This is a genomic window from Yersinia thracica (assembly GCF_902170565.1).
Classification (GTDB): Bacteria; Pseudomonadota; Gammaproteobacteria; order Enterobacterales; family Enterobacteriaceae; genus Yersinia; species Yersinia thracica.
The window spans coordinates 1-57,671 of sequence record NZ_CABHXX010000084.1; the positions used below are offsets into that span (position 1 = coordinate 1).

Consider the following 57,671-nt stretch of genomic DNA (forward strand, 5'->3'; position numbering starts at 1 on the left):
GCTTTAAACATATAATCACAAAATTTAATTACAACCAAGAGTGTTATGTCAATAAAAAAAATTACAGGATATATAAATATTAAACTGAAAAAACATTTGAGACTCCCCTTGAAAACACTCAAGGGGAATTGAGAAACTCGAGTTTCTACATGAAGAACTCGACTTCACCACCATTTAAATTATACATGCTGCCTACTATTTTCACTTTCCCTTCTTTCTCTAATTTATTAATTATTTCGCTATTTTTACGAATCTCATCAATAGTGTGCTTCACATTATTCTTCGCGACCGCATCTACATATTTTTCGTTTTTGCTACTCTTCTCACCGTCAAATTGAGTCGTTGCAATCGCGGGCTTAATTTTATCGAGGAGGCCAGTCAGGTTGCCAAGTTCTACGTTATCAATAGCACCTTTGACAGCACCGCATGCCGTATGACCCATGACTAAAATAACTTTTGCCCCGGCAGCAGCACAAGCAAACTCCATGCTACCTAATAAATCATCATTGGAAATGTTACCGGCAATCCTGGCATTGAATGTTTCACCAATTCCTGTATCCAGAACAATTTCAGCTGGCGCTCGAGAATCAATGCAGCTCAATATAACTGCCGCAGGGAATTGCCCTTCTGCACTACTGCGTTTTTGTGCGAGATAATCGTGTTGCTGCATTTTCCCAGAAACAAATCTTTTATTACCTTGCTTTAATCCCTCCACTATCTGGTCGGGCGTTAATTTATCCCGTTCTTCTCGTGTCAGGGAAGCTGCGTATGATATCTGAGGTAACCCTAGCCCAATCCCGCCAATAACACTTGCAGCTGTGATGCCCAAAGCAGCTTTTAGCACGGTCCTTCGGCTATTAGGATGGCTATCTTCTGAACAACAACCGGTTATCTTACTCATACTCTCTCCTTGAAACTATTGTTGTCATTTTCGATACTGCGCAATTACTGAGCAGTCTATTAAATGTAGTACATCCAACTTGTTTTACGCGATAGATAATTGATAGATTACGAAAAAATAAGCCTATTCTTGATTTCTAACCACCCGAACTACAGGTTGTTATTCAGTTCTCGATGGTTATCCCTCATCCATTGCGCCAGAGAGTCCAGTGTTGGCTTTAATGTTTTTCCTAAAGAGCTAATCTCATATTCAACACGTGGTGGCACTTCGGCATAGATAGTGCGATGAACCAACCCACGTTGCTCGAAAGCGCGCAGTTGTCGGGTCAGCTCTTTTTGGGTTATAGGGGCAATCGCCCGCTGTAGCTCGCCAAATCGAATCGGGCCGGCAGTCACCATCAAACGATAGAGAATGGGTATTGCCCACTTCCCGGCAATAAGCTCAACGAATTGCACCATTGGGCACTTTTCTACCGCGATGATCCCATCGGATAGCGATTTATTTTTAGGTGGAAGAGGCTGATAAGCTGTCATTACATTCCTGTTTCATCGTTAGTATCAAATTGGTACCTACTATACTTTAGATACTTTTGTATTAAAAATAGTCTTCCATTGCTCTTAATAGGAAGGATCATCATGAATCGTTTGAAAGATAAGTATGCATTGATTACCGGAGGTACTAGCGGTATCGGGTTAGAAACTGCGCGCCAGTTTCTGGCGGAGGGGGCAACTGTCGCGATTACCGGCCGAAATGATGCCGCATTGCAAGCGGTACATGTCGAGCTCGGAGAGCGCGTTTGGCTATTAAAAAGTGATGCCAGCAATATCGCCGACCAATCAAAACTGGCGGCTAAACTTGCTGAAAGCTGGCCACGTTTGGATGTCGTTTATATCAATGCTGGTGATGTGACTCACAATCTAATAGAGGAGTGGGATAAAGCTAGCTTTGAACGAGTGATCTCAACCAATCTAAAAGGCCCTTTTTTCCTGTTGCAATCATTGCTTCCACTGCTGGCTAACCCCGCGTCTGTCATTCTTTGCGGTTCAGCAAGTGTCCATATTGGTTTGCCTCAAAGCAGTGTTTATGCCGCCAGCAAGGCGGGGCTGCTTTCTCTTGCGCGGACCTTATCCGGCGAGTGGGTCGCAAGAGGAATTCGGGTTAATGGGTTAAGCCCTGGGCCGACACAAACCCCTGCCCTGCAAAAACTGGGGTTATCAGGTAGTGAAGAAGAAAAACTGGCGGAGCAAATTCGTCAGTTAGTGCCAATTAAAAGAATGGGAACACCGGCTGAAATTGCTCACGCGGCCGTATTTCTGGCTTCGGATGAATCCAGTTTCGTGGTCGGGACGGAGTTTAGGGTCGATGGCGGTGTCAGCAGTCTTTAGAGAATCATGACTGACAAAAAATGAGGTGAAACAGACCTGGATGTTGCCGTAGCGGGTATCAAACAATCGGCATCGGGTTGGGCTATGAGCACCAACCCGTGTTAGCCGTATTAAGATGTTTGAACAAAACGGTCAAGTTGCCTGCGCAATTGGTCGTTTTCTTTTTTGAGCTGTTCAATTCTCTCCAGCAGAGTTAAGGTCATGGCGACACCTGACCAGTCCAGATCCAACTCATTTTGCAAGCGCCGGGCGCGTTTAAGACAACTCAATGCATCCGCATCAAAAACCCAAACCCTGTCTGTCGGCTCTAACGGCACAATCACACCCAGCCCGACGACCTCGACCAATTCATCCTGCATTATTCCCGTTGACTGGCATAATTCAGTTAAGGTGTAGGTAATTTCTATTTCAGCCATAATCTGTTACTCCCATCCAGTCCGAGGATTAAATGCCGCCTGCTCTGACAGCTGTTGCCAAAGCGCCCGCGTTTTCTCGTCTGGTTTCGGTGGCATGACCACTTTGAGGATTGCGTACAGATCGCCAGTTCCTTTTTTACTGACCAGACCTTTGCCTTTAATGCGCAACCGCTGACCACTTTGGCTACCTGCCGGGATGGTTAAAGCAATTTTCCCCGTCAGGGTCGGCACCTCAACACTGGCTCCCAACGCCGCTTCCCATGGGGCTAGCGGTACGACTATTTGTAAATTCTGCCCATCAATATCAAACAACGGATGTGGTGCAATACGAATAATCAGGAATAAATCACCATTGGCCCCGCCCGCAATACTCGGCGCCCCCTGCCCTTTAAGGCGAATGCGCTCACCATCACCCACACCGGCAGGAATTTTTACTTTCAATGTCTTCGAGGTTTCAGCACCCGGGAAGCCCGATTCATCAATGGTTGGTATTTTGTAAGAGATCGAGCGGGTCTGTTCAGCTAAGGTTTCTTCTAAAAAGAGGGGAAGTTCCATCTCAAGATCCTGCCCACGTACCCCATAAGATGCCCGATGAGATGAGTGTTGAGCTGAAGAAGCGCGGTGACCAAAGAAGGATTCGAAAAAGTCAGAGTAGTCGTGAGCGCCTCCACCGGCACGGCTGTGCCATTGTTGGTCACCAGTGGCCTGTCGTTGACCAAACTGATGTTGGCCAAACCCTGGGTCATTACGGTGCAATCTTAATTCGTCATACTCAGCTCGCCGCTCGGTATCCTTTAATACTTCGTAAGCCTCGGCAACTTCTTTAAACTTACTCTCCGCATCAGCTTCAGAACTGACATCCGGGTGGTACTTACGTGCCAGCCTGCGATAGGCTGTTTTAATCTCTTTTAAGGAAGCCGTGGGCTCGAGGCCCATAACGGCATAATAGTCTTTGAATTCCATGCGGTAATATCCTTAAATTCAATGTTCAATTATACCCGTCATTCTTCAAGCTGCATGTGCGTTGCCTACGTTCCATCACCCGAATCACTGACTTATGTCAGCTCATCGGGATTCTTTCTCTTAGCGCCTTCCTACAACTCGAATTATCCAGGGTATAGGTATATTCCCAGCAGACTTAGATAAAACCTATTTATGTCTATTTTCAATTTTTTCAACCCCATCAAGTGGGTAAACCTAACAGTAAACTATAGCGCTAACTGCTTACTTGTGGGTGATCGGCATCTATTGGCGTAAAACTATTCTGACATCATATGAATATTACAAATCATACAACCGATCCGTCGGCTTACTGGCCGCTGGCAGCACCCTTTTCTGATTAACCTGCTTTACTGATGAGCGAACAACCAATTTGCCAGGCAAAAGGGTATTACTGAACGGAGCATCGGGCCGCAATATACGCCGTTGTAATAACTGGATAGCTTCCACCCCCAGCTCATCGCGCGGGACATGCACCGCCGTGAGCGGAACATCATGGATTTCAGCCAAATTAAAACCATCCATACTCATGACTGAGACACTCTCTGGCACATTTATATTCAATTTATTCAGCGCATTAACAGCACCAACCGCCATATAATCGCCCCCTGCCAAGATAGCCGTCGGCAGTTGGTTCTTATCCTCACAACCCGCTATAAAGGCGGTGATTGCTTGCTCGGCTTCTTCTGCGCCAAAACCATGAGTGGTCACCAGATGTTGGTTATCATCAAAATGCATATTATTGCTGGCGAATGCTTCTTTAATTCCCACCAGCCGCAATTCCATGGTGTTACGCCGTAAACATTGCAAGGTTAAAATTCGCCTATGACCTTGCTGTATCAGATAGTTGGCAGAAAATTCGCCGATCAATTGGTGATCAGGAGAAACACTGTCCAGTGACATTTCTTTGTCGCGGCAATTGATTAATACCGACGGCTTATGCACACCCGCAGCTAATGTATGAATCCGCGGGTCATCGATGCCAATAATAATGGCCGCTTCCGTCTGCGGATGGGTCATTTTTTCCAGGAAGAGGGAAATATCGCAGTGAGTTTCAGATAACCCGCAGTAGCGAATCATCACCTCATGTTGACTGACTGCTTCAGTTATTCCCTGAATGACTTTGTAGTAAAAGATATCAGTGCGCACATCAAAGGCTCGGTGCGGCGCAAAGACCATAATATTATTGAGCATTAAGCGCCCGCTGGATAATTTCTGCAAAATTCCCTGCGACTGCGCATAGGCCATGACCTGCTGTTTTGCTTTTGCGCTGGTATTCGCTTTGCCGGCTAACACTCTGGATACTGTGCTAATTGAAAGGCCAGTCTGATTAGCTATTTCTTGTATTTTTAGCTTTCCATTCATTTTGTGATCTCTCTCAAATTAGCAAATGAAAAAATTCTCATGGCCAGTAAATCCCTTATTTAGGGCGTCACCCAATATAAATGCTGAAATATTATTCAGCTTATGAAAATCTTTTCAAAAAAACGCGTATTAAAGCCAATTTAAGCTAGTTACCTTGTTTTAACCAAAACAATCAAGTTTTGGTAAACCAATTTTAAAAACTTATCAGTCCGGTTATTTTTGATAAAAAATATAAATACCAACAATATCAATTTGTTGTGATTTATTGGCTTATTTTAGTGTGAGATAAATCACATTAAAACTCAGCTTAATCTTAATAACCCAAAATGGATCTTACCAAAATAATAAGTTGGTCCGGTTAATTTACTACCGACTAACACCAGGAGGCTGGGATGAGTGTTGATATTAATCAATCCGCAAAAGTTATTGGGCGACGGAAAATAAAATCATTACGCTGGTGGATGCTGGCGCTATTTCTACTTGGGGTCACTGTTAACTATATTACCCGTAACTCGCTGGGTATCCTCGCCCCTGAGTTAAAAACCAGTCTGAATATGACCACTGAACAATATTCATGGATAGTGGCATCATTCCAGTTGGCGTACACCGTATTTCAGCCGCTCTGTGGCTGGTTAATTGATGTCATCGGTTTGAAGATGGGGTTCCTGATCTGCGCCAGTGTTTGGGCGGTGGTGTGTATGATGCACGCCGGAGCGGGCACCTGGTTCCAACTGGCCGTACTGCGCTTCTTTATGGGCAGTGCTGAAGCCGCCGCCACACCGGCAAACGCCAAAGCTATTTCGGATTGGTTCCCGAAAAAAGAGCGCCCGATTGCTGCGGGCTGGGCTGGCGTCGGCTTCTCTATCGGCGCGATGTTAGCACCACCGATTATCGTACTGGCTCATGTTGCTCTCGGCTGGCAAGGTGCATTTCTCTTCTCCGGCGCCTTAGCCATGGTATGGGTGCTGTTATGGTGGCGTTTTTATCATTCACCAGATACCCACCCCAATCTGAGTAAAGAAGAGTTTGAACTGATTCATCAGGATAATGAGCCAGTATTACCACGGCTGCCATTCCTGAAATCCTTAGCTATCCTCAGCAAAAACAAGAAATTCTACGGCATCGCTATCCCCGCCTTCCTGGCAGAACCGGCATGGGCCGTGTTTAGTTTCTGGGTTCCGCTGTATTTGGCGACCGAGCGCGGCATGGATTTGAAGCAAATCGCCATGTTTGCCTGGCTGCCCTTCCTCGCGGCAGATATCGGGAGTGTTGCCAGTGGCTACTTAACCAAACTTTATCAAAAATGGTTCGGTTGCAGCCGCGTTAACTCGGTGGTGGCCAGCTCCGTTACCGGTGCTTTCATGATGATTTCACTGGCTTTTGTTGCCATCACCGAAAGCCCCTATCTGGCGATTGCATTAATCTCGATTGGCGGCTTTGGTCACCAAGTTATCTCCTGCATGCTCAGCGCATTAGTGGTTGAATCCTTTGATAAAAATCAGGTAGCCACTGTCAACGGGCTACGGGGTTCTTCGGCCTGGATAGCCAGTTTCCTGTTTACTTTATTAATCGGCGCGGTGTCCGACACTATCGGCTTTAACCCACTATTTATCGCCATGGGCTTCTTCGATTTGATTGGTGCCGTGTTCCTGGTCTCCCTGTTTGCTGAGCGCCGCAATAAAGCCCAACCGGTTGCCTGATGCTATCCCCCTTAAGAGATAAACCAAGATGAAAACATTAAAAAACTGGTTATTAATCAATGAACAACCCGACCATTTGGAACTGCTGGTTGATGACCGTCATATATTTTGTCTGTATGTATTAGAGCCAAATCTCTGCCGCGTGCTGATTAAACGCAATGGAGAGCTGGCACTAAACCGCACCTGGAGCATCGCGCCACAAGGAGATGTGCCGTGGTCTGGACGTGATCGCCTGAGTTTGGCGGGTTTCTCCGTGCCGGGTTATCAGTTACAGCGCCATGAACAACAATTGATAGTGACCACCGACTGTTTGCGGGTCACTATTCATCAACCACTGTATTTGGAGTGGGAATATAAAAATCAGCACGGCGAATGGCAGCCACTAGCAGCAGATAGGCCAACCAGCGCTTATTTACTCAGCCCACAAGGAGAAGCGATTGCTCACTATCAGCGCCGCTATCCTAATGAGCAATATTATGGGCTGGGTGAGAAAGCCGGTGACCTTAACCGCGCGGGTCGCCGTTTTGAAATGCGCAATTTGGATGCCATGGGGTACAACGCCGCCAGCACTGACCCACTTTACAAGCATATTCCGTTCACCATTACTCGCCGTGATGATGTCAGTTTTGGTCTGTTCTATGACAATTTAAGCAGCTGCTGGTTGGATTTGGGTAATGAGATTGATAATTATCATCTGGCTTATCGCCGTTATCAGGCCGAAGCCGGTGACCTTGATTACTATATGTTCCTCGGCCCGAAAGTGCTGGATGTGACTAAAGCCTTTGTTCGTCTGACCGGTAAAACCCAATTTGGCCCGAAATGGAGCCTCGGTTACAGCGGCTCCACCATGCACTACACCGATGCCCCCGATGCACAGGTGCAATTACAAAAGTTCATTACTTTGTGTCAGCAGCATGATATTCCCTGTGACTCATTCCAGCTCTCATCCGGCTACACCTCCATCAATAATAAGCGCTATGTTTTTAACTGGAATAACGACAAAGTGCCGCAGCCCAAAGTGATGAGCCAGGCGTTTCTGCACGCCGGTATCAAGCTGGCCGCCAATATAAAACCTTGTCTATTACAGGATCATCCTAAATATCAGGAAGTTGCAGAGCGCGGCTTATTTATTCGCGATGGTGAAACCGGGCTACCGGAGCGCTCTTCATTTTGGGATGACGAAGGTTCTCACCTTGATTTTACCAACCCAAAAACCGTGGATTGGTGGCAGGAAAACGTCACTAAGCAACTGTTAGAACTGGGAATTGGCTCCACCTGGAATGATAATAATGAATACGAAGTGTGGGATGGCGAAGCGCGATGTAATGGGTTCGGTGAATCCATTGCCATCAAACACATCAGACCGGTGATGCCTTTACTGATGATGCGGGCCTCAATGGAAGCTCAACAGGCATTCGCACCAGAAATGCGCCCATATTTGATATCACGCTCCGGCTGTGCCGGGATGCAGCGCTACGCCCAAACCTGGAGTGGTGATAATCGCACCAGTTGGCAAACTCTGCGCTATAACATCCGCATGGGGCTGGGCATGAGCCTATCTGGGTTGTATAACCTCGGCCACGATGTCGGCGGTTTTTCGGGCGATAAACCGGAAGCAGAATTATTTATTCGCTGGGTACAAAACGGCGTGATGCATCCGCGATTTACCATTCACTCATGGAATGACGATAACACTGTCAATGAGCCGTGGATGTATCCCGCAGCCACGCCAATGATTCGCGATGCAATGGCGCTGCGCTATCGGCTATTACCTTATTTTTACACATTACAATGGCAAGCCACACATGATGATGAGCCGATGTTGCGCCCAACTTTCCTCGATCATGAGCATGATAGCCGCACGTTTAAGGAAAATGACGACTTCATGTTGGGCCGTGATTTACTGGTTGCCAGTGTGGTGGAATCGGGCCAGCGCCAACGTCAGGTCTATTTGCCAGATAATCATGTCGGTTGGTATTGTTTCTATACTGAGCAATGGTATAGCGGCGGGCAAACCCTTGTTTTAGATGCGCCACTGGAGCGCCTGCCTCTGTTAGTGCGGGCCGGTGCCGCGTTGCCGCAGTCACGACGTATTGCTTTTGTGAATGCCGCGCAAGATACCCAACGCGAGTTAGCACTTTACCCGACCAAAGGGGGCGGCCAATCTCGTGGGATGCTGTTTGAAGATGATGGCGAAAGCCACCGCTGGCAGCAAGGTCATGCATTATGGCTGAGCTGGCAGGTGACAACAGATAATCACCGCATTGATATGACTTTCAGCCGCACGGGAAGTTATCAACCCGCCTGGCATGAACTGACAATAACTCTCCCGGAGCACGAGCGCCGCGCGTTGTATATCAATGGGGTTGCCAGTCATATATTGCAGTTAAGTCAGCTTAGTTAGTCGGCGAGAAATAGACCACCACCATTATCAGCGGGTTCGATTCTTGAGCCCGCTGACTTTTCACATTAATAAACAAAAGATTAACGCAACAGTTTTAATGCGCCAGTCAATGAGCGTACCCACTTCTCCGGCCCCACCAATCCCAAACCATCCAACTGTTCATCAGCCAAAGAACGCAACGAAAACGCCTTTTCATAATCCTGGTAACTGTGCATCGAGCGCGCAAATGCAGGAAAAGGCACAATCGCCCGCTCATGAGTAGCCGCCAAAGCTTTCAGCAAAACTTCTCTTATCTGTACAGCATTCGCTTGCAAAATAGGTACCGGCAATTTTGAGCTAACATCAATTTCTTTCCCCGCCGAATCGGATAATACTGCTCCCGCCAATTGTGGAAATTTTGCCGCCAGACCAATCCCCACCGCACTGGTAGTATTGGCAATCAAGCCCACCGGAAGCTCAGGATTAACAATAATTGCAATCCGCATTTGTTCTGCCACAGCCATGCCCTTTTCCTGATGATTTGTACCCAAGATCTTATCTCTCCGGCGTAGGTAAGTGCTTTCTTTTATCAGCTTTATTCCGCTAATATGGGTAAATTGTACCCAAACAAAATAATAATCAGGTAGAAAATGCCAATATCATTAATAACACCGGCAGATATAAAAATTTTAAAGCAATTACAGCACACCGGCCGGATGACTAACCAAGAGTTGGCCGATAAAGTGGGGATGGCGACCTCCCCCTGCTGGCGACGGGTGAAGCAGTTGGAAGAAAGCGGCATTATTACCGGTTATCAAGCCAATATTGATCGACGGAAAATAGGTTTGGGGATTTTGGCTTTTATTCGGGTGAAAATTGACAGTCACAGTGAAGAAGAAGCGAAGTTATTTGAGATGCAGGTTGGGGCGCTAAAACCGGTGATTGCTTGCTATGCCGTCGCGGGAGATGCGGACTTTCTGCTGCAAGTGGTGGCCGAGGACCTCGACAGTTTTTCCACTTTCGCGATGTCGGTCATCCGCCGACTGTCGGGGATTAAAGAGATGCAAACGACATTCGTCCTGCGCGAAGTCAAACCACTGGTGAGTTTACCGCTGGAGTAAGTCACATTGAAAGGCATCAATCGATGCCTGTTATCGACTTAATTTTTATTTATCTAGCTTATTTACTGGCCTGGTTCTCTATGCGACCAGCACTCTGTTACGCCCCGATGCTTTGGCTCGATAGAGCGCCTCATCCATACGTTTAAACAAACTATCCGTGTCTTCCCCCACCTGATGTTGCGCGACTCCGATGCTGACCGTGAGTTTGGGTAAGTTAGGTTGGCAGATCATTTGAATAGTTTCTCTAATAGATTCAGCCAATTGCAATGCTCCCTCCAGATTGGTTGAGGGCAGAAGAATAGTAAATTCCTCGCCACCCCAACGGGACAGGATATCGCACTCGCGGATAATGGACTCCAGTGTTCTGGCCAGAAAAATCAAAACCTCGTCGCCCTTATGATGCCCAAGTTGGTCATTAATATTTTTAAAATGGTCGACATCCAATAAAATTAAACTGAAATTTTGGCCGTAACGTTGGCTCTGAGTATAGGCATGTTCAACCAAAGGAAAGAAGTGACGCCGATTGCCTAAATCTGTCAGTGGGTCTTTCAAAGCAGCATATTCTAATGCCTCTTCAAGCCGCTTTTGTTCCGTAATGTCATGAATAATACAAAGCATCAATCTTATACCGTCTAACTCAACTGGGCCGGCATAGGTTTGGACATGGCGAGTATTTCCATCCGCTAATTTATGGATAAAATTGAGTGGCTTATGCCCGCCCGGTAATTTGGCAACCTCATTCATGACCGGCAATACATCCATTCCCATGCTATTAATTTCCCAGGTATGCTTCCTGCACATTTCATCCCGTGAATAACCATAAAAACGGGTTGCCGCCTGATTTGCATCGACAATCAACCCCTCTTTCGACGGATCAATCAATAGCATTGGGGCTGTATTGGTACTAAAGAATTGCTCGTAAAAACTCTGCTCATTACGGGAATAGGGTTTTGCCAATGGGCTGGGGCTGCTCGGCTGGGTTACCACACTCTCTGAAATATAAAGCCCTTCAAAAATAATAACTGCGCCATAAGGTTCTAGCTGAGTTAAGGAGAGCCGGCAACTCAGAGGAAAGACATTTTCTTTGGCCTGGATAGTCCAAATTTCGATAATAGGGTCATCAGCGGCCAAAGCCGGGAGATAAGCATCCAAATTCTGCTGCGCATGGGCCGAAAAACGCCCATAACGCACTAGCGGCAACTGAATGTCACCGGCAATTTTTCGGGCTTCCTTGTTAGCAAAAAGTATTTCCTGATTTTTGGGCAATATCACCCAGATCGGGGTTCTCAAGATATTTAATGCATCTAAGTCAGTTATTACCATAGGAATACCGAAAGATATTTGGCATCGGAACAGAATACAGCTAATTCCCCCGGATTCACTATATTTCGATTTATGCTGACATTGCTTATTTCTTGACGTGGAATACTCAGGCGTAAGGGGTGCCAGCCATTGCTGTTTTTAGGCTGATCCCTTCCCAATATTGATGCCAGGATAAATCAGAGACTCCGGCCTTTTTGCAGACTTCGGATAAATTCCTCTGGCGTCTGATTATTTAAAGATGAATGCGGTCTTTGCTGGTTATATTCCTGCCGCCACTTCTCGATCTTCTCCTGAGCATCGTCCAGTGACAGGAACCAGTGCACATTCAAACACTCATCGCGCAGGCTACCGTTGAATGACTCGACCAGAGCATTATCTGTCGGTTTACCGGGGCGTGAGAAGTCCATTGTCACCTTATTTTCGTATGCCCATCGGTCAAGTGTTTTAGAGATAAATTCGCTGCCATTATCCGTTTGCAACCGGTGGGGGATACGCCGATGCAGTTGCTTCAGGCGCTCCATTACAGCCACCACATCATCCCCGCGCAACACGTTACCCACCTCGATCGCCAGGCATTCACGACTAAAATCATCCACTACAGTTAGGGCGCGTATCCGACGTCCGTTGAACAGATTATCAGCAACAAAATCCATGCTCCAGCACTGATCTAGTGCGGTCACTTGCGGACGTGCGTGTCTGTGCCTGCCTGTGACATGCCGGCGTGGGCGTTTTGCCCGCAGATTCAGCCCTTCCTGACAGTAAATTCGGTGGGTTTTCTTGTGGTTGACTAACCAACCCTCGCGGCGCAAAAGAATATGAATACGCGGGTAACCATAGCGGATCCGCGTCTCCGCAATTTCTCTTATCTGGTCAGTCAGGGCCCTGTCATCACGACAACTACGATAGTGGTATACCGTGCGACTCTGCATCATTAAACGGCAACTACGACGCAGGCCGATACGATATGCATCCAGCAGGTAAGTCACCGCTTCACGCTTCTGGATGGGCCTCAGAACTTTTTTCGAATGACATACTGAAGCATTTCCTTATCCAGACTGAGGTCCGCCACCAGACGCTTGAGCCGTTGGTTTTCGTCCTCAAGCTGCCGCAAACGGCGCAGTTCCGTTACGCCCATCCCGCCAAATTTTTTCTTCCAGTTATAAAAAGTGGCTTCAGAAATACCCATCTTTCTGCACACTTCCTCCACCCGAGTGCCGGTTTCGGCCTGTTTAAGGGCAAATGCTATCTGTTCTTCGGTATAACGGCTCTTTTTCATGGTTGATATGCCTCTCAGTGAGATGAAAGAAAGACCGGATACTTCAGTTTAGACTGGCACTGTTTTCAGGGAGGAGATCAAATTATCATTAGTAATGACTAAATCAGGAATAATAAAACCAACACGTTGTGCTAAATAAGCCTGAAGAATTTTATTGTCAGCTCTGCGCATGACCGATGGCTTAGATAAACATCGGCCAGAAAAGCTCTCAACGATGCCTTCAATAAGCGAATGGCTTTCTTTGTGAGAAAAGGCTTGATACTGGGCGTCAATCACACCAGTAAGATCTTCAGATGCAGGTTTACGGTAGTAAATTGATTTACAGTTAGCTGAATTTACTTCATCACCAGAACTATCTTTGATTCTAAACCCTGATAAATCGTAACTAATTCTATAGTTTGAAAAGTTATCTGTATTTAAACGGAAGAAAGCAATGTCTTTGTATCGTGCCATGATGTAGTCACATGTGCGATCAAAGCTGCTGGTGATGATCAGTATCCGGTTTTTCATCATATCCCTGATTGCAAAGAAGCATTTTCTAAATGATATGTAAAAAACTAAAATTAGCCAATGACAGTGGTAACAGTTTTGACGACCGACTTTAAATATTTGACTCTATTTTGTTGCCTACTTCTTCTAACAGAAAATCGATACTTACCCAGTAGACATACCAACCGCTAACCTCCGGTATTAATAATATTATATAGAGGCGTTTTTACTTTCTGTCTCACAAAATCATCTGTTCTGCCCGGCATTTATAAATTTCTGCTAATTTCTCTCTGGTTTTCTTCTGTGGGCGAGAATCTACGGCTTCCCATTGGGATACAGCAGATTGGGTGGTACCAAGCAGTTCTGCTATTTCATATTGCGAAAAGCCACGGTAGATACGCCATGCAGCCAGCAAACTGACACCATCGTTTACCATGATTTGAACAACTTCATTCGGGATGGTCTGATCATCATCGTGATCAGCAACATAGGGAATATCATCGTACTTCGCATTAGAGATAAGTTGCTGGTATTCGGCAATGGGTAAGACCACAAACTGAGGCTCTCCTGCTTCATCATGAATGTATTGTAGTTTTGCCATCTTATTCACCTTAGTTTAGAAAAATAACACCATGCCTTTGAGAGGAAATCTACTGAGCCAGCCTACTAATAGGTCGTTGTGGTTCTGCGTTTAACTTCCTGGATCGTACATATCACAGGGGTTCCCTCTATAATCTGAAAAATAATCCTGTAATTCCCCACTCGCATCCGATATTGGCTATCACTGGTCTGTAACTTTTTGATATCCAAATCAACAGCAGGGAAATCCATCAGTTTATTCACTTTTTCACTGATGGATTTTCGATATCTGACATCTATTGAAAGTAACTGCTTAACCGCTTTCCTCGACCAGTCAACCTTGACCATCGTTTCCTCACTTTTATAAGTGATCACATCCGCTGTTATGGTCAAATAGTAAAGCTATAGGTAAGTATGGTCAACACAAAAACCTAATTATTTACTAATTTTAATCTTATTAAAAACTGATTTTTGAATCCAAATAATAATTGATATCGATGCATTACATACATATTTCACCCACAAATGCGGCCCCTCTCGCATCTACAAAAATGTTTGTCCTAATTTACCACTGGTTAATTGAACAGTAGGGAATGGCCGGATATAGTGCCCCCGCAGCGGCAAATTCCGCTGCCGTGATTAGCGTCCCGGAATTCAATAGAGCGCACGACCGCACAGGCAGTTACTATGTGCGGGTACAGTTACACCTGTGAAAAAGCAATGGTGGGCTGGACGGGGCATCGAAAGATGCGCCGGGTTCTCTGTTGACCGGTTAGCTAATTTAACCAACATGCTGCCGCTATAACTGGCAAGGCTGGAAAGAAATTCAGGGATTTCATTAATCGTAAGATGTGGATAGTGTTCGCGTTTATGGGGAGCAAAAGCACTGGCAAGGTCAGGGGCGGGATTATATTCGGCTCGGCCTGTGATGATGGCGTATTTCCAAACCTCACCACATCACTGCCGAACCTTACGCATTTTCTCAGTGGCACCCCGTTTTTCTAACTTGGACAGCACGGCCATTAGCTCAAGTGGTTTAATTTCTTTGATTGGTCGGTAACCGATATATGGAAAAACGTCTCTTTCAAACGTGCTCATCATTTCTAAACGATAGGATTCAGACCATCTATCATAACGTCGCTGATACCACTCTCGGGTGATAGCTTCAAAGGTATTACTACCCTCTCCTTGCTGCACTAACTTTTGTTCTTTTCTTAAATCACTGGGGTTAATACCCACCATAACCAGCTTTTTAGCCTCATCCCTTTTTCGCCTTGCCTCAGTTAACGAGACAGCAGGATAAGTGCCCAATGAAAGCATTTTAGGTTTGCCAGCAAAACGGTATCTGAAGCGCCAACCTTTCGAACCATTTGGCTCCACCAGCAGCGACAATCCATTACCATCCGCTTTGGTGTAGGGCTTCTCTTGGGGTTTTGCACAGCGTATCTCAAGGTCCGTGAGTGCCATGTGTATAGAATCCAGAGTGTATAAAACATGATGTGTATAGAATTTGGAGAGTAGAGAATTTCTATACAGATAACTATACACGTTTGTATGTGGATTCCCGTGAGCAACTATAGCCGTCAAGAGATAACAATAGTGGCCTAAACCTTGCTATGACTGGGTTTGATGTACTTCGGGAGATACTGCGAGACGTTAGATTGGAGCGGGTGAAGGGAATCGAACCCTCGTATAGAGCTTGGGAAGCTCTCGTTCTACCATTGAACTACACCCGCTTCGGTGTGCGGTTTGCATTATAACCGGTTCTTTGGCGTGGGCAAGTGAAGATATAGTCTAAGCGCCGGTATTTTAAGCGATTAGATTAAACAAAGTATAACCGCGGCTGTTTTGCTCAGTAAAAAGGGCGCCATTGCGCCCTAATAAGATTTACTGTTAACCGGATAAACTTATTTTACCGGGCGCATCGCCGGGAACAAGATAACATCACGGATAGTATGGCTGTTGGTAAACAACATGACCATGCGATCGATACCGATGCCCAGACCCGCAGTTGGCGGCAAGCCATGTTCCAGCGCGGTAACATAGTCTTCATCGTAGAACATCGCTTCGTCATCACCAGCTTCTTTAGCACTGACTTGATCGGCAAAACGCTGAGCCTGATCTTCCGCATCATTCAACTCAGAGAAACCGTTACCAATTTCACGGCCACCGATGAAGAATTCGAAACGGTCAGTGATAAACGGATTATCGTCATTGCGACGAGCCAATGGAGAAACCTCGGCTGGGTACTCAGTAATGAAGGTTGGCTGAATCAGATGGCTCTCGGCGGTCTCTTCAAAGATCTCGCATTGAACACGGCCCAGGCCCCAACTCTTCTCAACTTTAATACCCAATGACTCGGCAATCGCCACAGCTTTGTCCATATCGTCCAAATCTGCCACGTTGGTTTCTGGACGATATTTGCAGATAGCTTCTTTCATGGTCAATTTGGCAAAAGGCTTACCAAAATCGAATGTCTGTTCGCCATACTGCACCACACTACTGCCCAGTACATTTTCAGTCAAAGTGCGGAATAACTCTTCAGTCAGCACGATCAAGTCTTTGTAGTCCGCGTAAGCCATATAGAGTTCCATCATAGTGAACTCTGGATTATGACGCGGTGAAACACCTTCATTACGGAAGTTACGGTTGATTTCGAACACACGTTCAAAACCACCGACAACCAGACGCTTCAGATACAATTCTGGCGCGATACGCAAATACATATCGATATCCAGCGCATTGTGATGAGTCACAAACGGACGTGCTGAAGCACCGCCGGGGATCACTTGCATCATAGGCGTTTCGACTTCCATGAAGCCTTTTTCCACCATAAAGCTGCGAATACCGGCCATCACTTGCGAACGAACTTTAAATGTATTGCGGGACTCATCGTTAGCGATCAGATCCAGATAACGCTGGCGGTAGCGAGTTTCTTGATCAGCCAGACCGTGGAATTTATCCGGCAATGGACGCAGTGCTTTGGTCAGCAAACGCAATTCGCTACAGTGGATAGACAACTCACCGGTTTTAGTTTTGAACAACTTACCGCGTGCACCCAGGATATCGCCCAGATCCCACTTTTTGAATTCTTCGTTATACACGCCTTCCGGCAAGTCATCACGGGAAACGTACAGTTGAATACGGCCACCGACATCTTGCAGCGTCACAAATGATGCTTTCCCCATAATACGGCGAGTCATCATACGGCCAGCAACAGTGACTTCTATATTCAGCGCTTCTAATTCTTCATTCTCTTTGCTGCCGTACTCAGCATGCAGCTGGTCAGAGAGATGCTCACGGCGGAAATCATTAGGGAAAGCAATTCCCTTCTCCCGCAATGTAGCCAGTTTTTCCCGACGAGCTTGTAACTCACTATTGAGTTCTTGCGCTTGCTCAGCGACTTGTGGTTTTTGCTCTGACATCTCAGTTCCTTATAGCCCGGCTTTCAAACTTGCTTCAATGAATTTGTCCAGATCACCATCCAGTACCGCTTGCGTGTTGCGTGTTTCCACGCCGGTACGCAAATCTTTGATTCGGGAATCATCCAGTACATAAGAACGGATCTGGCTACCCCAGCCGATATCGGACTTATTATCTTCCAGCATCTGTTTATCAGCATTTTTCTTTTGCATTTCAAACTCATACAGCTTCGCTTTCAGCTGTTTCATGGCTTGATCTTTGTTCTTATGCTGAGAACGGTCATTCTGGCACTGAGTCACAATATTGGTCGGAATATGGGTAATACGCACCGCAGATTCTGTTTTGTTGACGTGCTGACCACCCGCACCAGATGCGCGGTAAACGTCAATACGCAAATCCGCCGGGTTGATTTCGATATCAATATCGTCATCAACTTCTGGATAGACAAAAGCAGAACTGAAGGAAGTATGACGACGGCCGCCGGAGTCAAATGGGCTTTTACGAACCAAGCGATGTACGCCAGTTTCAGTGCGCAACCAACCAAACGCATATTCGCCAATGATCTTAATAGTGGCAGATTTCAGGCCCGCAACATCACCATCAGATTCTTCAATAATTTCGGTTTTGAAACCTTTAGCTTCAGCCCAACGCAGGTACATGCGCAGCAACATGCTGGCCCAATCCTGAGCTTCTGTACCACCGGAGCCAGCTTGCAGGTCCAGATAACAGTTGGCGCTGTCATATTCACCTGAGAACATGCGGCGGAATTCAAGTTGGCCCAACTTGCCATCAAGGATATCTAACTCGGCAACGGCTTCATTAAATGTCTCTTCGTCGTCAGCTTCGATAGCCAACTCCAGCAAGCCAGACACGTCTTCCATCCCCTGATCCAGTTGATCAATGGTGGTGACAATCTCTTCTAGCGTTGAACGCTCTTTACCTAGTGCTTGAGCGCGCTCAGGTTCATTCCAGACGTCGGGCTGTTCCAGCTCGGCGTTTACTTCTTCCAGCCGTTCTTTCTTGGCATCATAGTCAAAGATACCCCCTAAGAACGGCAGTCCGATCAGACAAGTCCTGAATTCGGTTTTTTACCGGGTTTATTTCAAACATAATTTAAAGTCTTACGTTGAGTCGTAGATGACGGAATGTCATTAGAACCCGTAATTCTAACGGATCTGTACGGCGGTTTATAGCAAGTTGACTGTATTTATAGCTATCCCCGTCCAATTTGCTGCTGCAACTGTGTTAGCGGCTCTCTCTCACCCGAATCACTGACTAATGTCAGCTCATCGGGATTAATGAGCCTCATCCTTGAGGCTCACCCTGCGAGCTAGCATAAATGCGGTTCAAATCAGTTCCCGACCAATTGTCATTTGTTGGCTGCCTTGCTGCAACACCCGCTACTTTGGGTATAGAACAGTATCGTAGCTAACTAATAAGGCCATAAGTGCTGAACCAGTAATTGCACACTGCGATTACCGCGATACTCATTAATATCGAGTTTATAAGCCAGCTTAACTTCACGCACACTACTGTCAGGCCATAAAGTGGTATCAATATTAAAGGCGATAGCATCCAGCAGAGGCCCACCATTCAATGGTTCAATCATAAGCTTCAGATGGCGCTCGCCCACCAGCCGTTGTTGCAAAATGCGGAATTTCCCGTCAAATGTGGGTTCCGGGAAGGATTGCCCCCATGGGCCACCATCACGCAGCAACTCCGCGGTTTCCAGCGATAATTCATTGCCTTTCAGTTCGCCGTCTGACCAGATAACGCCCTCTAACTGTGAGGCATCCATCCATTCACCGACTAAATCTGCAAAGCGCTGACGGAATTCATCGAACTTATCCTGCTCCAACGATAATCCCGCCGCCATCGCATGGCCGCCAAATTTCAGCATCAACCCCGGGTTTAAGGTATCCAGGCGCTCCAGAGCATCCCGCATATGCAAGCCAGCCACACTGCGCCCTGAACCTTTCAGTAAACCGTCACCAGCAGGAGCAAAGGCAATCACTGGCCGGTGGAAACGCTCTTTAATACGTGAAGCTAGAATCCCGACTACCCCTTGATGCCACTCTGGATGGTACATCGCGATACCATAAGGTAATTCTGTGCTAGTGCGCTCTAATTGGTCACACAGTTGCAAAGCTTCAACTTGCATACCTTGCTCTATCTCGCGGCGCGTTTGATTTAGCGCATCAAGATCAATTGCCAGTGCTCTGGCCTGAGCAATATCATCACTAAGTAACAGCGCCACCCCGATGGACATATCATCCAAACGCCCGGCAGCATTGAGCCGTGGGCCAAGGGAGAAGCCCAGATCGTTTGCCACCAATTGGCGAGCATCACGGTTAGCAACTTCCAATAATGCACGAATCCCCGGGCGGCATTTTCCAGCGCGAATGCGGCTAAGCCCTTGATGCACCAAAATTCGGTTATTGGCATCCAATGGCACCACATCGGCCACAGTCCCCAATGCCACCAAATCCAGCAACTCAGCTAAATTAGGCTGCGCTAAAGCGCGTTGCTCAAACCAACCGCTGTCTCTGAGACGAGCGCGTAACGCCAGCATCAGATAAAAAGTCACACCCACTCCGGCCAGTGATTTAGAGATAAAATCACATCCGGGCAAATTCGGGTTAATGATAGCTTCGGCTGCTGGCAAGGTTTCACCCGGCAGATGGTGGTCGGTCACCAACACTTGGATACCCATGGCATGAGCCAAGTCCACTCCTGCATGGGAGGAAATACCGTTATCAACAGTAACAATCAGTTCCGCACCGCGAGCGGCAACTTGCTCGACGACTTCAGGGCTAAGCCCGTAGCCATCTTCAAAACGATTGGGCACCAGATAATCAACATTGCTGCCGCCCATGCTACGCAACGCCAACACTGCCAGCGCCGTGCTGGTTGCGCCATCAGCATCAAAATCACCGACAATCACGATGCGCCGTCGATCAGCCAATGCTTGCTGCAACAGAGTAACACCGGTATCAATCCCGTCGAGTTGCTGCCATGCCAGTAAGCCTTTTACACCACGTTCCAGTTCCTCGGCACTTTTTACCCCACGGCTGACATAGAGACGGCGCAACAGCGGGTGTAACTGCGCGGGCAAGTGGCTATCATCAGCCGCCTCACGACGGCGAAGCTGAGTTTTCAATGTCACGAGTGATTAACCCGCCACTTTTGCGAAAGCCTGATGCTTATTCAGCATCTGTAGCATTTCTTTTGGTTCCAGATATCCCGGAACAATAGTGCCATTTTGCAACACAATGGCCGGTGTACCCTGAATACCAAACTGCACACCGAGCTTATAATGTTCGGAAATATCAGTTTTACAGGTAGCCGGTGATATCGCGGTGCCTTTCATTGCATCATCAAAAGCTTTATTGCGATCAGCCATGCACCAGATAGAACGCATGTCTTTTTCTGCCTGAGAGCTCAAACCCTGACGCGGGAAAGCCAAATACCGTACGGTAATCCCCAGCGCGTTATAGTCACTCATCTGCTCGTGTAATTTATGACAATAGCCGCAGGTGATATCGGTAAACACCGTGACAACATGTTTCTCTTGTGGCGCTTTATACACAATCATTTCGCCACTCAATGCTTCCAATTTTTTCAGCAGCAACTGGTTAGTCACATTCACCGGTTGGTTACCACTCACGTCATACAGTGGCCCTTGCAACAGATGTTTGCCGTCGGCGGAAATATAAAGCACACCGCTGTCAGTCATCACTGTACTCAAACCTGGGATAGGCGATGGCTGGATGTCGGCTTTCTGGATATCCAATTTTTTCAGTGTTTGTTGGATAGCGGCATCATCAGCATGAGCCAAACCAGTAAGTGCGGCGATAACCATCGGCAGCAGCAATAAACTTTTTTTCATTTATAAATCCTATCCTTAATTCCACACGCTGTGGTTTTCATAAAAAACAACTATGCGCGCGGATGATGCTGTTGATGTAGCAACTTCAAACGCTCAGTCGCTACATGGGTATAAATCTGGGTCGTCGACAGATCACTGTGGCCCAGTAACATTTGTACCACACGCAAATCCGCACCGTGATTCAACAAGTGCGTGGCAAAAGCATGCCGCAATACGTGGGGCGAAAGCCGTTCACTATCAATACCGGCAAGGATCGCATAGTGTTTGATTCGATGCCAGAAAGTCTGCCTTGTCATTTGCTGGCTGCGGTTACTGGGGAATAGCACATCCAGCGATTGACCATTGATGAGCCACGGGCGGCCGTGCTCCATGTAATTTTCAATCCAGTACACTGCTTCTTCGCCCAGAGGTACCAGCCGCTCTTTATTCCCTTTACCGATAACTCGCACCACCCCTTGGCGCAAACTCACATCACTGATGGTCAGCCCAACAAGTTCCGACACCCGCAGACCAGTGGCATAGAGCACTTCCAGCATAGCCTTATCACGCAATTCTAGCGGGATATCGACATTGGGAGAGTTGAGCAACGCGTCAACCTGCGCCTCACTCAAATCTTTAGGTAAGCGCTGCGGTAATTTGGGGGATGACAGCAGCGCTGTCGGGTCATCTTCGCGCAATTTTTCGCGGTATAAATATTGGAATAGCCGGCGCATCGCGCTGAGCAAGCGGGCTGAACTGGTGGCTTTATAACCGCCCTCTATGCGCTCGGCAAGGAATGACTGCAAGTCTTGCGAACCGGCGCGCAATAAATCACTGCCGTGATGCTCTAACCATCCGCTCAGCGCATGTAAATCCAAACGGTATGAGGCCAGTGTATTCTCCGCCAGATTCCGCTCCAGCCACAGAGCATCAAGAAACTGTTCAATCAGCGGGTTATTTTGCTGTTGCATGACTGTTTCTCTCTTTGATGGAATGGGGTCGCCATTATGCCTGATGACGGGACAAATCTGGTACACTCGATGCTATTCCTTATTAGTAATGCTATGGCTATACATTATGAAGATTGGTCTCTTTTACGGCTCCAGCACCTGCTATACCGAAATGGTGGCAGAAAAAATCCGCGATATCCTCGGCGAAGATCTGGTTGATTTACATAACCTAAAAGATGTCAGCCCGCGACTGATGGAAGAATATTCCATTCTCATTCTGGGTATTCCTACCTGGGATTTCGGCGAATTACAGGAAGACTGGGAAGCCGTCTGGCCACAATTAACCCAACTAAATCTCAAGGGAAAGATTGTCGCGATGTATGGTATGGGCGATCAATTCGGTTATAGCGAATGGTTCCTTGATGCTCTTGGGATGCTGCACGACCATATTGCCCCGCTGGGGGTGAAATTTATTGGTTTTTGGCCGACAGAAGGCTTTGAGTTTACCAGCCCGAAACCGCTCAGCACTGACGGCAAACACTTTGTCGGCCTGGCGCTAGATGAGGTCAATCAATACGATTTAAGTGAAGAGCGCATCGAACAGTGGTGTGAGCAAATTCTGCTCGAAATGGACGCTTTGCTTTAATGTGATAAACGGGCACTTACTGTGCCCGCTGGCTATCCCTGTACTGACTTCTGCTATGTTATTTCCATAATCGGAAAGAATCTTGAGAGCCGCCCCCAGCCGTGGTAGCGCTGCTCGATATCTCTTCGGCTTTCAGTTCGCTGCCTGTTGATGCAGAATCTTTCTGCCCAGCAAAACGTTGCGGGGAAGCCACCTGATACCAATCCAGCCGCCGTGTCAGTAACATCACGGCTGCCAGAATAATAAACAGCAAACCCGCGCCTAATAACAGGGCATTGTCTTCTGATTGCAGCAAACCAAACAATACGCCGTACAGCAATAATAGCCCTCCAGCAAATAATGTGCCGCGTAACCACCCACCTAATACGGCACTTAAATATATAGCAATCAATAAGCTACAACTCAGGCTGGCGATAATATAAGCCCAAGTGAAACCGAGATGTTCAGAGAACGCCAGCAGCATTAGGTAGAATAAAACCAATGCCGCCCCCACCAGCAAATATTGGATCGGGTGGACACGCAGTGACGTCAGGCTCTCGAATAAGAAGAAGCTAAAGAATGTTAAGCCAATAAACAGAATGGCATATTTAATGGCCCGCGCAGTGAGTTGATAGTGATCGACCGGCTCAATCAAACTGGTGGTAAAAGCCGGTAATTCGTCAAAATCAAAGCGCACATTGTCACCGGCAAAATTGATATTCATGTTGTTAGCCAGCCAGTTACTGCTCCAATGGGCGCGGAAACCTTTTTCATCCACCTTGCGCTGTAAGGGCAAAAACTCACCGACAAAATTAGGATGCGGCCAGTTGCTCTGTAAAGTCAGTTCGCTGCTGCGCCCGACAGGCACCACCGCCAGGCTATTCGTGCCCGCGAGAGTGAGTGTAAAGTTAATATCAAATTTCCCCTGGCGAACCTGCTCGATAGTCAGCGGCGCATGTACCCCCTGCGCTTTGCGCCCCAAGAAAGACCCCGGTTCGAAATTAATTTTTGTATCGCCCAGACTTAACGGCGAAATCTGCTGAATACCCCGCGAATCACTCAGCGCCAACACCAGTGACGGCGTGCCGATGGTGACATCTTCACGATCTAAATCATCTAGCGAGGATGATTCAAATTGCCCATGGAAATTGAGCTTCCCCTGATAAACCTGAGCTTGGTAAATACCCAATTGGCGGACTTCTACATCCGGTGCGCCGGTGACTGTCATGACCTCTGGCAATAAGTAGCGATGACGACTTACCCGCTGCCCTTGCTTCTTGCCGTCAACTTCGGTTTCAATCCATTCGCTGTAAGGCACCACAATCAGCGGGCCAAGGATCTTTTGTGCGCGGCTGGTGCTGTCACTGACTTTGTCGACCACACTTTGGCGATAGCCACTGCGCTCATTAATAACATTCAACAACATTTCTTTCGGAATCATCATCAAAAGAATGAGTCCCAATAACGCGGCTATTTTCCAAAACAGGACAGATTTGAACATGATTTTCGCTCCTTTTAAGGTCAGGAGAGCATCTTAAGTGAGTGAAGTGAAAGGAAAATGAGGCTATGTGAAGTGAAAGTGAAGTCAGCGGTTTAAGTGATATCTAGCGGCAGGGTCAAACGGGCACAAACTCCGTGCGGCTGGCGGTTTTCAAGGGAGATATTGCCCTGATGAATAGCCGCCACTTCGCGTACAAAATTCAGCCCCAGTCCGGTACTTTTTGGGCTATTGGCCCGCGGCAATGAATAAAAACGGTCAAAAATCTTCTCCTGTGCATAATTTGGGATACCGCTGCCGGTGTCTTCAATTGTCATCAGATATTTATCATTTTGCCGGTCGCCACTGACTGTCACCTCGCCCCCCGCCGGAGTAAAATCCAGTGCATTATCAATAAGATTAGTCAGCGTCTGACTGAGTAACAAGCTATCGCCGGTTAACATTGCACTCTCGGCACGGATGAGCCGCAAGGCAATTCCCCGGCTGGCTGCCTGAGCTTCTTTGGCGCTAATGGCCTGTTTGATAATATGGCTTATTTCTACTGGGGAGAGCTGCAAATCAACCCGACTTTCCAGCCGGGCCTGTATCAGCATTTTGTCTACTAATTGCTGAATACGCGCACTTTGTTGTTCAATATTGAGCAAAAAACGCTGAGCCGTAGCCAGCGGTGGGGATTCCCGTAATAATTCAGCCGCGCCAGTAATCGCCGCCAGCGGGCTTTTCAACTCATGAGTCAGCGTATGGACATATTGCTCAATATAGGCTTTGCCATCCAATTTGAGCCGCATACTTTCCAATGCTCGCGCCAAATCATTCAGTTCACTGCTGCCCATCGCGGGTAGTGCAACGCGCTGCCCCTCAGAAACCCGTTCGGCATAATCCACCAGCTTGCCAATCGCCCGGTTAATCCACCAGACAAACCCCAAACCAATCAGCAGCGCAATCCCCAGTAACACTCCGCCCGCCAGCAAGATTTTGCGCTCACTGCGCTTGATAACTGGGGCCATAGAGATATTGGGTTTGCCCACACTGAGCACGCCAATAATTTGATTATCAACGATAACCGGCGCTGCCACATACATCACCGAACTTTGTTCATCTGTGGGGTCGCTGCGGGTGCTGCGTGCGCCATAGTCACCCCGCAGAGTCAACCAAACATCATTCCAGCGTGAATAGTCTTGCCCGACAGCTTTACCGGATGAATCAAAAATCACCCGCCCATCAGCATCAGTCAAATAAACTCGATATTCGTTGCGATCCTTGCGGATGCCTTCAATATTCGCGCCGATTGGCCGCAGATTTAATGAAGCAAAAGCTTGCGCCAACTGACCACCGGCGACGTTATCTTGCAACATATCTTGACGGGCGAATTGCGCCAGCAAAGTGGCAGTATCAACCAATGTCCCTTCGGTGGCGCGCCGCACGCCAGGCTTTACTTCCTGCACGAAAATACGAATGACAAAGTAACCGGCGATGGCGACTATCAGAAAATAGCCCAGTAACAAACGCACACCTATTTTCATGGGTGATGGCTCATGTCCGATACATCAGGCTGTAACCCAGCCCACGGTGGGTGCGGATCGGTGATTCTTCATCGCAAATCATGCGTAGCTTTGAGCGCAGGGTTTTAATGTGAGTATCGACGGTGCGGTCTTGGCTCTCTTCCGCCTGCGCCCAGACAATATCCATCAATTGCTGGCGTGAAAATACGCGTTCAGGGGCCAGTAATAACGTTTTCAGCAACAGATATTCATAGCGGGTGAGCCATAAAACCTGCTGATGATAAGTAACTCGCGCCCCTGCTTCGTCCAGTGTGAAAGGGCCGAATTGATGTAGAGTGGCTGAGACAGTTCGTGTTTGTGACTTTTGTAGCCGCCGTAACACGGTGCGAACTCTGGCGCTCACCTCACGCGGTGAAAAAGGTTTGGCGATATAGTCATCAGCGCCAATTTCCAGACCGACAATCCGGTCCAGTTCTTCGCTACGAGCGGTTAAAAACACCACTGGCAACTCCGGCACCAGAGCCAATATGCGGCGACACAGATCAAAACCATTGATATCAGGTAAGCCCACGTCAACTATCGCCAACGCAGGCGGGCCATCAGCAAGGGCGGCAAGAGCGGGTTGCCCCCGGTCAAACCACCGGAGGGTAAAACCTTCGCTTTCCAAGGTATAAATTAAGGTGTCGGCGATACTCGGCTCATCTTCCACCAGCCAGATTAAGGGTTTCATTAATTCATGCCCTCATCCGAGCCAAACGAATGCCGCAACAGCAGACATAATTGCCGCCATTCCTCTTCTGGCATACTGTCAGCAGCCAACCATAAACGCTTACGGGTTGAGCGGTTGCTTGTCTGTTGTAAACTCAATAACACGCCATAGCGAGTGATCCAGGGCTGTTTAACAACCACCCATTCATGCCTTTTCCAGAGCGCCACATTACCGGGTTTCAGCCTGATCTCGCCCTGACAAGACTTAATATTTTTCTGGCTGCGGATACACTCAAACACCACCAGCGTCAGCAATACTAACCACAGTGCGGTATAGCCCTGAGGCCAAGGCGCAACCAATGTGAGTATCACCAAGACGCCATGCGCTAATAAAGAGAAGAGTTGAGTGTGCCAGGATACCCGCAGGTCACATCGCCACTGGGCCACGGGCTTTATTTCGTGTTTGAATCAGTTTGATCATTTGGCGCAGCTCGCTATCCTGCGGCTCCCCGTGATTCATCAGCCAGTTAAATAAGTCTGGATCATCACATTCAAGTAAACGAATAAAAACCTGTTTCTCGTTATCACTCAAGCCATCATATTCATGTTCGAAAAATGGCATGATAGAGATATCCAGTTCACGCATACCCCGCCGGCATGCCCAGTGAATGCGGGCTTTATTATCGATTTCCATGTCCTGATTGACTCCTCAATGAAGGATGCTGATAGGCAAAAGGCGGGTTCCTGCTGTTTTTTTAATCATATTCAGCACTCCGCCATAGAATCTGTGGTTATTGTACCTCAGATATCGTCGAATTTAGATATTGAATAATAATCCTCAATCCGTGGAATTACTGCTTGCAAAGCAACCCGGCTATTTTACCATTGGGGTATCGGTTCACTGTATCTTGCGGGAAGATGTTATTTATCCGCAGATACTTACTCTTTCAGGTAAACCATGGCTTATAACACTCCATTTGCTGCACAACCTCCGGTTGCCTCTTCCGAGCTGCCACTAACATTGATTTCACTTGATGACTGGGTGCTGGTGACATTAACTGGCGCGGATCGCGTAAAGTATCTGCAAGGGCAAGTCACGGCGGATATTGATGCTTTGCCCACTGACCAACATGTGCTGTGCGCCCATTGTGATGCTAAAGGGAAAATGTGGAGCAATCTGCGGTTATTTTATCGCGGTGAAGGGCTGGCCTTTATCGAACGTCGCAGTGTGCTTGATAACCAGTTAAGAGAACTGAAGAAATATGCGGTGTTCTCCAAAGTGGCGATTGCCGCGCAACCTGACGCCGCTTTATTAGGGGTGGTGGGCGCACAGGCAAAAACTGCGCTGGCGGGCATTTTCGCCGAATTGCCTGATGCTGAGCACCCAGTGGTACAGCAAGGTAATAGCACGCTGTTGCATTTTTCACTGCCCGCCGAGCGCTTCTTGCTGGTGACTGATGCCGAGCAAGCGCAACAGTTAGTCGAAAAGCTGTCCGACCAAGCGCAGCTTAATGACAGTAAACAATGGCTGGCATTGGATATCGAAGCGGGCTTTCCTATCATTGATACCGATAACAGTGCGCAATTTATTCCGCAAGCAACAAACATTCAGGCGTTGAATGGCATCAGCTTCAGTAAAGGCTGTTATACCGGGCAGGAAATGGTCGCCAGAGCAAAATACCGAGGTGCCAACAAACGCGCACTTTACTGGTTAGCGGGCAGCGCCAGTCGCGTGCCAACAGCCGGTGAAGATTTAGAATGGCAATTGGGTGAAAACTGGCGGCGTACCGGCTGTGTATTGGCCGCCATAGCGCTCAATGATGGCACGGTGTGGGTTCAGGCGGTGCTGAATAATGATTTGGCCGCCGACAGTGTGCTGCGCGTACGTGATGATGCAGAAAGCCTGCTTAGTATTCAGCAGCTACCCTATTCATTGGCTGAAGATAAATAATATTTAATACTGGGAGGCCGGGGTTATCCGACCTCCTAAAAATCATAGATTAGACGTACAAATAAATCGCCATAAAGTGGCAAACACTGCCGCCCAGCACAAAACCGTGCCAAATAGCATGGCCGAAGCGAATGCGCTTAGAGGCGTAGAAAATCACCCCCAAGGTGTATAACAAGCCGCCAATCGCCAATAACGCTAACCCACCAATCTCAAGCTTTACCGCCAGCTGATAAATCACAATCAATGACAGCCAACCCATCGTCAGGTAAGTCACTAATGACAACACTTCAAACCGATGCGCAAAGGCCAATTTGAAAATGACACCCACCAGTGCCAGCCCCCATATCACGGCCATCAAACCGCGGGCGAGGGGGGAATCCAGCCCCACTAATAGAAATGGTGTATATGTCCCGGCGATTAATATGTAAATGGCACAATGGTCAAATTTTTGTAGCCAGAGCTTTGCCCTGCGATGTGGGATGGCGTGATACAAAGTTGAGGCCAAAAACAGCAAAATAATACTGCCGCCATACAGGCTATAGCTGGTCAGCGCCTTGGTATCGGCCCCATTATCTAACGCCTGCACTAACAGCAAAACCAAACCGATAATCCCGAACACCACGCCAATACCATGGCTGATGCTATTGGCTATTTCTTCCGCCCATGGGTAAGACGGTGTTGTTGCTACCCCAGGAGCGGCCGGGGCCGTGGGTATAACTGATTTATTCTTCAATACTGATTATCCTGAAAATGAATAGTTATCTCATCCGTTGAGCACAATGATTGTATAAAATACGAACTAAACCGGTACGGAAAAACTGCAAACAGATTAACTGAGAATAATTCCAGTGTACACGTGTACGCTTAAATATTCTGTCAATACATGTAACCCGCCATGTCTGTGGTTCAAAGTATTCAGGTGACAAATCTACTGGGAGCAGCAACACTGCTGCAATACCACAACGAAGGGTAACAGGGGTTTATTATGTCATTAGCAGTGTTGGATTTTGGCCCACTCACCGAGACGATTCAGTTTCTGATGGAAATCGATAAGCTGAAAGATATCCAGCGCCGGACCAAAGTGATTGCCAGTCTGCGTCAGGAAAACTCAGCCGAGCACAGTTGGCATTTCGCAGTGGCGGCCATGAGTTTGGCCCCTTACGCCGGCTCGGATGTTGATATTAACCGCGTGATAAAAATGGCGCTGCTGCACGATATTGTCGAAATAGATGCCGGTGATGTCATCGTTTATGATCTGGCAGCCAGAGCGGCTATTCATGAGCAAGAAGTGGCTGCCGCCAAGCGCTTATTTGGCATGCTGCCCCCCGCATTAGGCGCACAATTTATGGCGCTGTGGGATGAGTATGAAGCGGAAGAAACTGCCGAGGCGCGCTTTGCGACTGTGTTGGATCGCATTCTGCCTATGCTGATTAACCTGCATACCGAGGGTCAAAGTTGGATAGAAAATGGCATTCGGTTGCAGCAAGTGCTGGAGCGCAACCAATTAGTTGCCGAATACTATCCTGAAATTTGGCAGCATTTGCTGCCACAGTTGCAAGTAGCGCAGCAAAAGGGCTGGCTGAAGTAACCAGATACCCGCTTATTTCCCACCGGCTAAATCCAACACACTGCCGGTGACATAAGAGGCATTATCTGATAGCAGCCAGACGATGGCTTCTGCCACTTCTTGCGGATGCCCGCCGCGTTTCATTGGCAGTGAATTTTTTACCCGGTCAACTCGGCCCGGCTCACCGCCGCTGGCATGTATATCGGTATAGATTAAACCCGGCCGAACCCCATTCACTCGGATGCCCTCTGCGGCCACTTCCAATGATAAACCGGTCGTCAGCGTATCAATAGCCCCTTTGGAGGCGGCATAATCCAAATATTCCCCCGGCGCACCCAGACGCGCTGCGGCAGAAGAGACATTAACAATCGCGCCGCCATTGCCACCATGACGCAATGCCATGCGCTTGACGGCTTCGCGGCTACATAAAAAATAGCCCGTCACATTGGTGCTCAACACTCGATTAATGCGCTCAGCAGTTAACCCTTCGATGGTGGTTTGCGGGAATAAAATACCGGCATTATTGACCAGCGCGGTGATTGGCCCTAGCTGTGCTTCAAGCTTTTCGAATAGCGCAATAACTTGATATTCATCGGAAATATCCGCCTGTATTGCCACCGCCAACCCACCCGCGGCGGCAATTTCAGCGACGACCTGCCGAGCGGCTTGTTCATCATTGATATAATTTACCGCGACCCGATAACCGTGCTTTGCCAGCAACAATGCCGTAGCACGGCCAATCCCCCGGCTGCCCCCTGTCACTAACGCGACTTTTTTATGCATCTCCCTTTTCCTTATTCAGCCGTAAATACTTCTCTTAATTTGCAGAGTAAGCGTAGCCATTAGCCAGGTAAATACCAATAAAGCAAAAGGGCCGCTTGCGCGACCCTCTTCATTTACTGCCAGTATTATTCGTAGTCGGAAATCGGCACACACGAGCAGAACAAATTACGGTCGCCGTACACATCATCCAGACGTTTTACGGTTGGCCAGTATTTATTCTCCATCACACCCGCGACCGGGAACACCGCCAGCTCTCGGCTGTAAGGATGCTGCCAGTCACCGACCAGCTCGCCCTGAGTATGCGGCGCATTCACTAACGGGTTGTCTTCCAGTGGCCATTCACCGCGGGCAACTTTCTCGATTTCCGCACGGATAGCCAGCATGGCATCAATAAAGCGGTCCAACTCGACTTTACTTTCAGATTCTGTCGGCTCCACCATCAGTGTGCCCGCCACCGGGAAGGACATGGTTGGCGCATGGAAACCGAAATCAATCAAGCGCTTGGCGATATCCATTTCGCTTATTCCAGTCGCTTCTTTCAGTGGGCGAATATCCAGAATACATTCATGCGCCACCCGGCCATCGTGGCCGGTATACAACACCGGATAAGCTTCTTTCAGCCGAGTTGCAATGTAGTTGGCATTCAGAATCGCCACCTGACTGGCTTGCTTCAGCCCATCGGCCCCCATCATGCGGATGTACATCCAACTGATAGGTAAAATTGATGCACTACCAAAGGGTGCCGCCGAAACCGCACCTTGTTGGGTGGTCATGCCGTCAATTTGCACCACACTGTGGCCAGGAACAAACGGCGCTAAATGCGCTTTAACACCAATTGGCCCCATGCCTGGGCCGCCACCGCCGTGTGGAATACAGAAAGTTTTATGCAAGTTTAAGTGGGAAACATCCGCGCCAATATAGCCCGGTGTAGTGATCCCAACCTGCGCATTCATGTTCGCGCCATCAAGATAAACCTGACCACCAAATTGATGAACAATCTGGCAAACTTCGCGGATGGTTTCTTCATACACACCGTGAGTCGACGGGTAAGTCACCATAATACAAGAGAGTTCATCGCCCGCTTCGCCCGCTTTTTGGCGCAAATCGTGCAAATCAATATTGCCTTGTTTATCACAGGCCACCACCACTACCGACATCCCGGCCATTTGTGCCGATGCCGGGTTGGTGCCGTGAGCAGAGCTTGGGATTAAACAGATATGGCGGCTTGCCTGATTGCGGCTTTCGTGATAGCGGCGAATGGCCAGCAGACCCGCATATTCGCCTTGCGCCCCCGAGTTTGGCTGCATACAAACTGCATCATAGCCGGTCAATTGCACCAGCCATTGTGACAGCTGGCCAATCATTTGCTGATAACCCGCAGCTTGTTCCGGCGGGCAGAATGGGTGCAATTCAGCGAACTCCGGCCAGGTGATCGGGATCATCTCGGCTGCGGCATTCAACTTCATGGTGCAAGATCCCAGCGGGATCATCGCCTGATTCAGTGCCAAATCTTTGCGCTCTAAACGATGCATATAGCGCATCATTTCAGTTTCGCTGTGGTAACGGTTAAATACCGGATGAGTCAAAATTGGATCTTGGCGCAACATAGTTGATTGAATTGACTGACTATTTTGGCTGATTTTGTCATCAAGCTGGTCAATATCCAAACCATGATTATCACCGACTAACAGGGTGAACAGGGTTTGAAGATCTTCGCGAGAAGTGGTTTCATCCAGCGTGATGCCCACAGCGCCGTGAATATCCGTGCGCAGGTTAATACCGAAACTCAATGCACGGGCCAATACGGTGGCTTTATCTTTTACTTCGACCGTTAATGTGTCGAACCAATGCTGGAAACGTAGGGTCAGACCGGCTTGTTGCAAGCCCGCAGCCAGAATATCGGTCATGCGGTGAATACGGCCAGCAATACGCTGTAACCCTTGTGGGCCATGATAAACCGCGTACAAGCTGGCGATATTGGCCAGTAAAACTTGAGAAGTACAGATATTGGAGTTGGCTTTTTCGCGGCGGATATGTTGCTCGCGGGTCTGCATCGCCATACGCAGCGCGGTATTACCGGCGGCATCGCGCGATACGCCAATAATCCGGCCCGGCATTGAGCGTTTAAACTCATCGCGACAAGCAAAGAAAGCGGCATGTGGGCCACCGTAGCCCATTGGCACACCAAAGCGCTGAGCCGAGCCAAATACCACGTCAGCGCCCTGTTTACCCGGTGCCGTCAGCAGCACTAACGCCATGATATCAGCAGCAACACTGGTAATGATTTTGCGTTTTTTCAGCTCAGACAGTAGCGCTGAGTAGTCATGCAGCTCGCCAGTGGTACCGACTTGTTGCAGCAGCACCCCGAATACGCCCTCTAGCTCCAGCACTTTTTCTGCGCGGTCAACAATCACTTCAAAACCAAAGGTTTCAGCACGGGTCCGCACCACATCGAGGGTTTGCGGATGGACATCATCGGCGACAAAGAAACGATTGGCGTCTTTGAGCTTACTGGCACGTTTCGCCAACGCCATAGACTCTGCGGCTGCGGTGGCTTCATCCAGTAAAGAAGCGGAAGCCAGATCCAGACCGGTCAAGTCCTGGGTCAATTGCTGGAAATTCAGCAATGCTTCAAGGCGGCCCTGTGAAACTTCTGGTTGATAAGGAGTATAGGCGGTGTACCAGCCGGGGTTTTCCAGCATATTACGCAAGATAACCGGCGGGGTCAGAACCGGGCTGTAGCCCATGCCAATATAGGATTTATAGCGCTGATTCTGGCTGGCAATCCCTTTAAGCTCCGCCAGCGCCTGATGTTCTGTGGCGGCATCGCCCACGGGGGGTGGGCTTGGCAATTGGATATCTGCCGGAACAATCTGCTGGATCAAACTACTTAACGAGCTGGTGCCAACGGCGGCCAACATTTGCTGTTGTTGTTCAGCTGAGGAGCCGATATGGCGCTGAATAAAAGCATCGTTATGTTCAAGCTGGCTGAGATTCTGAGTCATTTGCTACACATTCCTGAATAGGGCATGGGACGGGAGATTTAACATACTTCATAGGGCGTAATTGTTGCAGACAGTTTGGACTCGGACAGCGCGCAGAAACCGGAGCGTACACCATGACCTTGTAAATCATGGCTACGTGAGGGTTTCGAGCACTGCCCAGGTTCAAAATGGCAAATAAAATAGCCCTAACTCCATTTACTCTTCGATGGTCGCCAGATAAGCCTCGGCATCTAACAAATTCGCCAACTCACCCTCATCAGAAGCTTTGATGCTGAACAGCCAGCCATCAGTGTAAGGCGCGCTGTTCACCAATTCTGGGGAGCTTTCCAGCTCAGTATTCACGGCAATAATTTCGCCACTGATTGGGGCATAAATGTCGGAAGCGGCTTTAACTGACTCGGCAACAGCACAATCGCTGCCTGCGGAAACTTCACTGCCGACTTCGGGCAAATCAACAAACACCATATCACCCAGTAGCTCTTGCGCATGCTCAGTGATCCCGACGCTATACACACCATCACCATCGGCACGAACCCACTCATGGGATGACGCATATTTTAAATCTGCTGGTACATTGCTCATTGCTGCTCCTTAAAAAGGGTAGAGCCAAAAAGTGTGGCTCGTAGAATTAGGTATACTCTAAATAATTACAGCGCGACCGGCTTACCCGCCCGCACAAAACCCGGTTTTGTGACGCGCACCGGCATTTCACGGTTACGGATTTGCACCACAGCACTTTCACCTATCCCCGCAGGAACACGAGCCAGAGCAATACTGAAGCCCAGTGTCGGCGAGAATGACCCGCTGGTTATCACACCCACATGCTGATTACCTGAAGCATCAGAAAAATGCACCGGCAGTTCATTACGCAATACGCCTTTTTCAGTCATGATCAAGCCGACCAGTTGCTCAGTGCCGTCCGCACGCTGTTTTTCCAGAGCTTCGCGGCCAATAAACTGGCGGTCTTCTGGCAACCAGGCCACTGTCCACCCCATATTGGCGGCGAGTGGCGAAATACTTTCGTCCATTTCCTGACCGTAGAGATTCATACCCGCTTCCAGGCGCAAAGTATCACGCGCACCAAGGCCGGCGGGCTTCACGCCAACGACTAGCAATTGTTGCCAGAATTCAACCACTTGTTCTTTCGGTAGCGCGATTTCATAACCTGCTTCGCCGGTATAACCGGTGGTGGCGATAAACAAATCACCAGCCTGAATACCAAAGAACGGTTTCATTCCTGTAATCGCTTGTTGCTGCTCTGGAGTCAGTAAGGTCGCCACTTTCTGTTGCGCTGTCGGGCCTTGCACCGCCACCAGCGCTAAATCGTCGCGCACCGTCACACCCACCTGATAAGGCTCAGCATGCTGGATGATCCATTCCAGATCTTTCTCTCGGGTGGAGGAGTTCACGACTAAACGGAAATAGTCTTCGCGCAGGAAGTAGACAATCAAATCATCGATAACACCGCCGGAAGCATTCAGCATCGCAGTGTAAAGGGCTTTGCCCGGTTGGGTCAGTTTGGCAACATCATTGGCTAACAGATAACGCAAGAATTCACGGGTTCGGGCACCGTGTAAATCGACAATTGTCATGTGCGAGACATCAAACATACCGGCATCTTGGCGCACGTTATGGTGCTCGTCGATTTGGGAACCATAATGCAATGGCATCATCCAGCCATGAAAATCTACCATGCGCGCACCGCACGCCACGTGTTGGTCATACAGCGGGGTCTGCTTAGCCATTTTTCTCCCTCAATATACCCTTCGCACTTGAAGCCGCAGGGGTGTTGGCTACATTCATTTTTGGCTACATTCATTTCATGAGTGTTTTGCATCGATTTCATCAACTACAACACAGCTACAGCGTGATGTATGACGGGTCTACGCAAACGATACCTTTTGCCCAACGTTATCACCGAATCCATCAGGTAACCATAAGGTAAAATAGGCAATAGCACAGATTAAAACGACAAAAGGCAGGGGCATTGTGCAGAGTTTTACACTGCAAAACTGCGCACAAAGGCACATAATTAACAATTAAAGCGTAAAAACTGCGATGTTATATAACGAAACAACCAAAACCCTGTCGGAATCAACTGATCAGGTTTTGGTTGTGTGTGAGAAAAACTAATGCGAAAACAAGGTTGGAATTAGATTATTTCAACTGAGAGGAGGAGCCTGGCTATTCACCCAACCAATCGGGCAAATCATTTAACCCCATCGCCTGGCGCACTAACTGCGGTTTTACACCCGGCAAATTATCTGCCAGTGTCAAGCCAATATCGCGTAACAGTTTTTTAGCCGGATGATCACCCGCAAACAATGAGCGGAAACCCTGCATGCTGGCAAGCATCATTGCGGCGCTGTGCTTACGGCGGCGTTCATAGCGGCGCAGATAAAGGTGCTGGCCGATATCTTTACCCTGACGCTGCAAGCGCCGGAGTTCAGACACCAGCTCGGCGGCATCCATAAAGCCCAGATTCACGCCCTGCCCGGCCAACGGATGCACGGTATGTGCGGCGTCGCCAACCAGAGCCAGCCGGTGTGCCGCGAAACTACGTGCATAACGCCCCATTAGCGGGAAAGTTTGGCGCTCGCTTTCAAGCTGGCATTGCCCCAGCCGCATATCAAATGCCATTCCCAGCTCGCGATTAAACTGCTCCGCGGGCAATGTGGCTAACTCGGCAGCGCGTTCAGGGGATAATGACCAGACAATCGTGCTAAGGTGCGGGTCGCTAAATGGCAAGAATGCCAGAATGCCATCACCGTGAAACACCTGCCGTGCCGTGGCCAGATGCGCCTCTTCTGTGCGAATCGTGGCCACCAGCGCATGATGGGCATAATCCCAAAATGTCAGTGGGATATCAGCATGTTGGCGTAACCAAGAGTTCGCGCCATCAGCCCCAATCACCAACCGGGCGCTGAGCATCCGGTCATCCGTCAGAGTGATAAATGCTTCACTTTCGCCCCAAGCCACCTGTTTGATACTGGCGGGCGCCAGCAAAGTCACATCAACCAATTGGCTGGCTCGCTGCCACAGCGCCTGCTGAATCACTTGGTTTTCAATAATATGCCCGAGATGGCTAAAACCATACTCATCGGCGTGGAAAGCAATTTTGCCAAAACTGTCCTGGTCCCACACTTCCATGCCGCTATAAGGGCTGGCGCGCAGCGCTAAGATGTTTTCCCACACACCAATTTTTTGCAGTAAGCGCTCACTGGCCGCATTGATCGCCGAAACACGAAGCGCCAGCTCACCGGTCACCGGCGCAGATAGCGGCTCGGGTACGGGCTGGTGTTCCAGAACAGCAATGCGCAGGCCACTGCCTTGTAAGCCGCAGGCCAGTGCCAAGCCGACCATTCCACCACCGGCGATTACCACGTCATATGATTGCATACTGCCGTATTCCCTTATGATATATGAACTTTATTTACCCTATAGATTTTTAGCGCTTAACCCATCCCAATGTCCGCCGGGCGAAAATATCACGTATAGGGGGCAGATGCTCCATCGACATCAAAGCAAGATTACGCCCCACCACCAGCGGCCCATAGCGGTTGGCAAACAGGCGGATTAATCCATCAGTGATGCCGATAGTCGCCTGTTGATCTTGTTGCCGCCGCTGTTGGTATTGGCTGAGTACTGCATAATCGCCGGGGTCTCTTCCCGCAAGGGCAGCTTGGGCAATAGTTTCAGCCAGTGACATCACATCGCGCAGCCCTAAATTAAAGCCCTGACCGGCAATCGGATGCAAAGTTTGAGCCGCATTGCCGACTAATGCCAGCCGATGGCTGACATGGCGCAAGGCGGTGAGCAATTGCAGTGGATAACTATGGCGCTTGCCGGCATGCAGCATTTTCCCTAGCCGCCAGCCGAAAGCCTGCTGTAGCTCGGACAGAAAACGGGTGTCATCCCAGCTATCCACCTGCTGTTTATTTTCTTTTGCATGGCACCAAACTAATGAACTGCGCCCTTGAGACATGGGCAGTAGCGCCAATGGCCCATGGCGGGTAAAGCGCTCAAAAGCACGCCCATTGGGCAATTCTGAGGTCGTGACATTGGCGATCACCGCGATTTGTTGGTAATCCTGCTGCTGCCACTGAATGTGACAGGCTTGAGCCAGTGCGGAATGAGAGCCATCCGCCGCCACCAACAGTTTAGCGCTGAGTTGTTGGCCATTATCCAATGTCACCGTGGCAGATTCTGTCGTGCGCACCACATCAACCACTTTTGCCGGGCAATGTAAGGTCACACCCGGCGCTTTCTGTAACAATGCAAATAGCCGATTGCCAGCATCAAACAGCTCAATGACCTGCCCCAGGGCCGGAACGCGATAATCTTGCGCCCGAAGATTCACAAAGCCGGAATGGCCGCTATCACTAACGTGAACATGTTCAATGGCGGTGGCACAGTCTGCCAATGCTGACCAGAGGCCAATGCTATCCAATTGCTGACAGGTCCCCTGCGCCAATGCAATGGCTCTGGCATCAAAACCCGGATGTTGGCGGCTGTCAGGAAGATGTGCTTCAATCAGCGCCACCGGTACCGCCCCTTTAGTGAGGGATGAAATAGCCAGCGCCAGTGTCGCGCCAGCCATACCGCCACCAACAATTATCACACTCATCAGTTATCTCGCTGCCGCCATCAGGGCTTCAATGTCATCGGGATCTTTTACCACACTGGCGGTCAGATTTTCGTTACCCGCCGCAGTAATCACGATGTCATCTTCAATCCGAATGCCAATACCGCGATATTGCGGCGGAACATCGGCATCTGGCGCGATATACAAGCCCGGCTCGATGGTCAGCACCATGCCCGGCTCAAGAATGCGCTCACGGTCACTGTTGCTGTAATCGCCGACATCATGCACATCCAGCCCCAGCCAGTGGCTCAAGCCGTGCATAAAGAAGGGACGGTGCGCTTGTTCAATAATCAGTTGCTCAACATCCCCTTTGAGGATGCCCAAATTCACCAAACCGGTAATCATAATCCGCACCACCTGGCTCGTGACTTCGCGGATGCTGGTCCCTGGCCGGTACAATTCCAGAGCTTTATTGATGGAAGCCAGCACGATGTCATAAATTTCCCGTTGTGCTGGGGTAAATTTACCGTTTACCGGGAAAGTTCGGGTGATATCACCGGCATAGCCCTGATATTCGCAACCGGCGTCAATCAGCACTAAATCGCCATCTCGCAGTTCGCACTCATTTTCGGTGTAATGCAAAATGCAGCCATTTTCACCGCCACCGACAATCGTGTTATACGCCGGATAACGCGCACCATGGCGAGTAAATTCATGCAGAATCTCCCCCTCCAATTGGTACTCAAACATCCCTGGGCGGCATCTTTCCATCGCGCGGGTATGGGCCAATGCGCTAATTTCACCGGCGCGGCGCATCACGGCAAGTTCTTCTTCTGACTTAAACAGGCGCATTTCATGCAACCATGGCCGCCAGTCAGTTAAGGTCGCGGGGGCGCGCAAGTTTTTACGAAAACCGTTACGCAATTTTTCCAGCGCGGCGAATACAATCTTATCCGCATAATCATATTGCCCTTGCGCGTGATAAATCACATCCAAGCGATTAAGCAGCAAATAGAGTTGCTCGTCGATTTCATCGAAAGGTAATGCGCGATCGATACCCAACTTCTCGGGCGCGGCCTCTTGCCCTAAACGGCGACCAAACCAGATTTCAGCGGTTAAATCCCGCACCCGGTTAAACAGCACGCTGTGGTTGTGAGTTTCATCGCTTTTCACCAGAATCAGCACCGCTTCCGGCTCATTAAAGCCGGTCAGATAACTAAAATCGCTATTCTGCCGATAAGGATATTCAGAATCCGCACTGCGCGTGGCCTCTGGTGCGGCAAAAATAATGGCAGCACTGCCCGAGGCCATCTTCGCCAACAGCGCCTGACGGCGGTTCTGGTATTCTTGCTGAGTCATTACACCCTCCTGAAATATCCGGTTTCCATCATTCAACACACGACACAGACCCGCTTAGTGTAATGTCGGCTTACGAACTTCCGGTGCAGTCGGTTTTTCTTGAGTAAATTCAATATGACACAAGATAGCCGCGACACGGACATACTCAATGACTTCTTCCAATGATTGAGCCAGTTCTTCCTGATCTTCATCGTCGTCATATCCTAACTGAGCAATATTACGCAAATCATCAATGGCTTCGCCCACTTCATCTTTCACTTGCGCCAACTTCGGTTGCAGCATCCCAAGACCTAGCAGGAAATGGTTTACCCAGCCGGATAATGCATCAGCACGGTCAAAAACAGTGATTTCTTCACCTTCAGGGATCAGCAACTGAAACATAAAACCTTCGTTTTCCAGCGCTTCTTGTGTTGCTTCATGTAACTGCTGTAACGGCAAACCAAGGGCTTGCGAAAAGGCGACACCCTCGTTGGTCAAGTCATGCACCAGTGCGCGCCAACCATCGTCTTTACTGCCCCCGCACAGCATGCCACTGATCAGGCCGTGCATTTCAGCAGGGGTTAATGCCACTGCTTGCTGGTTCAATGCCAGGGCAAGTGATTGGTAAGTCGGTAATGTATTCTCTATAGACATGCGTATTGGTCATCGTTGGCAGGATAAGTTCGTGTTATGCTACCACCAAGAAAGGTCGCTATACCAGAAAACGCAACACTCTATACCCTATAGATTTCAAGATGCAGGAAGGCAGCTAACACACCTACAACTTGAAATATGACGGGTATTAGGGGTTGAATCTTGGTATCGAGGTATATATAGTGACGCCCGCTTTGCCGCTACGAGCATTTTGCCTCTGGTTTTCAGGGCTGGCGCGAAATTAGTCAGGAAGGTCGCATGTCTGCACAACCGGTAGATATTCAAATTTTTGGTCGATCGTTAAGAGTGAACTGTCCGCCAGAACAACAAGATGCGTTGAACATGGCAGCCGAAGATCTTAACCAACGGTTGCAAGATCTGAAAGTTCGCACTAGAGTCACCAATACTGAGCAGTTAGTTTTCATCGCGGCATTGAACGTATGTCACGAATTAGCTCAGGAAAGGTTGAAAACCCGTGACTATGCATCCAATATGGAGCAACGTATTCGGATGTTACAACAGACCATTGAACAAGCGCTGCTTGAACAGGGCCGCATCTCTGAACGTCAAGATGCACAGTTTGAATAAATCTCTGTTGAATGATAGATTCAGCAGTGAGTAAAGAATTTCTCTGAGATGTTTGCCAGCGGGCCCGTCCCCTGAGCCGATAATTAATACCAACAGAATGTAGCGACTCCGTAACTGGTGCGCATGCTCGGTCCGCCGAGAAGCCTTAAGGTTGCGACGCTGCGTTCACCTTGAACCATGGGTTCAAGGGTTACAGCCTGCGGCGGCATCTCGGAGATCCCTTTCTTATCGTGTAACACGCATTTCGGTTATCACGTTCGTCTTAATACAGACAATTTTCTATTCATTTACCTCAATCGTGTGTTTCAAGCCGCTAGCATATTTTTATACCCTAAATAATTCGAGTTTCAGGAAGGCGGCAAGTGAGTGAGTCCCGGTGAACTTACATGAGTAAGTGATTCGGGTAATTGAGTGTAACCAACGCACATGCAGCCCGAAGTATGACGGGTATAAGTCAATAATATGATTTCAAATCAACAGCATGCCATTGAGCGAAAAAAAATCCGCAGTGAAATTCGTGAGCGTCGGCGTCTGTTGACTCCCGAACAACAGCAGCAATCCGCCACTCTCGCAGCTCAACAAATCGCTTCCCACGACAAAATCCAGCAAGCCAATACTATTGCCCTATTTCTGTCTTTTGATGGCGAGTTAGATACCGCCCCAGTTATCGAATTATTGTGGCAGCAGAAAAAACAGGTTTATCTCCCTATTCTTCATCCTTTCAGCCCCGGCCATTTACTGTTTCTCCACTATCGCCCTGATAGCCAGCTCATTCGTAATCGTTTGAAAATCCTGGAACCCCAATTAGATGTGCGCGACGTACTGCCGTTAAACCGATTAGACGTGGTGATAACCCCGCTGGTGGCATTTGATAGCCACGGGCAGCGTTTAGGTATGGGAGGTGGCTTCTATGACCGAACACTGCAAAACTGGCAGCAGGGTGGCCCCTATCCTATTGGTCTGGCCCATGATTGCCAGCGAGTCGAGCATTTGCCGAATGAACATTGGGATGTGCCGTTGCCAGAGATTGTGACACCGACCAAAGTATGGCAGTGGTGAGAGTTAACCTTTTGATATAAAAAAACACCCGATATCTGATAGATAGCGGGTGTTCAGTTATTCAATACAACTCTTATCAATAGAGCAAACGCGAACGGATAGTCCCTGGAATCGCCTTCATGGCCTGCAATGCTTTTTCTGCATTCTCTGCATCATCAGTTTCAACATCAATAACGACATAACCGATATCAGCACTGGTTTGCAAATACTGCGCCGCGATGTTGACGTTCTGCTCAGCAAAAATTTTGTTAATGCTGGTCAGAATACCGGGGCGATTCTCATGAATATGCAGCAGACGGCGGGTGTTATCACCATGAGCTGGCAGAGAAACTTCTGGGAAGTTAACCGCAGACAACGTTGAGCCGTTATCGGAATACTTCGCCAGTTTACCGGCCACTTCATCACCAATATTTTCCTGCGCTTCCTGAGTTGAACCACCGATATGCGGGGTCAATAACACATTATCAAACTCGCACAATGGTGAATTGAACGGGTCTTTATTGGTTGCTGGCTCTTCAGGGAAAACGTCGATTGCCGCCCCTGCCAGATGATTACTGGCCAATGCATCACACAGTGCCGGGATATCAACCACCGTCCCACGAGAAGCATTAATCAGCATCGCGCCCGGTTTCATCAGAGCCAATTGCTCAGGGCCAATCATATTCTTGGTGGAGTGATTTTCTGGCACATGCAAGCTAATCACATCACTCATATTCAGCAAATCAGACAGGTGGCGAACCTGCTGCGCATTCCCTAACGACAGTTTATTTTCAATATCATAGAAGAACACTTTCATCCCGACACTTTCAGCCAGAATACCGAGCTGAGTCCCGATATGACCATAGCCGATAATACCCAGCTTTTTGCCACGGGCTTCATAGGAGCCAACAGCCAGCTTATTCCACTCGCCACGGTGTGCTTTGGCGTTAGCGGATGGAATACCGCGGAACATTAGCAGTAACTCGCCCAGAACCATTTCAGCTACCGAACGGGTATTGGAGAAAGGTGCATTGAATACCGGCACACCACGTTTAGTCGCCGCTTTTAAATCAACCTGATTGGTACCGATACAGAAACAACCTACTGCAACCAACTTTTCTGCTGCAGCAAAGACTTCTTCGGACAGATGCGTACGCGATCGAATCCCAACGAAGTGAGCATCACGAATAGATTCTTTCAGTGATTCGGTGTCTAAGGCACCTTTATGATATTCAATATTGCTATAACCGGCTGCACGCAGATTATCAACCGTGCTCTGGTGCACCCCTTCCACTAACAGAAACTTAATTCTGTCTTTCTCCAGTGATACTTTTGCCATGTCCCCGACCCTATTTTCAGACTTCAGATGTGGCTGACGATATCGAATGAATCCGGTCAGCACCCAGTCAACATAACAAATATTTCGCGGGCGGCAATACAAACGATTGCCCCCCGTCAGCATAACAAGCAGTGCAAATGTTAATTTATGGAATAAAAAACTGGCGGAGACTGAGTTAATGGCAGGTTAAGAAAATGAAATGATTAAATGTGATATATATCACCAAATTTAATCATTTTAAGAAAAGAGTTTTAAAGGCACAATTTATCCGGGTGAAGCCAATAACCTCACCCTAAATAATATTCATTCAACTACTTGAGCACGACCGTCTTAACACCATCGATCATCTTAACACCATCGGCAGTACCAATCAGCGCCACATCAGCACCTCGGTTGGCAAATAACCCCACGGTGACCACACCGGCGATACCATTAATTTTATTTTCGAGCGCAATGGCATCCAATATAGTCAGGTTGTGCACATCCAAAATAACATTGCCATTATCCGTCAGGACATTTTGGCGATATTCAGGTAACCCGCCCAATTTCACCAGCTCGCGGGCAACATAAGAACGCGCCATCGGGATAACTTCGACCGGCAGTGGGAACTTACCCAAAACATCAACCTGTTTGGATGCGTCAGCAATACAGATGAATTTACGGGAAATGGCCGCAATGATTTTCTCGCGGGTCAGTGCTGCACCACCGCCTTTAATCATCTGCATTTGGCTGTTAATTTCATCCGCGCCATCGACATAAATATCCAGCACATCGACTTCATTGCAATCAAACACCTGAATACCATAGCTTTTCAGCTTAGCGGTAGAGGCATCAGAGCTGGAAACGGCCCCTTCAATTTGGCCTTTGATGGAGGCAAGGGCATCAATAAAATGTGCCGCAGTAGAGCCGGTGCCGACCCCAACGATAGTGCCGGGTTTGACATAATCTAATGCTGCCCAGCCCACTGCTTTTTTAAGTTCATCCTGAGTCATGGTAAGTTCACGCCTTGATGTGAAAGAAAACCTGACGTCATTATAGAGCATATATATGATAAAACATCGCAATAAAGCCGGCTCATGTCGGCGGTAATTCTAGCTGGATCACAGTTACGCCGGTTTATTTGTGGCGAGCCATCCGGTATTCCAACATAGAAAAATGAACAAAATGTGGCATAGTGCGGTATTAACTTAAATATTTGGAGAGATGACTCCGATGAAACGCCCAGACTACCGTACGCTACAAGCGCTGGACGCGGTGATCCGTGAACGCGGTTTTGAACGCGCGGCACAAAAACTCTGCATCACCCAATCGGCGGTATCTCAACGCATTAAGCAGTTGGAAAATCTGTTCGGTCAGCCGCTATTGGTACGCACCGTGCCCCCTCGCCCAACTGAGCAAGGGCAGAAACTGCTCGCCTTACTGCATCAGGTTGAACTGCTGGAAGAAGAGTGGCTCGGCAATGATAATGGCGGCGACACCCCGCTGTTGCTGTCATTGGCGGTCAATGCCGACAGTCTGGCAACCTGGCTGCTGCCGGCGCTAAAACCGGTGTTGGCAGACTCCCCTATCCGGCTGAATTTACAAGTTGAAGATGAAACCCGCACTCAAGAGCGGTTACGCCGTGGCGAGGTGGTGGGCGCGGTCAGTATCCAGCCTCAACCGCTACCAAGCTGCCTGGTTGATCAGCTCGGCGCACTGGATTATCTGTTTGTGGCGTCAAAACCCTTTGCCGATCGCTACTTTCCCAATGGCGTGACCCGCTCGGCATTGCTGAAAGCACCTGCCGTGGCCTTTGACCATTTGGATGATATGCATCAGGCATTTTTACAGCAGAATTTCGATTTGTCGCCCGGCAGTGTGCCGTGCCATATTGTTAACTCGTCGGAAGCTTTTGTACAGTTAGCAAGGCAAGGCACCACCTGCTGTATGATCCCGCATTTGCAAATCGAAAAAGAGTTGGCATCCGGTGAATTAATTGACCTAACGCCGGGGTTATTGCAACGGCGGATGCTGTACTGGCATCGATTTGCACCAGAAAGCCGGACAATGAGAAAGGTAACTGATGCCCTGTTATCTCACGGGCATCAGGTATTACGGCAAGATTAGCTTATTTGACGGCAGCTGCGGGCGTGTTGGCGCTGGTTTTCAGCTCAAACACGACATCAACTTGATCATCAAAATGGATGGTTTGTTGCTCATAAGTTTGGGCTGCATCATTGGCTGGTGCGGCATCAGCACTCTTGAACATACGCGCTACCGGCATTGGCTGGTAGTTAGCGGCACGGTAACGAATACTGTATACCGGCCCCAATTTAACCTTAAATCCATCAGCCAAAGCGCCAGCCTGGCTAATGGCATTCTCGATGGCTTTTTGACGAACCTGTTCACGATAAGTGTCCGGGTTAGCAACACCAAGCTCGACGGAGTGAATTTCATTAAGGCCCGATTTGAGTGCGCCATCCAGTAACTCATTCAACTTATCCAACTGGCGCAGTGTCACTTGAACCTGACGTACCGCACGGTAGCCTTTCAATACGGCTTCACCGGTTTTCTGATAATCATATTCAGCTTGAGTCCGGATATTAGCCGCATTGATATCTTTTTTCTCAATGCCACTCTTACGCAGGAAATCAAAATATTGTGCGACGCGGGTATCTGCCTGTTTCTTAGCCTCAGCGGCATCTTTGGCAGAGACACTCACTTCGATGGTAATGGTGGCAATATCTGGAGCCGCATCAACACTGGCGGTTCCCGAGGTGACAACATGCGGCCCTTCTGGTAGTTCGGCCGCCTGAACTTGCAGCGCCAAAGGTAACGTCCCTAATCCCATCATTGCGGCCAAAGCCAATGTCTTTAACTTCACAGAGCCTCCTAAGATAATCATAATAAAACTATGCACTAAATAATTCGAGTTGCATGAAGGCGGCAACTGAGCGAGTCCCCAGGAGCTTACACAAGTCAGTGACTGGGGTGAACGAAGGCAGCCAACACACATGCAGCTTGAAGTATGACGGGTATAAGACAACCGTAGCATATCTTACTAAATTAGGGATTCGGATTAATGATAAAAACTTACAGACTCATTCCCTGCCGTGCTAACTGAAAAGCAATAAACCACATCACGCTCCCCACAAGTAGATTGATGACCCGCTGTGAAGTTGGGCGGTTAAGCCATGGCGATAACCACGCGGCCAGCAACGCCAGAGCAAAAAACCAGGTTACAGAGGCGCTCACGGCACCAAAAGCAAACCACGGCCGAACATCCGGTAATAGCTGGCCCCCTAAGCTCCCCAGCACCACAAAAGTATCCAGATAAACATGCGGGTTAAGCCAGGTCACCGCCAATAACGTGACCAGAATGCGCCAGCGCCCTTGCGCACCTGCGGCAACAGTTGATGACGAGCTATCGCCACGCCATGCAGCCATTAATGCCCCCCAACCGTACCACAACAGAAATGCCACGCCGCCCCAAGTCACCAGAGCCAGTAGCAATGGAGAACGGTTCAGTAAAGCACTGCCACCAAAAATACCAGCACAAATCAATATGATGTCACTGAGGGCGCACAACGCGGCACTCATCAAATGGTGCTGCCGCTTAATGCCCTGATTCATCACAAAGGCATTTTGTGGCCCGAGGGGGAGGATCATGGCCGCACTCAGGGCAAAGCCTTGCAAATAGACAGCTAACATACTGTTACCTTTAAATAATACTCAAAACAAACTGAGAGAATTGTTGAAGAATTAGCAGCATATTACGGGGAGATAACCATCAGAGGAAATTGATATTTCTTATCTACTATAAGTAAGTCTAATAATTAATAAACAAAAGCTCGCACGGGAAAAGAAGATAAGAAAAACGGGCCAATAATAGCCCGTTTTGACTGGGTTTACTGCTATCAGGTTTTATGCTGTCGGAGCAGATTCTGCTTTATCAACCTGATGCAAATGCACATCCATCTGCGGGTAAGGAATGCCAATTTTGTGGGCATCCAACGCGCGTTTGAAGTTCTCCATCAGATCCCAATAAACGTCCATGGCATCGCCGTTGGTGGTCCAGACGCGCACGGTAAAGTTTAATGACGAAGCCGCCATCTCATTCAAACGCACGGTAACCCCTTTGTCATGCATGATGCGGGAATCGGCTGCAATGATGTCACCCAGCACTTTCTTCACCACATCAATATCAGCATCATAGGCCACACCAATAACCATATCAGTACGGCGATTGGGCTCACGGCTGGTGTTGATAATGTTGTTGGCGATAATTTTACCATTCGGTACAACAATAATTTTGTCATCGACAGTGCGCAACGTGGTTGAGAAAATCTGCACCTGCACCACAGTACCGGCTACACCGCCCAGATCGACATATTCACCCGCTTTAAATGGTCGGAAGGCCACCAGTAACACGCCAGCGGCAAAGTTGGACAGTGAGCCTTGCAGCGCCAAACCGACCGCTAAACCGGCGGCACCAATAACCGCAATCACCGAGGCAGTTTGTACCCCAAGGCGCCCCAACACCGCGACGATAGTAAAAGCCAGAATACTGTAGCGCGCCATTGCCGCCAGGAAATCTGCTACGGTGAGATCAATACCCCGTAACTTCATTACCCGACTGAGCATGCCGGAAACCACTTTGGCAATAATCGAACCGACAATCAGGGTCAGTAACGCCGCGACAATATTGACCGCATATTGAATCAGTAATTCCTGATTATTCACCAACCAGCTACTCGCTTCATTGATACCATCAACTACGTTTAATTCGTCCATTTAAACCATCCTACAAATAGCTCCCTGCGGGAGAAATTACGCCAAAAGTGCTGCCCTGTGCTGACTGATACAGCGGGCAGTCCGTTTAGGGTAACCAACAATGGAGAATGTTGCCAATTTTGGCAGTCCCGTAAAGCCAACAATAACGACTATAGAGTCGGTAGCAGCAGCTAAAAAAACAGCTCACTAACAACGAAAAAAGGCCCTTTCGGGCCTTTTAAAACAGTCAAAATAAGACTGAATTACAGTACGTCGATTGCGTTCAGTTCTTTGAATGCCAGCTCTAGACGGGCAATCATTGAAACCTGCGCTGAGCGCAGCCATACGCGAGGATCGTAGTATTTTTTGTTCGGTTTATCAGCACCTTCTGGGTTACCCAGTTGGCCTTGCAGATAGCCTTCATTCTTTTTGTAGTAATCCAGAATACCTTCCCATGTTGCCCATTGGGTATCGGTGTCGATATTCATCTTCACTACGCCGTAGCTGACTGCTTCTTTGATTTCAGCAGCAGTAGAACCTGAACCGCCGTGGAACACGAAGTCCAGGCTGTTGTGCGGCAGATTGTGTTTCTTAGAAACATAATCCTGAGAATCACGCAGAATAGTCGGGGTCAGTTTCACGTTACCTGGTTTGTAAACACCGTGCACGTTACCGAAAGAAGCGGCGATAGTGAAACGCGGGCTGATTGCGTTCAATTTTTCGTAAGCGTAATCAACGTCTTGCGGCTGAGTGTACAGAGAAGATGCATCCATATGGCTGTTGTCTACGCCATCTTCTTCACCACCGGTGCAACCCAGTTCGATTTCCAGCGTCATACCCAGTTTTGACATACGAGTCAGGTACTTACTACAGATTTCGATGTTTTCTTCCAGGGACTCTTCAGACAGGTCAATCATGTGAGAAGAGAACAGTGGTTTGCCGGTTGCCGCGAAGTGTTTCTCGCCTGCATCCAACAAACCGTCTAACCATGGCAACAATTTCTTAGCACAATGGTCGGTATGCAGAATAACCGGAACACCGTAGTGTTCAGCCATCTGATGCACATGGTGCGCACCAGAGATAGCGCCCAAGATTGCCGCGCCTTGTGGCACGTCAGTCTTCACGCCTTTACCTGCGATAAATGCTGCACCACCGTTAGAGAACTGAACGATAACCGGCGCACGCACTTTAGCTGCTGTTTCCAGCACTGCGTTGATAGAGTCGGTGCCGACACAGTTTACTGCTGGCAGAGCAAAGTTGTTTTCTTTTGCTATTGCGAACACTTTCTGAACGTCATCACCTGTGATGACACCTGGTTTTACGAAATCAAAAATTTTAGACATGTACGTTGTCCTGTTTCGTCGACTGAAGATAGCAGCTATCCGGGGGGATAGGCCCTAAATGTAAATCGGTTTTCGCCAACCTAAAGCCCGCAAGCTTTATTAGCTTGGCTAAAAGCGAAACGGGCGGCTCTCACCCCCCGTTATCTAAATTACTGCTTAGCGCGCTCTTCCAACATCACAACCGCTGGCAGTTTTTTCCCTTCTACGAACTCAAGGAAAGCACCGCCGCCAGTGGAGATATAGGAGATTTGGTCAGCAATACCGAACAAGTCGATGGCTGCCAGAGTGTCGCCGCCGCCCGCGATTGAGAATGCTTCGCTCTCTGCGATGGCGCGAGCCACGATTTCGGTCCCTTTACGGAAGTTAGGGAACTCGAACACACCAACCGGACCATTCCACAGAATGGTTTTGGCGTTTTTCAGGATCTCTGCCAGACGTTCTGCTGATACGTCGCCCAGATCCAGAATTTGCTCATCATCTTTGATCTGATCAGCTGGCTTCAGTGTTGCAGCCGCCGTTTCAGAGAATTCAGTGGCAACACGAACATCAGTAGGAACGGGGATATCACAAGTTTCCAGTAGACGTTTAGCTTCTGGAATCAGGTCTGCTTCGTACAGAGATTTACCGACATTGTGGCCTTGAGCTGCCACGAAGGTATTCGCGATACCGCCACCAACAATCAATTGGTCGGCAATTTTAGACAGCGCACCCAGCACGGTCAGTTTGGTTGAAACTTTTGAACCGCCGACGATAGCAACCATTGGACGCGCTGGGTTACCCAGTGCTTTACCCAAGGCTTCCAACTCTGCTGACAACAGCGGGCCAGCACACGCGATAGGAGCAAATTTACCGACACCGTGAGTAGAAGCTTGTGCACGGTGAGCGGTACCAAAAGCATCCATCACATACACATCACACAGTGCGGCATATTTTTTGGACAGAGTTTCGTCGTCTTTTTTCTCGCCTTTGTTAAAGCGAACGTTTTCCAGAACAACTAACTCGCCAGCTGCAATTTCAACGCCGTCCAGATAATCTTTCGCCAAACGTACCGGAGCAGACAATTTGTCTTTCAGGTAGTTAACGACGGGAAGCAAGGAGAACTCTTCATTGTACTCGCCTTCGGTCGGACGACCCAGGTGAGAGGTAACCATTACTTTAGCGCCTTGCTTCAGTGCCGCTTCAATTGTCGGCAGAGATGCACGGATACGCGCATCAGAAGTCACTTTGCCATCTTTTACCGGAACATTGAGGTCCGCACGGATCAGCACGCGTTTGCCAGCTAGATCCAGATCGGTCATCTTAATTACAGACATGGTGAATCCTCTTGTTGATTCTCTTTAAAGTTGCATAAGCTGCACATCAACGCTGATATAACCGCAGTAAATCACGGAAAAACAATGCGTTAGCATGCCATACTAGAAACCGCTTTTGGCCATCGCCAATGTCGTATCCAACATTCTATTGGCGAAACCCCATTCGTTATCGCACCATACCAACGTCTTAATCAGGTGTTGCCCGCTGACTCGCGTTTGTGTGCAATCGACAATTGCACTGTGCGGATCATGGTTAAAATCGGTCGATACCAATGGTAATTCCGTATAGTCAACTATACCACGAAATGAGCCTCTTGCTGCCTTTTGCAAAAGCTGGTTAACCTCAGCCACACCAACCGGGCTTGTTACGCTGACGCTTAAATCTATAGCCGTTACGTTGATAGTTGGCACCCGCACCGAGATAGCTTCAAACCTGTCGCAAAACTTCGGAAAAATACGGGTAATCCCTGCTGCCAGTTTGGTATCCACCGGGATAATTGACTGGCTTGCTGCCCGGGTACGGCGTAAATCTTGATGATAAGCATCAATAACGGGCTGGTCATTCATTGATGAATGAATGGTGGTGACAGTGCCGGATTCGATACCATAAGCGATATCCAACAACTGAATAATAGGAATAATACAGTTCGTGGTACAGGACGCGTTGGAAACAATTCGGTGATCTGCCCGTAAATCTTGATGGTTAACACCATAAACCACCGTAGCATCCAAATCATGTCCACCGGGATGGGCAAACAGCACCTTTTTGGCACCGGAGGTTAAATGCGCCTCGCCATCTGCACGGCTACCATAAACGCCGCTACAATCCAGAACCACATCAATTCCTAACTCACCCCAAGGTAACTGCCCAATCTCTGGCTGATGTATCAACCGGATAGTATCGTCCCCGACGTATAATTTGTCACATTCCTGACGAACATCCCAGGCAAACCGGCCATGGCTGGAGTCATACTTCAACAGATGGGCCATCCCCTCTGCATTAGCCAGCTCATTAATTGCAACGACTGAAATCTCTGCCCGGCGACCAGATTCATATAATGCGCGTAAAACGCTACGGCCAATACGGCCAAAGCCATTTATCGCTATACGGATTGTCATGTTGCTCCCTGTTTCTGGTTATTATCATGCAACCCCATAGCGTACTGCAGCGCACCCTAAGATGTTAATCGTCTTATCACAATTCAGCCAGAATACTTCCGGCTTTTTCCTCAGCGAAATTGGCTGAAATGGAAAGTGAATCATGACTGAAACGCTTCAGCCAGAATAAACCAAACGAATCACAAAAGGAATATCTGCCTGATAAAGGGCACAATTCATCCATCAATTGGCGAAAAAAAAGACCGCCGAAGCGGTCTTTTAACAGCTGCATTACCGAGCTTCTCATCACCCTTTACAGTGATTTATAGCCTTGATAACGTCATGCCGTTTTAACAAAAAATTACTTCAATAACGCCTGAGCTTTCGCCACCACGTTTTCTACGGTGAAACCAAACTCTTTGAACAGCAATTCAGCCGGAGCAGACTCACCAAAGGTGTGCATACCCACGACTGCGCCATTCAGCCCGACGTATTTGTACCAGTAATCAGCAATACCGGCTTCAACGGCAACGCGCGCGCTGACAGCAGATGGCAATACAGACTCACGGTAAGCTGCGTCTTGTTTGTCGAATGCATCGGTCGATGGCATAGACACAACACGCACTTTGCGGCCAGCAGCCGTCAGTTGATCAGCAGCTGCAACCGCCAATTCAACTTCAGAACCGGTCGCGATAAAGATCAGTTCAGGAAGGCCAGCACAATCTTTCAGCACATAAGCGCCTTTAGAGATATTGGCTAACTGCTCAGCAGTACGTGGCTGTTGTGCCAGGTTTTGGCGGGAGAAGATCAGTGCGCTTGGGCCGTCTTTACGTTCCAATGCATACTGCCATGCCACCGCAGATTCAACCTGGTCACATGGGCGCCAGGTGCTCATATTTGGAGTCACACGCAAGCTGGCCATCTGCTCAACTGGCTGATGGGTTGGGCCATCTTCACCTAAGCCGATAGAGTCATGGGTGTAAACGAAGATGCTGCGAATTTTCATCAGCGCAGCCATGCGCACTGCGTTACGGGCATATTCCACAAACATCAGGAAAGTTGCGCCGTAAGGGATGAAACCGCCGTGCAAAGCGATGCCGTTCATGATGGCAGACATACCAAATTCACGTACACCATAGTGAATATAGTTACCCGCGAGATCTTCGCTCAGAGATTTGGAGCCAGACCAGATAGTCAGGTTACTTGGTGCCAGATCAGCAGAGCCGCCCAAGAATTCAGGTAACACTTTACCGAAAGCTTCCAGCGAGTTTTGCGAGGCTTTACGGCTGGCAATATTCGCCGGGTTAGCTTGCAGCTGTTCGATGAATTTCTTGGATTCAGTTGCCCAGTTAGCTGGCAGCTCACCACTGATGCGGCGTTTGAATTCAGCAGCCAGTTCCGGATACGCTTTAGCGTATGCAGCGAACTTCTCATTCCAAGCAGCTTCTTTAGCTTTACCTGCTTCTTTGGCATCCCACGCGGCATAGATATCCTGTGGAATTTCGAATGCTGCGTATTTCCAGCCCAATGCTTCACGGGTCGCGGCAACTTCATCAACACCTAATGGTGCGCCGTGTGAATCATGGGTGCCGGCTTTCTTCGGTGAACCAAAACCGATAATGGTTTTACACATCAGCAAAGATGGTTTGTCGGTCACTTTGTGAGCTTCTTCGATGGCCGCTTTGATGGAGTCAGCGTTATGACCATCAACACCACGAACGACATGCCAGCCATAAGCTTCGAAACGCGCCGCAGTATCATCAGTAAACCAGCCTTCAACATGGCCGTCGATGGAGATGCCGTTGTCATCATAGAAAGCCGTCAATTTGCCCAGCTTCATGGTACCCGCCAGAGAGCAAACTTCGTGAGAAATGCCTTCCATCATGCAACCGTCGCCCATAAAGGCGTAAGTGTGGTGATCAACAATCTCATGGTTCGGGCGGTTAAACTGCGCGCCCAGCGTGCGTTCTGCAATCGCAAAACCAACTGCGTTGGCAATGCCCTGACCCAATGGGCCAGTAGTGGTTTCTACGCCAGCGGTGTAGCCATATTCTGGGTGACCTGGCGTTTTAGAGTGCAACTGGCGAAAGTTTTTCAGTTCTTCCAGCGGCAGATCATAGCCAGTGAGGTGCAGCAGGCTATAGATCAACATGGAGCCGTGACCATTCGACAAGACGAAACGGTCGCGATCAGCCCAGTGTGGATTAGTTGGATTATGGTTCAGGTAATCGCGCCACAGAACTTCGGCAATATCTGCCATACCCATAGGGGCGCCGGGGTGGCCGGAATTCGCTTTTTGCACTGCGTCCATGCTTAGTGCGCGGATCGCGTTGGCAAGCTCTTTACGAGAGGACATGTTTTACTCCAGGTCGGATTAAAAAAAGCGTTCAAGTTTACCATTTTCTCAGACTCAACATTGAAACGGCAACCACTAAAACCACAATGAGCAATAACTTCCATACTAATGACGAATGGAGTCTGCTGATTTTCAGAATAAAGCTATAGCTCTGACGCCAATAGCGCATTAATCTCCGCTATCCATTGTCAATCAGGCCATATATCACCAGTGCTGCCCAGAGTAGTAGAAGCGGCGCTGATGCAATAGCTATTAATGCAATTGATGTAATGTAACAATAAAAGCCCCATAACCACAGGAAGAAAGTGTTATGAAAATGCGTACCTCAATGATTGCCCTGAGCCTGACGGCATTACTTAGTGGCTGCCAGAATATAAATACCGATGGTTTGATGCAATCCGGTGCCCAGGCTTTCCAGGCTGCAACCCTGAGTGATGCTGATGTAAAAAACCTCAGTGAAAAATCTTGTGTGGAAATGGATCAAAAAGCCCAGATAGCCTCTGCTGATAGTGCCTACGGTAAACGCCTGGCAAAAATCTCAGCGGCATTGGGTGATAATATCAATGGCACGCCAGCTAACTATAAGGTTTACGTCACAAAAGATGTCAATGCTTGGGCGATGGCCAATGGTTGTATTCGTGTTTACAGCGGCTTAATGGACATGATGACCGACAATGAAGTGGAAGGCGTGCTCGGCCATGAGATGGGCCATGTGGCATTAGGACATACCCGCAAAGCCATGCAAGTGGCCTATGGCACCACCGCCCTACGGACTGCCGCCGCATCTGCCGGTGGGGTTGCCGGGCAACTTTCCCAGTCTCAGTTAGCTGATATTGGTCAGAAACTGGTGAATGCCCAGTTCTCACAAAAACAAGAAAGTGAAGCAGATGATTACTCATTCGACCTGCTGAAAAAGCGCGGTATCGATCCTAACGGTTTGGTCACCAGCTTCGAAAAACTGGCTACCATGGAAGCCGGCCGCACCAGCAGTATGTTTGACGATCACCCGTCCTCACAGGCTCGCGCCGACCATATCCGCCAGCGCATCGCCGCCGAGAAATAATAATATTTTATTAGTGTAAGCGCCCCATAACAGGGGCGTTATGACTTATTCCACCGTCAGATTAACCTCAATCTGATCACCATTGACTCGCACCGGGTAAATGTTCAAATCCCGATCCCCCGGCTCACGTAAGCATTGCCCGGTTCGGATATCAAATAGTGCGCCATGTAATGGGCACTCAACTGTGTCTCCGTCCATAAAACCTTGACTTAACAAAGCATTGGCGTGGGGGCAAACATCCTCCATTGCAAAATACTCACCATCAATGACATAAACGCCAATCCTTTTATCATCTACTTGAGCTGAGAAAGGAAAGTCCGGTTTGACATAATTTACCTTACAAACACTGACCCATCCCATGAAAGCACCTCGCAGATTATCGTCAGAAATCACCAATATTAGTGTGGTTGATAATCAGACAATCACCAGTCGTCGCGCAAACAAAAAGGGCAAACCTGAGTTTGCCCTTAAGTGGTATTAATCAGCTGCTAATACTTACTCATCTTCGAGATAAGTATAACCGTACAGACCTGCTTCAAACTCTTCCATAAACTGAGCTTGTAACTCAGTGTCCAGATCGGTTTCTTTCACTTGGTCAGAAAACTGTTTTAGCAGTTTTTCTGGGTTCAATTGAACGTATTCCAGCATATCCGCGACAGTATCGCCTTCATCGGTCTGTTCAAACTCAACCGTACCATCAGGGAAAACAAACACATCTACGGCGGCGGTATCGCCGAACAGATTGTGCATATTGCCCAGAATTTCCTGATAGGCACCGACCATAAAGAAGCCCAGCAGTGGCGGATTCTCTGCATCATATGGCGGCATTGGCATGGTGGTTGCCACTCCGTCGCCATCAATATAATGGTCGATAGTCCCGTCAGAATCACAGGTGATATCCAACAAGACCGCACGGCGCTCTGGTGGCTTATCTAACCCTTCCAATGGCAAGACTGGGAAGAGCTGATCAATACCCCATGCATCCGGCATTGACTGGAACAGCGAGAAATTCACATACAGCTTATCGGCCATACGCTCTTGCAGCTCATCAATGATTGGCCGATGCGCACGGTTGCTCGGGTCCAACTGTTTTTGGATCTCATTACAAATGCTCAAATACAGTTCTTCAGCCCATGCACGCTGCGCCAGTTCCAGCATGCCGTGAGCATACTGGGTGTGAACATCGTGCAAGTCCATTTGACTGTCGTGCAGCCATTCGCGCAGAGAGCGGCGGTTTTCCGGCTCTTGCATTTCCAGCCAGGTGTCCCACAGGCTGATCAGCGCACGAGGTGCATCTTCTTCCGGTGCTTGTGGCTCATTAAATTCATTGCGTTCCACGCCAATCACATTGGACACCAGCACGGTATGGTGCGCAGTGACTGCGCGGCCCGATTCCGTAATCACCGTTGGGTGCGGCAAGCCGTGCTCATTACAAGCATCACCGATACCCCAGATAACGTTGTTGGCATATTCATTCAGGCCATAGTTAACTGAGCAATCCGATTGGGAGCGCGTCCCTTCGTAATCCACACCCAGACCGCCGCCCACATCGAAGCACTGGATATTGACACCCAGCTTGTGGAGTTCCACATAGAAACGGGCTGATTCACGGACGCCTGTCGAGATATCACGGATGTTGGACAGCTGAGAACCTAAATGGAAATGCAGTAATTGCAGGCTTTCCAAGCTATTGGCTTCACGCAGCATATCAACCAACTGCAATACCTGAGTGGCAGACAAGCCAAATTTGGATTTCTCGCCACCACTGGCCTGCCATTTGCCGGAACCTTGTGACGCCAGACGCGCGCGAACACCCAAGCGCGGGACGACATTCAGGCGCTCGGCTTCTTCCAGTACCATTTTGATTTCTGACATCTTTTCGATAACCAGATACACCTTATGGCCCAGTTTTTCGCCGATCAATGCCAGACGGATATATTCACGGTCTTTATAGCCATTACAAACGATGACCGAGCGAGTCATACCCGCATGCGCCAAAACCGCCATCATTTCAGCTTTAGAACCCGCTTCCAGCCCTAACGGCTCACCGGAATTAACCAGTGATTCAATGACCCGACGATGCTGGTTAACTTTAATCGGATAAACCAGGAAGTAATCGCCTTCATAGCCAAACGACTCGCGCGCGCGTTTAAACGCGCCATTAATTGAGCGCAGGCGATGCTGTAAAATCTGGGGGAAACAGAATAACGCAGGCAGGCGTTGCCCCTGCTCAAGTTGCATTTTTTTGACCAGTTCAGCCAAATCGACACGCGCCTCGCGAACATCCGGATCAGGGCAAACACTGATATGGCCCAGTTCATTGACGTCAAAATAGTTGCCACCCCAGTAGGCGACGTTATACGTGCTCAGCATCTTGCTAGCATTAC

At 48.7% G+C, this 57,671-nt stretch carries 53 protein-coding genes, 1 tRNA gene, 1 other RNA gene and 1 pseudogene (1 of these 56 running past the window's edge); 12 read left to right on the forward strand and 44 right to left on the reverse strand.

Annotated features, from left to right (window positions below; genetic code table 11):
* Positions 1-145: 145 nt before the first annotated feature.
* Together FTA91_RS11535 and FTA91_RS11540 are read right to left on the reverse strand one after the other, a co-directional pair.
* Positions 146-901, reverse strand: a complete 756-nt coding sequence (locus FTA91_RS11535; RefSeq protein ID WP_050113831.1) for a carbonic anhydrase — start codon at positions 899-901, stop codon at positions 146-148.
* 149 nt (positions 902-1,050) lie between these two features.
* Positions 1,051-1,434 carry a winged helix-turn-helix transcriptional regulator gene (locus FTA91_RS11540; protein ID WP_145535810.1) on the reverse strand — a complete coding sequence of 128 codons (384 nt, stop codon included), beginning with the start codon at positions 1,432-1,434 and terminating at the stop codon, positions 1,051-1,053.
* A 102-nt stretch (positions 1,435-1,536) separates the two neighbouring features.
* Here FTA91_RS11540 and FTA91_RS11545 point away from each other — a divergent pair, with 102 nt between their 5' ends.
* Positions 1,537-2,286 carry an SDR family oxidoreductase gene (locus FTA91_RS11545; protein ID WP_145583384.1) on the forward strand — a complete coding sequence of 250 codons (750 nt, stop codon included), beginning with the start codon at positions 1,537-1,539 and terminating at the stop codon, positions 2,284-2,286.
* Positions 2,287-2,396: 110 nt separating this feature from the next.
* Here FTA91_RS11545 and cbpM read toward each other — a convergent pair whose 3' ends face one another.
* From cbpM to FTA91_RS11560, 3 genes are all read right to left on the reverse strand, one after another.
* Positions 2,397-2,702, reverse strand: coding sequence for a chaperone modulator CbpM (cbpM, locus tag FTA91_RS11550; protein WP_050113826.1), 306 nt, complete (start codon positions 2,700-2,702; stop codon positions 2,397-2,399).
* A gap of 6 nt (positions 2,703-2,708) precedes the next feature.
* The gene (cbpA, locus tag FTA91_RS11555) at positions 2,709-3,665 is read right to left on the reverse strand and encodes a curved DNA-binding protein (RefSeq protein ID WP_145583386.1); all 957 of its coding nucleotides are present in this window, start codon (positions 3,663-3,665) and stop codon (positions 2,709-2,711) included.
* A 318-nt stretch (positions 3,666-3,983) separates the two neighbouring features.
* Complete coding sequence (locus FTA91_RS11560; RefSeq protein ID WP_050113823.1) at positions 3,984-5,066, reverse strand: LacI family DNA-binding transcriptional regulator; 1,083 nt, start codon at positions 5,064-5,066, stop codon at positions 3,984-3,986.
* 392 nt (positions 5,067-5,458) lie between these two features.
* Between FTA91_RS11560 and FTA91_RS11565 the strand changes: the two genes are divergently transcribed.
* Positions 5,459-6,766, forward strand: a complete 1,308-nt coding sequence (locus FTA91_RS11565) for an MFS transporter (protein ID WP_050113821.1) — start codon at positions 5,459-5,461, stop codon at positions 6,764-6,766.
* Between the two features lie 28 nt (positions 6,767-6,794).
* Positions 6,795-9,170: a glycoside hydrolase family 31 protein gene (locus FTA91_RS11570; protein WP_145535805.1), complete on the forward strand. Its 2,376-nt coding sequence runs from the start codon at positions 6,795-6,797 to the stop codon at positions 9,168-9,170.
* Between the two features lie 80 nt (positions 9,171-9,250).
* On the opposite strand, the gene FTA91_RS11575 is transcribed toward FTA91_RS11570, so the two are convergent.
* Entirely contained in the window at positions 9,251-9,673 is a 423-nt protein-coding gene (locus tag FTA91_RS11575; protein ID WP_050113819.1) for a DUF2000 domain-containing protein, read from the reverse strand.
* Positions 9,674-9,799: 126 nt separating this feature from the next.
* Between FTA91_RS11575 and FTA91_RS11580 the strand changes: the two genes are divergently transcribed.
* Complete coding sequence (locus FTA91_RS11580; protein ID WP_050113817.1) at positions 9,800-10,270, forward strand: Lrp/AsnC family transcriptional regulator; 471 nt, start codon at positions 9,800-9,802, stop codon at positions 10,268-10,270.
* 78 nt (positions 10,271-10,348) lie between these two features.
* Here FTA91_RS11580 and FTA91_RS11585 read toward each other — a convergent pair whose 3' ends face one another.
* The 12 genes and pseudogenes from FTA91_RS11585 to xerD form a co-directional block, all read right to left on the reverse strand.
* Positions 10,349-11,593 (reverse strand): sensor domain-containing diguanylate cyclase, encoded by a 1,245-nt coding sequence (locus FTA91_RS11585; protein WP_050113815.1) that lies wholly within the window; start codon positions 11,591-11,593, stop codon positions 10,349-10,351.
* A gap of 176 nt (positions 11,594-11,769) precedes the next feature.
* Positions 11,770-12,869, reverse strand: a protein-coding gene (locus tag FTA91_RS11590) for an IS3 family transposase (protein WP_145583388.1) whose coding sequence is annotated in 2 segments (ribosomal slippage) — positions 11,770-12,608 and positions 12,608-12,869 — 1,101 coding nt in all. Because the reading frame shifts where the segments join, the coding sequence is not laid out codon by codon here.
* 48 nt (positions 12,870-12,917) lie between these two features.
* Positions 12,918-13,382: an MvdC/MvdD family ATP grasp protein gene (locus FTA91_RS11595; RefSeq protein ID WP_145535803.1), complete on the reverse strand. Its 465-nt coding sequence runs from the start codon at positions 13,380-13,382 to the stop codon at positions 12,918-12,920.
* A gap of 214 nt (positions 13,383-13,596) precedes the next feature.
* Positions 13,597-13,959 carry a helix-turn-helix domain-containing protein gene (locus FTA91_RS11600; RefSeq protein ID WP_050113809.1) on the reverse strand — a complete coding sequence of 121 codons (363 nt, stop codon included), beginning with the start codon at positions 13,957-13,959 and terminating at the stop codon, positions 13,597-13,599.
* A 65-nt stretch (positions 13,960-14,024) separates the two neighbouring features.
* Positions 14,025-14,285, reverse strand: coding sequence for a type II toxin-antitoxin system RelE family toxin (locus FTA91_RS11605; RefSeq protein WP_050113807.1), 261 nt, complete (start codon positions 14,283-14,285; stop codon positions 14,025-14,027).
* Positions 14,286-14,705: 420 nt separating this feature from the next.
* A pseudogene (locus FTA91_RS11610) lies at positions 14,706-15,404 on the reverse strand (tyrosine-type recombinase/integrase); the annotation flags it as partial.
* 195 nt (positions 15,405-15,599) lie between these two features.
* A tRNA-Gly gene (locus FTA91_RS11615) sits at positions 15,600-15,673 on the reverse strand.
* 171 nt (positions 15,674-15,844) lie between these two features.
* Positions 15,845-17,362, reverse strand: coding sequence for a lysine--tRNA ligase (gene lysS, locus FTA91_RS11620; RefSeq protein ID WP_050113805.1), 1,518 nt, complete (start codon positions 17,360-17,362; stop codon positions 15,845-15,847).
* Positions 17,363-17,371: 9 nt separating this feature from the next.
* Positions 17,372-18,470, reverse strand: a protein-coding gene (gene prfB, locus FTA91_RS11625; RefSeq protein WP_120011449.1) for a peptide chain release factor 2 whose coding sequence is annotated in 2 segments (ribosomal slippage) — positions 17,372-18,394 and positions 18,396-18,470 — 1,098 coding nt in all. Because the reading frame shifts where the segments join, the coding sequence is not laid out codon by codon here.
* A gap of 322 nt (positions 18,471-18,792) precedes the next feature.
* Positions 18,793-20,526, reverse strand: coding sequence for a single-stranded-DNA-specific exonuclease RecJ (gene recJ, locus FTA91_RS11630; protein WP_145583390.1), 1,734 nt, complete (start codon positions 20,524-20,526; stop codon positions 18,793-18,795).
* A 6-nt stretch (positions 20,527-20,532) separates the two neighbouring features.
* Entirely contained in the window at positions 20,533-21,249 is a 717-nt protein-coding gene (gene dsbC, locus FTA91_RS11635) for a bifunctional protein-disulfide isomerase/oxidoreductase DsbC (protein ID WP_050113800.1), read from the reverse strand.
* A gap of 50 nt (positions 21,250-21,299) precedes the next feature.
* Positions 21,300-22,199, reverse strand: coding sequence for a site-specific tyrosine recombinase XerD (gene xerD, locus FTA91_RS11640; RefSeq protein WP_019078983.1), 900 nt, complete (start codon positions 22,197-22,199; stop codon positions 21,300-21,302).
* A gap of 106 nt (positions 22,200-22,305) precedes the next feature.
* Here xerD and fldB point away from each other — a divergent pair, with 106 nt between their 5' ends.
* On the forward strand, positions 22,306-22,824 hold the full coding sequence (fldB, locus tag FTA91_RS11645) for a flavodoxin FldB (RefSeq protein ID WP_145535801.1): 519 nt from the start codon (positions 22,306-22,308) through the stop codon (positions 22,822-22,824).
* Between the two features lie 58 nt (positions 22,825-22,882).
* On the opposite strand, the gene creD is transcribed toward fldB, so the two are convergent.
* The 5 genes from creD to sdhE form a co-directional block, all read right to left on the reverse strand.
* A complete protein-coding gene (creD, locus tag FTA91_RS11650; RefSeq protein WP_050113796.1) occupies positions 22,883-24,304 on the reverse strand; it encodes a cell envelope integrity protein CreD in 1,422 nt (473 codons plus the stop codon).
* Positions 24,305-24,396: 92 nt separating this feature from the next.
* Positions 24,397-25,824, reverse strand: coding sequence for a two-component system sensor histidine kinase CreC (gene creC / locus FTA91_RS11655; RefSeq protein WP_050113795.1), 1,428 nt, complete (start codon positions 25,822-25,824; stop codon positions 24,397-24,399).
* Positions 25,825-25,834: 10 nt separating this feature from the next.
* Positions 25,835-26,533 (reverse strand): two-component system response regulator CreB, encoded by a 699-nt coding sequence (gene creB / locus FTA91_RS11660; protein ID WP_050113794.1) that lies wholly within the window; start codon positions 26,531-26,533, stop codon positions 25,835-25,837.
* Positions 26,533-26,958, reverse strand: a complete 426-nt coding sequence (locus tag FTA91_RS11665; protein WP_050113793.1) for a protein YgfX — start codon at positions 26,956-26,958, stop codon at positions 26,533-26,535. Before FTA91_RS11665 ends, creB begins: the two co-directional genes overlap by 1 nt.
* The gene (gene sdhE, locus FTA91_RS11670) at positions 26,939-27,205 is read right to left on the reverse strand and encodes an FAD assembly factor SdhE (protein ID WP_050113792.1); all 267 of its coding nucleotides are present in this window, start codon (positions 27,203-27,205) and stop codon (positions 26,939-26,941) included. The genes FTA91_RS11665 and sdhE overlap by 20 nt, the downstream gene beginning before the upstream one ends.
* A 264-nt stretch (positions 27,206-27,469) precedes the next feature.
* Here sdhE and ygfZ point away from each other — a divergent pair, with 264 nt between their 5' ends.
* On the forward strand, positions 27,470-28,462 hold the full coding sequence (ygfZ, locus tag FTA91_RS11675) for a tRNA-modifying protein YgfZ (RefSeq protein WP_145583392.1): 993 nt from the start codon (positions 27,470-27,472) through the stop codon (positions 28,460-28,462).
* Between the two features lie 49 nt (positions 28,463-28,511).
* On the opposite strand, the gene trhA is transcribed toward ygfZ, so the two are convergent.
* A complete protein-coding gene (gene trhA / locus FTA91_RS11680; RefSeq protein ID WP_038631068.1) occupies positions 28,512-29,195 on the reverse strand; it encodes a PAQR family membrane homeostasis protein TrhA in 684 nt (227 codons plus the stop codon).
* Between the two features lie 252 nt (positions 29,196-29,447).
* On the opposite strand from trhA, the gene FTA91_RS11685 reads away from it, so the two are divergent.
* Positions 29,448-30,050, forward strand: a complete 603-nt coding sequence (locus tag FTA91_RS11685; protein ID WP_050113789.1) for an HD domain-containing protein — start codon at positions 29,448-29,450, stop codon at positions 30,048-30,050.
* 12 nt (positions 30,051-30,062) lie between these two features.
* Here the strand turns inward: FTA91_RS11685 and FTA91_RS11690 are convergent, their stop codons facing one another.
* From FTA91_RS11690 to FTA91_RS11725, 8 genes are all read right to left on the reverse strand, one after another.
* A complete protein-coding gene (locus FTA91_RS11690) occupies positions 30,063-30,812 on the reverse strand; it encodes an SDR family oxidoreductase (RefSeq protein WP_050113788.1) in 750 nt (249 codons plus the stop codon).
* Positions 30,813-30,937: 125 nt separating this feature from the next.
* Positions 30,938-33,817, reverse strand: a complete 2,880-nt coding sequence (gene gcvP, locus FTA91_RS11695) for an aminomethyl-transferring glycine dehydrogenase (protein ID WP_050113786.1) — start codon at positions 33,815-33,817, stop codon at positions 30,938-30,940.
* 195 nt (positions 33,818-34,012) lie between these two features.
* Positions 34,013-34,399, reverse strand: a complete 387-nt coding sequence (gcvH, locus tag FTA91_RS11700; protein ID WP_038631060.1) for a glycine cleavage system protein GcvH — start codon at positions 34,397-34,399, stop codon at positions 34,013-34,015.
* A 65-nt stretch (positions 34,400-34,464) separates the two neighbouring features.
* Complete coding sequence (gene gcvT, locus FTA91_RS11705; RefSeq protein ID WP_145535796.1) at positions 34,465-35,562, reverse strand: glycine cleavage system aminomethyltransferase GcvT; 1,098 nt, start codon at positions 35,560-35,562, stop codon at positions 34,465-34,467.
* Between the two features lie 439 nt (positions 35,563-36,001).
* Entirely contained in the window at positions 36,002-37,216 is a 1,215-nt protein-coding gene (gene ubiI / locus FTA91_RS11710) for an FAD-dependent 2-octaprenylphenol hydroxylase (RefSeq protein WP_145535794.1), read from the reverse strand.
* Positions 37,217-37,265: 49 nt separating this feature from the next.
* Positions 37,266-38,444, reverse strand: a complete 1,179-nt coding sequence (gene ubiH, locus FTA91_RS11715; protein ID WP_050113780.1) for a 2-octaprenyl-6-methoxyphenyl hydroxylase — start codon at positions 38,442-38,444, stop codon at positions 37,266-37,268.
* A gap of 3 nt (positions 38,445-38,447) precedes the next feature.
* The gene (pepP, locus tag FTA91_RS11720; protein ID WP_050113778.1) at positions 38,448-39,761 is read right to left on the reverse strand and encodes a Xaa-Pro aminopeptidase; all 1,314 of its coding nucleotides are present in this window, start codon (positions 39,759-39,761) and stop codon (positions 38,448-38,450) included.
* A 54-nt stretch (positions 39,762-39,815) separates the two neighbouring features.
* Positions 39,816-40,394: a YecA/YgfB family protein gene (locus tag FTA91_RS11725; RefSeq protein ID WP_050113776.1), complete on the reverse strand. Its 579-nt coding sequence runs from the start codon at positions 40,392-40,394 to the stop codon at positions 39,816-39,818.
* A gap of 258 nt (positions 40,395-40,652) precedes the next feature.
* On the opposite strand from FTA91_RS11725, the gene zapA reads away from it, so the two are divergent.
* The 3 genes from zapA (at position 40,653) to FTA91_RS11740 (ending at position 42,041) form a co-directional block, all read left to right on the forward strand.
* Entirely contained in the window at positions 40,653-40,982 is a 330-nt protein-coding gene (zapA, locus tag FTA91_RS11730) for a cell division protein ZapA (protein ID WP_004706812.1), read from the forward strand.
* Positions 40,983-41,019: 37 nt separating this feature from the next.
* Positions 41,020-41,203, forward strand: a non-coding RNA gene (gene ssrS / locus FTA91_RS11735) — 6S RNA.
* Between the two features lie 241 nt (positions 41,204-41,444).
* Positions 41,445-42,041: a 5-formyltetrahydrofolate cyclo-ligase gene (locus FTA91_RS11740; protein ID WP_050113775.1), complete on the forward strand. Its 597-nt coding sequence runs from the start codon at positions 41,445-41,447 to the stop codon at positions 42,039-42,041.
* A gap of 76 nt (positions 42,042-42,117) precedes the next feature.
* Here FTA91_RS11740 and serA read toward each other — a convergent pair whose 3' ends face one another.
* Both serA and rpiA read right to left on the reverse strand, forming a co-directional pair.
* Complete coding sequence (serA, locus tag FTA91_RS11745) at positions 42,118-43,359, reverse strand: phosphoglycerate dehydrogenase (protein ID WP_050113774.1); 1,242 nt, start codon at positions 43,357-43,359, stop codon at positions 42,118-42,120.
* A gap of 311 nt (positions 43,360-43,670) precedes the next feature.
* Positions 43,671-44,351: a ribose-5-phosphate isomerase RpiA gene (rpiA, locus tag FTA91_RS11750; protein ID WP_050113773.1), complete on the reverse strand. Its 681-nt coding sequence runs from the start codon at positions 44,349-44,351 to the stop codon at positions 43,671-43,673.
* Positions 44,352-44,571: 220 nt separating this feature from the next.
* On the opposite strand from rpiA, the gene FTA91_RS11755 reads away from it, so the two are divergent.
* The gene (locus tag FTA91_RS11755) at positions 44,572-45,465 is read left to right on the forward strand and encodes a LysR family transcriptional regulator ArgP (protein ID WP_038631041.1); all 894 of its coding nucleotides are present in this window, start codon (positions 44,572-44,574) and stop codon (positions 45,463-45,465) included.
* A gap of 1 nt (position 45,466) precedes the next feature.
* Here FTA91_RS11755 and FTA91_RS11760 read toward each other — a convergent pair whose 3' ends face one another.
* The 8 genes from FTA91_RS11760 to tkt form a co-directional block, all read right to left on the reverse strand.
* Positions 45,467-46,222: an oxidative stress defense protein gene (locus FTA91_RS11760; RefSeq protein ID WP_050113772.1), complete on the reverse strand. Its 756-nt coding sequence runs from the start codon at positions 46,220-46,222 to the stop codon at positions 45,467-45,469.
* Positions 46,223-46,431: 209 nt separating this feature from the next.
* Positions 46,432-47,049, reverse strand: a complete 618-nt coding sequence (gene argO, locus FTA91_RS11765; protein ID WP_050113771.1) for an arginine exporter ArgO — start codon at positions 47,047-47,049, stop codon at positions 46,432-46,434.
* Between the two features lie 213 nt (positions 47,050-47,262).
* The gene (mscS, locus tag FTA91_RS11770; RefSeq protein WP_050113770.1) at positions 47,263-48,132 is read right to left on the reverse strand and encodes a small-conductance mechanosensitive channel MscS; all 870 of its coding nucleotides are present in this window, start codon (positions 48,130-48,132) and stop codon (positions 47,263-47,265) included.
* Positions 48,133-48,374: 242 nt separating this feature from the next.
* Positions 48,375-49,454 (reverse strand): class II fructose-bisphosphate aldolase, encoded by a 1,080-nt coding sequence (gene fbaA / locus FTA91_RS11775; protein WP_004390991.1) that lies wholly within the window; start codon positions 49,452-49,454, stop codon positions 48,375-48,377.
* A 149-nt stretch (positions 49,455-49,603) separates the two neighbouring features.
* Positions 49,604-50,767 carry a phosphoglycerate kinase gene (gene pgk, locus FTA91_RS11780; protein WP_032815224.1) on the reverse strand — a complete coding sequence of 388 codons (1,164 nt, stop codon included), beginning with the start codon at positions 50,765-50,767 and terminating at the stop codon, positions 49,604-49,606.
* 102 nt (positions 50,768-50,869) lie between these two features.
* Entirely contained in the window at positions 50,870-51,886 is a 1,017-nt protein-coding gene (gene epd, locus FTA91_RS11785; protein ID WP_050113769.1) for an erythrose-4-phosphate dehydrogenase, read from the reverse strand.
* A 76-nt stretch (positions 51,887-51,962) separates the two neighbouring features.
* Positions 51,963-52,157, reverse strand: coding sequence for a hypothetical protein (locus FTA91_RS11790; RefSeq protein WP_050113768.1), 195 nt, complete (start codon positions 52,155-52,157; stop codon positions 51,963-51,965).
* 69 nt (positions 52,158-52,226) lie between these two features.
* A complete protein-coding gene (tkt, locus tag FTA91_RS11795; RefSeq protein WP_050113767.1) occupies positions 52,227-54,221 on the reverse strand; it encodes a transketolase in 1,995 nt (664 codons plus the stop codon).
* 310 nt (positions 54,222-54,531) lie between these two features.
* Here tkt and loiP point away from each other — a divergent pair, with 310 nt between their 5' ends.
* Positions 54,532-55,284: a metalloprotease LoiP gene (gene loiP / locus FTA91_RS11800; protein WP_004390996.1), complete on the forward strand. Its 753-nt coding sequence runs from the start codon at positions 54,532-54,534 to the stop codon at positions 55,282-55,284.
* A 45-nt stretch (positions 55,285-55,329) separates the two neighbouring features.
* On the opposite strand, the gene FTA91_RS11805 is transcribed toward loiP, so the two are convergent.
* A complete protein-coding gene (locus FTA91_RS11805; protein ID WP_050113766.1) occupies positions 55,330-55,644 on the reverse strand; it encodes a non-heme iron oxygenase ferredoxin subunit in 315 nt (104 codons plus the stop codon).
* A gap of 135 nt (positions 55,645-55,779) precedes the next feature.
* Positions 55,780-57,671: the 3' portion of a biosynthetic arginine decarboxylase gene (gene speA / locus FTA91_RS11810; RefSeq protein ID WP_050113765.1), read on the reverse strand. It continues 88 nt past the right edge of the window; the window shows 1,892 of its 1,980 coding nt (coding positions 89-1,980); the start codon falls outside the window, past its right edge — the gene reads right to left on this strand; it ends in the stop codon at positions 55,780-55,782.

Bases quoted from the DNA above. Each gene is read 5' to 3' on its own strand.
- FTA91_RS11535 (WP_050113831.1), bottom strand. From the start codon at position 901: ATGAGTAAGATAACCGGTTGTTGTTCAGAAGATAGCCATCCTAATAGC.
- FTA91_RS11540 (WP_145535810.1), bottom strand. From the start codon at position 1,434: ATGACAGCTTATCAGCCTCTTCCACCTAAAAATAAATCGCTATCCGAT.
- FTA91_RS11545 (WP_145583384.1), top strand. From the start codon at position 1,537: ATGAATCGTTTGAAAGATAAGTATGCATTGATTACCGGAGGTACTAGC.
- cbpM (WP_050113826.1), bottom strand. From the start codon at position 2,702: ATGGCTGAAATAGAAATTACCTACACCTTAACTGAATTATGCCAGTCA.
- cbpA (WP_145583386.1), bottom strand. From the start codon at position 3,665: ATGGAATTCAAAGACTATTATGCCGTTATGGGCCTCGAGCCCACGGCT.
- FTA91_RS11560 (WP_050113823.1), bottom strand. From the start codon at position 5,066: ATGAATGGAAAGCTAAAAATACAAGAAATAGCTAATCAGACTGGCCTT.
- FTA91_RS11565 (WP_050113821.1), top strand. From the start codon at position 5,459: ATGAGTGTTGATATTAATCAATCCGCAAAAGTTATTGGGCGACGGAAA.
- FTA91_RS11570 (WP_145535805.1), top strand. From the start codon at position 6,795: ATGAAAACATTAAAAAACTGGTTATTAATCAATGAACAACCCGACCAT.
- FTA91_RS11575 (WP_050113819.1), bottom strand. From the start codon at position 9,673: ATGGCTGTGGCAGAACAAATGCGGATTGCAATTATTGTTAATCCTGAG.
- FTA91_RS11580 (WP_050113817.1), top strand. From the start codon at position 9,800: ATGCCAATATCATTAATAACACCGGCAGATATAAAAATTTTAAAGCAA.
- FTA91_RS11585 (WP_050113815.1), bottom strand. From the start codon at position 11,593: ATGGTAATAACTGACTTAGATGCATTAAATATCTTGAGAACCCCGATC.
- FTA91_RS11595 (WP_145535803.1), bottom strand. From the start codon at position 13,382: ATGATGAAAAACCGGATACTGATCATCACCAGCAGCTTTGATCGCACA.
- FTA91_RS11600 (WP_050113809.1), bottom strand. From the start codon at position 13,959: ATGGCAAAACTACAATACATTCATGATGAAGCAGGAGAGCCTCAGTTT.
- FTA91_RS11605 (WP_050113807.1), bottom strand. From the start codon at position 14,285: ATGGTCAAGGTTGACTGGTCGAGGAAAGCGGTTAAGCAGTTACTTTCA.
- lysS (WP_050113805.1), bottom strand. From the start codon at position 17,362: ATGTCAGAGCAAAAACCACAAGTCGCTGAGCAAGCGCAAGAACTCAAT.
- dsbC (WP_050113800.1), bottom strand. From the start codon at position 21,249: ATGAAAAAAAGTTTATTGCTGCTGCCGATGGTTATCGCCGCACTTACT.
- xerD (WP_019078983.1), bottom strand. From the start codon at position 22,199: ATGCAACAGCAAAATAACCCGCTGATTGAACAGTTTCTTGATGCTCTG.
- fldB (WP_145535801.1), top strand. From the start codon at position 22,306: ATGAAGATTGGTCTCTTTTACGGCTCCAGCACCTGCTATACCGAAATG.
- creD (WP_050113796.1), bottom strand. From the start codon at position 24,304: ATGTTCAAATCTGTCCTGTTTTGGAAAATAGCCGCGTTATTGGGACTC.
- creC (WP_050113795.1), bottom strand. From the start codon at position 25,824: ATGAAAATAGGTGTGCGTTTGTTACTGGGCTATTTTCTGATAGTCGCC.
- creB (WP_050113794.1), bottom strand. From the start codon at position 26,533: ATGAAACCCTTAATCTGGCTGGTGGAAGATGAGCCGAGTATCGCCGAC.
- sdhE (WP_050113792.1), bottom strand. From the start codon at position 27,205: ATGGAAATCGATAATAAAGCCCGCATTCACTGGGCATGCCGGCGGGGT.
- ygfZ (WP_145583392.1), top strand. From the start codon at position 27,470: ATGGCTTATAACACTCCATTTGCTGCACAACCTCCGGTTGCCTCTTCC.
- FTA91_RS11685 (WP_050113789.1), top strand. From the start codon at position 29,448: ATGTCATTAGCAGTGTTGGATTTTGGCCCACTCACCGAGACGATTCAG.
- FTA91_RS11690 (WP_050113788.1), bottom strand. From the start codon at position 30,812: ATGCATAAAAAAGTCGCGTTAGTGACAGGGGGCAGCCGGGGGATTGGC.
- gcvP (WP_050113786.1), bottom strand. From the start codon at position 33,817: ATGACTCAGAATCTCAGCCAGCTTGAACATAACGATGCTTTTATTCAG.
- gcvH (WP_038631060.1), bottom strand. From the start codon at position 34,399: ATGAGCAATGTACCAGCAGATTTAAAATATGCGTCATCCCATGAGTGG.
- gcvT (WP_145535796.1), bottom strand. From the start codon at position 35,562: ATGGCTAAGCAGACCCCGCTGTATGACCAACACGTGGCGTGCGGTGCG.
- ubiI (WP_145535794.1), bottom strand. From the start codon at position 37,216: ATGCAATCATATGACGTGGTAATCGCCGGTGGTGGAATGGTCGGCTTG.
- ubiH (WP_050113780.1), bottom strand. From the start codon at position 38,444: ATGAGTGTGATAATTGTTGGTGGCGGTATGGCTGGCGCGACACTGGCG.
- pepP (WP_050113778.1), bottom strand. From the start codon at position 39,761: ATGACTCAGCAAGAATACCAGAACCGCCGTCAGGCGCTGTTGGCGAAG.
- FTA91_RS11725 (WP_050113776.1), bottom strand. From the start codon at position 40,394: ATGTCTATAGAGAATACATTACCGACTTACCAATCACTTGCCCTGGCA.
- zapA (WP_004706812.1), top strand. From the start codon at position 40,653: ATGTCTGCACAACCGGTAGATATTCAAATTTTTGGTCGATCGTTAAGA.
- FTA91_RS11740 (WP_050113775.1), top strand. From the start codon at position 41,445: ATGATTTCAAATCAACAGCATGCCATTGAGCGAAAAAAAATCCGCAGT.
- serA (WP_050113774.1), bottom strand. From the start codon at position 43,359: ATGGCAAAAGTATCACTGGAGAAAGACAGAATTAAGTTTCTGTTAGTG.
- rpiA (WP_050113773.1), bottom strand. From the start codon at position 44,351: ATGACTCAGGATGAACTTAAAAAAGCAGTGGGCTGGGCAGCATTAGAT.
- FTA91_RS11755 (WP_038631041.1), top strand. From the start codon at position 44,572: ATGAAACGCCCAGACTACCGTACGCTACAAGCGCTGGACGCGGTGATC.
- argO (WP_050113771.1), bottom strand. From the start codon at position 47,049: ATGTTAGCTGTCTATTTGCAAGGCTTTGCCCTGAGTGCGGCCATGATC.
- mscS (WP_050113770.1), bottom strand. From the start codon at position 48,132: ATGGACGAATTAAACGTAGTTGATGGTATCAATGAAGCGAGTAGCTGG.
- fbaA (WP_004390991.1), bottom strand. From the start codon at position 49,454: ATGTCTAAAATTTTTGATTTCGTAAAACCAGGTGTCATCACAGGTGAT.
- pgk (WP_032815224.1), bottom strand. From the start codon at position 50,767: ATGTCTGTAATTAAGATGACCGATCTGGATCTAGCTGGCAAACGCGTG.
- epd (WP_050113769.1), bottom strand. From the start codon at position 51,886: ATGACAATCCGTATAGCGATAAATGGCTTTGGCCGTATTGGCCGTAGC.
- FTA91_RS11790 (WP_050113768.1), bottom strand. From the start codon at position 52,157: ATGCAGCTGTTAAAAGACCGCTTCGGCGGTCTTTTTTTTCGCCAATTG.
- tkt (WP_050113767.1), bottom strand. From the start codon at position 54,221: ATGTCCTCTCGTAAAGAGCTTGCCAACGCGATCCGCGCACTAAGCATG.
- loiP (WP_004390996.1), top strand. From the start codon at position 54,532: ATGAAAATGCGTACCTCAATGATTGCCCTGAGCCTGACGGCATTACTT.
- FTA91_RS11805 (WP_050113766.1), bottom strand. From the start codon at position 55,644: ATGGGATGGGTCAGTGTTTGTAAGGTAAATTATGTCAAACCGGACTTT.